The following is a 57,671-nucleotide window of genomic DNA, read 5'->3' as shown; positions in this document are numbered from 1 at the left end:
GTCGCCCTGGAGGAGCACAGCACCACCCGCCTGCTGCGCACCGAGATCCGCGACAGCGCGCTGGGCGTCTTCCTCAGCTCCTCCGCCCGCACGGTGCTGGAGGACTGCACGGTCAGCGGCGTGCGCGGCCACGGGATCGCGCTCTCGGGCGGCACCGACCCGCTGCTGCGCCGCTGCCGCACGCTGCGCACCCAGGGCCACGGCCTGCACATCGCCGGCCGGTCCCAGGGCACCTTCGAGGACTGCGAGGTGACCGCCGCCGCCCAGGTGGGCATCTTCGTCGGCGAGTCGTCGGGCCCCACGCTGCTGCGCGCCACGGTGCGCGACAGCGGGGCGGACGGCGTGGAGCTGGCCGGGGAGAGCACCGCCGAGTTCGACCGCCTGGAGGTCTACGACGCGGCGGGGGTGGGGATCGTGATCCGCGAGGGCGCCAACCCGCTGCTGCGCCGGGTGACGGTGACCGCCGCCGCCGGCCACGGCGTCGAGGTGCTGCACGACGGGCGGGGCCGGCTGGAGGACGCCACCGTGCTCGACTCGGGGCAGGCCGGGGTGCGGATCGCCGACGGCGCCAACACCTACCTCGGCGGCAGCACCGTGCGCGGCAGCGGTGCCGCCGGGATCTCGGTCGGCGCCCACGGGATCGCCGGCCTGCGTGACTGCGAGAGCGCCGACAACGCCTACGACGGCGTCAGCGTGGAGCGGGACGGCGAGCTGACCTGCACCAGGACCCGGCTGCGGGCCAACCGCCGGCACGGCCTGCACCTGCTCGCCGGCTCCCGCGCGACCCTGACGGACTGCCAGTTGACCGACAACACGGTGGACGGCATCCGGCTGGAGTCCGCCGAGGCGGTCCGGCTCAGCGACTGCCTGGTCGCGGAGAACCAGGGCGCCGGGCTGCGGCAGAGCGAGCCGAGCGAGCGCCTCGCGGTGGAGAACCTGCAGAGCCGCGACAACCGCTCCACCGACGCGTACGGCACGGCCTCGGCCTCCGTCGCGACGGCGCAGGACGGCGACGGCGGCGCCGAGGACCCAGAGGGCACGGAGGCCGCCGCCCGGGCGGCCAGCGAGGTGCGGGGCCCGCAGGCCGTGCTGCAGACGCTGGTCGGCCTGGACGGGGTGAAGGAGCAGGTCGCCACCCTGGTCAACCTCAACAAGCTGGCCAAGCGCCGCGAGCAGGCCGGCATGCCGGCCCTGCCGATGAGCCGGCACCTGGTCTTCGCGGGCCCGCCCGGCACCGGCAAGACCACGGTGGCCCGGCTCTACGGCGCGATCCTGGCGGAGCTGGGCGTGCTGCGCAGCGGCCACCTGGTCGAGGTGGCCCGCGCCGACCTGGTCGCCTCGATCATCGGCGGCACCGCCCTGAAGACCACCGAGGTGGTCAAGGAGGCCTTCGGCGGGGTGCTCTTCATCGACGAGGCCTACACCCTGTCGGCCGGCTCCGGCGGCGGCACCGGCCCGGACTTCGGCCGGGAGGCGATCGACACCCTGGTCAAGCTGATGGAGGACCACCGCGACGACCTGGTGGTGATCGTGGCCGGCTACGAGGCCGAGATCCGCGAGTTCCTGGCCTCCAACCCGGGCCTGGCCTCCCGGTTCAGCCGCACGGTCGAGTTCGAGAACTACAGCACCGAGGAGCTGGCCACCATCGTGGAGATGGCGGCGGCCGGCCACGGCTACCAACTCGCCGAGGGCACCAGGGAGGCGCTCACCCTGCACTTCGAACGGATGCCCAGGGGCGCCGACTTCGGCAACGGCCGGGCCGCCCGCAAGGTCTTCGAGGAGATGGTGGACCGCCAGGCCTCCCGGCTCGCCGGGCTGGAGAGCTTCGACAACGCCGACCTGGCGCTGCTGGTGCCCGCCGACGTGGGCGAGGAGACCGCCGCCGAGCTGGCCCGCGCCGCCGCCGGCATCGAGGAGCCCGAAGGACCGGGCCTGCTCGACCAGTTGCGCTCGATGGTCGGGCTCGGCGAGGCCAAGCAGCAGGTCGAGGACCTGGTCAACCTCACGGTGCAGACCCGCCGCCGGGTCGAGGCCGGCCTGCCCGCCCCCAAGATCAGCCACCACCTGGTCTTCGCCGGCCCGCCCGGCACCGGCAAGACCACGGTGGCCCGGCTCTACGGCGAACTGCTGGCCGAACTGGGTGTGCTGCCCACCGGCCAGCTGATCGAGACCGCCCGCGCCGACCTGGTGGGCCGGTTCATCGGCCACACCGCCCAGTTGACCCGGGACGCCTTCGAACGGGCCCGTGGCGGGGTGCTCTTCATCGACGAGGCCTACACCCTGACGCCGCGTGGGGGCGGCAACGACTTCGGCCAGGAGGCCGTGGACACCCTGATGAAGCTGATGGAGGACCACCGGGACGAGGTGGTGGTGATCGTGGCCGGCTACCAGGAGGAGATGAGCGGCTTCCTGGCCTCCAACCCGGGTCTGGCCTCCCGGTTCTCCCGGGAGATCAACTTCGGCCACTACGCGGACGAGGAACTGGTCACCATCGTGCGCCTGCAGGCCGAGTCGGCCGGCTACAGCTGCTCGCCGGAGACGCTGGCGGCGCTCGGCGAGCTGTTCGGCTCGGTGCCGCGCGACCGGGCCTTCGGCAACGGGCGGTTCGCCCGGCAGACCCTGGAGAGCATGATCACCCGTCAGGCGGGCCGGCTGGCACGGCTGGACGTGGCGGACCTGGCCGAACTCAGCGTGCTGCTGCCGCAGGACATCCCGGTGCAGCGGATCGGCAGCCTCGCGTGAGGTCCGCCGGCGCCGCTGGTCGGCGGGCCGCCACCGCCGCACTGCTGGCCGGCGGCCTGCTGCTGCCGGCCGGCCTGGCGCGGGCCGACGCCTCCGTCCCGTCTTCGCAGTCCTCCTCCCCGTCGTCCCCGCAGTCCCCGTCCTCGTCCTCGTCGTCCTCGTCGTCGTCATCGGCGGCGGGCGACACCCTGCCCGGCGTCAGCCAGTTGCGCACCGACCAGAGCGGCCAGCAGCCGGCCTGTCTGCCCGCCTCGGCCAAGAGCAACCAGCTCACGCCCTGGGCGCAGACCTTCCTGCGACCCGACCAGGTCTGGCCGTTGAGCCAGGGCGCGGGCGTGACGGTGGCGGTGCTCGGCTCCGGCGTGGCCGACGGAGCCGGTCTGCTGACCGGTCGGGTCGACTACGCCGCCAAGCTCACCGGCGGCGGCGACCCGGCGCGCGACTGCGTGGGCCACGGCAGCTTCCTGGCCGGTCTGATCGCCGCCGACCAGCGCGGTGACACGGGCTTCGCCGGCCTCGCGCCGCGCGCCCGGATCCTCGCCGTGGGCGTCGCCGACCCCACCGGTGCCACCACCGCGGACCTGCTCGCCCAGGGGATCCGGGCCGCCGCCGACCGCGGTGCCCGGGTGATCGACGTGGGCGTGACCGTTCCCGCAGGCAGTGACGCGCTCCTGGCGGCGGTGCGCTACGCGGTGGGCAAGGGCGCGCTGATCGCCGCCCCGGCGGCGGCGGACGCCGTGCCGCAGGCGGCGGGCGCCTCCCCGCCGCCGCCCGCGCCGGTCTACCCGGCCGCCTACCCCGAGGTCCTCGCGGTCCGCGACCTGGGCCCGGGCGGCATCCTCCCGCAGAGCGGAGGGGCGGCGGTGGGCGGCCGGGTGGACCTGGCCGCCCCCGGCGACGCGGTGATGAGCGTCGGCCCGGCGGGCGGCGGCTACTACACCGGGGCCGGGGCCAGCTTCGCGGCGGCCTTCGTGGCGGGCTCAGCCGCCCTGGCGCTGGGCTACCGGCCAGAACTGACGGAGCCTCAGTTGGCGCGCCGGTTGGAGGCCACCGCCTATCGTTCGGCGGGCGCGGTGCCCGACCCGCAGACCGGCTACGGCTCGGTGGACCCGGTGGCCGCCGTCACCGCCGTCCTGCCGGACCAGTCCGCAGCCCCGTCCCCCGCGCCGTCCGTCACCCCCGCTCCGTCCCAGCGGCTCGTGATGCCGCCCGTGCCGCGGGCCTCCGCGGCACCCCGCCAGGCGGGCACCGTGGCGCTGGGCGCGCTGGCGGTGATCGTCGTCGCGGGCGTCGGTGCGGTGGTGGTGCCGCGCGGGCGCTCCCGCGGCTGGCGGCCGCCGGCCCCGGGCGCCCGGCGGGAGTTCGACGAGGACGGCTCCTGAGGAGTCCGCCGGGTGCGGTGCGGCGGCCGGGGGAGCCCACCCCCGGCCGCCGCACCGCTCGCGCTTCAGTTCTTCCGCCGGCTCCCGAGCCCGTTCCTGTTCCTGTTCCCGCTCCTGCTCGTGTCGGGGGAGCGTGCCTACCAGCCGGTCGGATGCCAGGTGCCGGTGCCGCCCGGGTGCTGGTGGGCCATCGACTCGCCGACCAGCGCCGCCAGTTCCAGGCAGGCCTGCCTGGCCTTGGGCCGCAGCCGCGCCAGGTCCAGCTCGTCGGCCGCCGCCAGGTGGCCGTCCGCCGGGAGCAGTACCGCGCCGCGGCAGCGGGTGCGGAAGTGCGCGGCCAACTCCTGTGCGGGCAGCGGCCGGTCACCCTCGGCGAGCTGACCGGGGCCGGTCGCGACCACGGTGACGCTGTCGCGGACCAGCTCTCCGTGCCCCTGTGCGACCAACTGGTCCAGCAGTGCCGTGGCTCCCCTCGCGCCGGCCACCGAGGCGCTCGCGCAGACCACCAGTTGGTCGGCGAGTTCGACCGCCGCGCGTCGCACACCGTCCGCCGCCGTCCCGGCGTCGCTGAGGATCACCGGGTACTGGCTGCTCAGGGTCGCCAGCACCTGCCGGTAGCCGTGCTCGTCGAAACCGTGGCTCGGCGCGCCCGGCAGCTCGGCCAGGACCTCCAGGCCGCTCGCCGCCCGCGAGGTGAACCGGCGCACGTCCTGGTAGGTGCCCAGCGCGGGCAGCACCGCGAGCAGTTCGGCGAGCGTCCGCGTGTGCTCGCGCCGCACCCGGTGCCCCAGCGCGACCGCCTGCCCGCCGCCGCCATCGGGGCCGCCAGGGCCGCCGGGGCCGCCGGGGCCGGGCACGGCGAGGTCCAGGGCGATCACCCGGTCGGGTCGGTGGGTGGCCAGCAGCGTGCCCAGGGCCAGGGTGGCGGCGCTCGGCCCGGTCTGCGCCGCGTGCCCGAGCACCGTGATCCGGTGGCAGCCGGCCAGCGGGGTGCGGATCCGCTCCAGCAGGCGCCGCTGCTCCTCCTGGCTGCCGGCGAAGGGCAGTCGCAGGGCGCGGGGGCCGCGCGGTGCGGGGCGGCGCAGCAGCCGCTCGGAGTTGAGCTCCAGGGCGGCGGCGTGCCCGAGCCCGCGGTCCGGGAACGGGACCACCCGCCCCGGGGCGGCAACCGGCGCGGCAATCGGGGTGGCAATCGGGGCGGCAACCGGGGCAGCCAGGCTCGGCGGGTCGGTGGGCGGCGCGACAGCGCCGGGCACCGGGGCACCGGGCGGCAACTGCACGTAGGGCGGCAGCTCCAGGTGTGGCGGCACCCCTGGTACCGGCAGCCCGGGCAACGCCGCCCCTGGCAGTGGCAATCCGGGCAGTGGCAATCCGGGCAGTGGCAATCCAGGCATCGGCAGCCCGGGTTCGGCCGGCGCCTCGCCCGTCCGGAGCAGCGGCAGCACCCGTTCCGTCGGCGGGATCAGCACCGTGCCCAGGGGATCCAGCGGCGTGCGGTCGAGCAGCGGCACCGGGGCGGGCCAGCTGAGCGGTGTGTAGTCCGGTGCACCGAACGGTTCTTCGTCCGGCCCGGGGCGCAGCGCACCCAGCACGCCGCTCGCCCGGCCCAGGGGCGCCGCCGTGCCCGCGAAGCTGTCGACAAGAACCGTCACGTGTTCTCCCGGTTTTCGGTCCGTCCCACCACCCCCGTCCAGTCAGGGATAACGGCCTCCCGAACCGGCCGGGTTCAGCCGCCGACCCACCTGGCACCTGCTGAACCCGGTTGCCACCCGGTACCGTCCCTCCTGGGTGGCACTCCCAACCGGGTGTCATGACAGGTAGACAGGTCGGGCCCTTGCGCGGGCGGACGTCCCGCCGTGGGACAGGGGGAGAGGCACCAATGTCCCGGGACGGGGCGGCACACGGGCCGCAGCAGTTCATCGCGTCCCTGCTGAGACAGCCGCCGGAGAGCCGGCCGGGTCCGGCCGCGCTGCCGGTCCCGGTGGCGTCGGCGGCCGAGGTGATCGACGTCGCGCGGCGGCTCGCCCTGCTCGGCCTGCCCGACGAGCAGAGCCAACCGACCCCGCCGCCCGAACTGCTGCGGCTGGCGATGGCCCTGGTGGTGGACGAGCACCCGTCCGCCCCGACCTGGTCACCGGCCGACCGCGGCACGCTGGGCGCCTGGGTCGCGCTGCTGATCGCCCGCCGCGGCGAGGACGGAGTGCAGCACCTGATCCGTGCGCTCAACCTCGACTGAGCCACCGCACCGGCCCCGCACCGGCCCCGCACCGGCCCCGCACCGGCCCCGCACCGGCACTGATGCGAGCCGCACCGGCCCGCACGGGTACTGACGCGAGCCGCACCGGCCCGGTTCCGGGTCGCGCCAAAGCCGCCCCGCCGGACGTCAATGCCGCGCGGTCGTGCAGTGCTGTTGGTGCTGCTGTTGGTGCTGACGTTGGCGCCGGCATTGGCGCTGACGTTGGCGACTCGTTGGTGCGACCTTGGCGCGGCCCGGCAACGTATGAGTAGCGAGGTCGGGAAAGCCCAGCCCGGCCTCGCGAGGCCGCTCGTCGGCCCGCACCGAGACCCCGCCGGATCAAGAGGTAGTGCGCCGTGTCCACACAGCCAGTCGCCCCGTCCTCCGCGCCCTCGGCCCTGCCGCCCGCCACGGCCGAGCCCGCCGCGCGTCCCACCCTCGACCAGGAGACACTCGCCGAGCTCTACCGGTTGCACGGCGGCTACCTGCTGCGCGCCCTGCTGCGGGTGACCAACGGTGACCGCGGCAAGGCCGAGGACATCCTGCAGGAGACCCTTCTGCGTGCCTGGCAGCACCCGGAGGCGATCTCCCGTGGGCCCGAGCACAGCCGCCCCTGGCTGTTCACCGTGGCCCGGCGGATCGCCATCGACCACTTCCGGATGGCCGCTGCCCGCGCCCAGGAGGTGGCCGGCGAGATGCTGGAGGACCGCCCGCTCGCCGAGGACCCCTACGAGCAGGTGCTCGCCTCCCGGGACATCAGCCAGGTGCTGGACAGGCTGCAGCCGCACCATCGCGAGGTGCTGGTCGAGCTGCACCTGAAGGACAGGTCGGTGGTGGAGGCGGCCGAGCGGCTCGGGGTCCCGCCGGGCACGGTCAAGTCCCGCAACTTCTACGCGATCCGGGCGCTGCGTCCGGTCCTCGCGGCGCAGCACGAGTACGCCCCCGCGGTGCGGTCGGCCGACCGCACCGCCCCGGCCGCGCCCACACTGCCCGGTACGGCGGCCTGACGGACCGTCGATCCGAAGACCGTCGATCCGAAGACCATCGACATGCCAGACCGTCGGGGACACAGATCATCGACCTGGCAGATCATCGAGTGCCGGGGTATTGACCTGGCAGGCCATCGGTCGGTCGGTCGGGTGGTCGATCGGTCACGAGGTCATCGATTGCCGAACCATTGGTCACCGGACCGTCAGCGTGCAGACCGTCGGCCGCCGGGTCCTCGATGTAGAGGCTGTCGACAGTCTGACCATCGACTCCTGGATCATCTGCTCCCGGATCATCTGCTCCTGGTCCATCTGCTCACGGACCGTCGAAACCCGAACCATCGAAATCCCGACCATTGGTCGAGTGAACCATCGGCACTAGCACCGTCTGTGCCCGGACCATCGATCAGGTGGACCGTCAGAACGCCTGCGACTGCTCCCCGGCCGCCGGGGAGAAGCCCGCCCGGCAGCTCAGCGAGTCCTCGATCACCGCGAGCAACTCGCTGACGGCGCCTGCCAGGTGGCAGTGCAGCCGGTAGAGGCCGACGGCCGAGCGCAGGTGCTCGACGGCCTCCGGCTCCCGACCCTGGGAGAGCAGGAAGCCGGCGTAGGACTGCTCGGCGATGGCGTGCAGGTGCAGGAACCCGGCCTCCCGGCAGGTGGCGAGCAGCCGCGACCAGAGCGGCTCGGCCGCTTCGGCGGAGCCCAGTGCGTGCAGGGCCTGCGCCTCGGTCAGCAGCGACCAGGCGTGCACGATCGCGGTCGGCCGGTCGGGCAGCAGCGACCTGGCCTCGCGGGCCTGGCGCACCGCGTCCTCCAGGTCGCCCGCCATCAGGCTCACCGCCGCGGCGTGCCCGAGCGCGTAGCAGAGCCGGCGGCGATCGCCGGCGGTCTCGGCCAGTGCCACCGCCGTGCTGGTCAGCCGCGTGGCCTCCACCGGGTCGCCCATGATGGCGGTGCCCAGCGCGAGGGAGACCAGGGCGCGTACGTGCGCGAAGCCGTCCTCGGGTGAGGTGTCGGCGACCGCCCGGCGGGCCGTCCCGACCGACTCCTCGCGGCGTTCGAGCCCGGTCAGGGCGCTGGCCAGGGTGCCGCGCAGCAGCGCGGTGGCGATCCGGTCGCCGCACCGCGCGGCGGCGCTCTCGCCCGCGCGCAGGCAGCTCAGCCAGTCGGTCAGCAGGCTGGACCCGTAGTACAGCGGGCTCGACAGCAGGGCCAGGCGCCAGGCCCGTTCGGGGTCGGCGGTTCCGGCGGCGGTGACCAGCGCGCGGACCGTCGGTTCCTCGTCCCGGAACCAGGCGAGCGCGGAGCGGGCGTCGACCGCGTTCGGCAGTGCCGGTGGCCGGTGGGCACGTTCGCCGTGGCCGTCCTGGCCCGGTTCCAACTGCTCGGCGCAGTGCCGGGCCGCCTCCAGGTAGTAGTCCAGCAGCCGCTCGACGCTGAGCCGTTGGACCTCGGCCGGCTGCTCGCCGAAGAGCTCCACGCCGAACAGCCGGATCAGGTCGTGCCGGCTGTAGCGCCCCGGGCTGCCTTCGGTGAGCAGGTGGTGGGCGGCCAGTTCGGCCAGGGCCCCGCCGGCGGTGGCCGGGTCGGTGCCGAGCAGCGCGGCGCCGGCCGGGGCGTCCACCTCGGGACCCGGGTGCGCGGCCAGCACGGTGAGCAGGCCGGCCGCGTCGGGGGAGAGGTGACGGTAGGTCAGGGCCAGGGTGGTGCGGATGCTGACCGCTCCCTGGGTCTCCAGGGCGAGCAACCGGGTGCGCTCGTCGGCCAGCTCGGCGACCAGGTCGGCGATCGCCCAGTCCGGCCGGGCGGCCAGCCGGGAGGCCGCGATCCGCAGTGCCAGCGGGAGGTGGTCGCAGAGGCCGGCAAGTTGCTGGGCGGCGGCCGCCTCGGCCCGTACCCGCGCGGGGGTCAGGCCGCGTTCGAGCAGCCGCAGCGCGTCGCCGTCGGGCAGCGCCTCCAGCCGGATCAGGGCCGCGCCCTCGGTCACCACCAACGCCTCCAGCGTGCTGCGGCTGGTGATCACGGCGGCGCAGTCCTGCCCGCCGGGCAGCAGCTCGGCGACCTGCTCGGCATCGGCCGCGTTGTCCAGCACCACCAGCAGCCGCCGGCCTTCGGTCCGGGTGCGGTAGAGCGCGGCGCGGCCGGACCGGTCCTCGGGGACGGCGGACTCCGGCACGCCCAGGGCGAGCAGGAACCGGCCGAGCACCTCGGCCGGGTCGGCCGAACGGGCCGGGTCGAAGCCGCGCAGATCGACGAAGAGCTGGCCGTCCGGGAAGCCCGCGGCCACCTGGTGCGCCCAGCGGATCACGGTGGCACTCTTGCCGGCCCCGGCGGGGCCGACCACCAGCGCCAGTCCGTCACCGGTGCGGTCCGGCCCGCACTCGCGGTCGAGTCGGCGCGACTCCTGCGCCCGCCCGACGAAGCCGGCCGGCTGCCGGGGCAGCTGCCGGGGTGCCGGCGGTTCGACGGTGTCGGGCGCCGGCGCTGCCGCGGGCAGCTCGCGCGGCAGCGGCCGGCCGGGTGCGCCGGCCCGCTCGCCGGTCCACCCGCCGGTCCACCCGCCGGTCCGCTCGCCGGTCCGCTCGCCGGTCCACCCGCCGGTCCGCTCGCCGGTCTCGTCGTGTCCGGCCGTGTCGGGGTGTCCCTGCGCCTGCGCGGTAACCTGCCCCGTCGCGGCTCCCGGCCCCGGCGCCGCTCCAACGACGGACGTTCCCATCCACCGGGACCCGCCCGTGCGTGCGCCCGGCGGCCCGCCCGTGCGTCCGGCGGACCAGGTGGGCTCCTCGGACAGCACCTCCGACAGCGCCGCCCGCAGCTCCGGGCCGGGCAGCAGGCCTAGCTCGCGGTTGAGCAGCGCCCGGGCGTGGTGGTACACCGTCAGCGCGTCGGGGGACCGCCCGGCCTGGTGCAGGCAGCGGACCAGCAGGGCCACCACCGCCTCCCGCAGTCCGTCGGCCCGCACGCTCTGCTCCAGCGCCGGCACGGCCACCGCTCCGGTGCCCCGGCGCAGCCGCAGCTCGGCCCAGGTGATCAGGACCTTGGTGCGCGCCTCGTCCAGCCGGCTCGCCAGGGCCCGGCGCAGCTCGGTGTCGGGCAGGTCGGCCAGCGCGGCGCCCTGCCACAGGCTCAGTGCCTGCTCCAGCAGCCCGATCGCCTCGCCCTGCCGGTCCTCGTCGCCCGCTCGGGCCGCCGCGGCCGCTCCGCCGGCGGATGCCGTGTCGGCCTGCTGGTCCTGCTGGGCGCCGGCTGCCCGCTCCCCGGCGAGGGCGGCCAGCGCCTCGAACCGCAGCGCGTCCACCTGCTCGGCCGGTCCGCTGAGCTGGTAGCCGGGCATCCGGGTGTGCAGGGTGAACGGGGTGCCGGCGAGCACTTTGCGCAGCGCGGCGACGTGTCCCTGCAGCGCCGCCTTGGCGCGGGCCGGCGGCTCCTCGCCCCAGAGCAGCTCGAAGAACTGGTCCACGGCGACGACCCGCCCCTGACGCAGCGCCAGCAGGGCGAGCACCGCGCGCCGCTGGGATCCGGGCAGCACGACGAGCCCGCCGGCCGCGGTCCGCAGCTCTACCGGGCCGAGCAGCCGGATACCCATGCGTCCCCCACAGTCGCCCCCCACCGGTCGGGCTTGGTCGTCCGACTGCAGTGTAGTCACGTCCGTCGGCCGCACCAGGCCCTCATCAGGGCTTCGACCTGCGCAGATGAGAGTTTCACGCCCCGTTGTGGGGTTGCGGGTCCGGCACGCCTTATCCTCGGACGGGTCGGTCGGTGGGCCCGACCGCACAGGGGTGAGCAGGGGGGCGTGCATGCGGATAGACCTGCTCGGCGCGGTCACCGTCCGGTACGACGATGGCGCGGACGCCACACCCACGGCCCCCAAGCGCCGCGCGCTGCTCAGCGTGCTGGCGGTCCGGCTCGGTCGCGTGGTGCCCACCGAGCAGCTGATCGAGCTGGTCTGGGACGGCAACCCGCCGGCGACCGCCCGTGCCGCCCTGCAGGGCCACATCGCCGAACTGCGGCGCCTGCTGGACGACGGCCTGGTGCTGACCACCCGAGGCGCCGGCTACCTGCTGACCGGCGACCGGGAGCAGGTGGACGCGCTGCGCTTCGAACGCCTCTGCGCCGCCGCCGGCCTGCTGTCCCCCGGCGGCGGTGATCCGGCCGCCTTCGCTCCGGCCGCCTTCGCTCCGGGCTCCTTCACGTCGGGCCCGCTCGCCCCGCCCGCCCCGCTCGTCGCTGCTTCGCTCGACCCCGGTGCGCTCCACCCCGGCCCGGTCGGCGCAGCTCGGGCCGCCGGGGCCGACGACCGCGCGCTGCCGCTGCTGCGGGCGGCACTCGACCTCTGGCGCGGTGCGGCCCTGACCGACTGCGGTTCCACCCTGCTGCGCGAGCGGACCGCGCCCCGCCTGACCGACCTGCGGCTGCGCGCCCTGGACCAGCTGGCCGACGGGCTCTGCCGGCTGGGCCGCGGGGCGGAGCTGATCCCCGAGCTCACCGAAGCCGCGCTGGCCCACCCCACCCGGCGGCAACTGGCCGCCCGACTGCTGTCCTGCATCGAGCAGGCCGGCCCCCGGGAGGAGGCACAGGCTCTCTTCGACCAGGTCATGACGGGGCTGCCCGCAACGCCGGGGTTCACCCCGCACGTCGCCAGTGAGCGGCTCGGCGGCAGGCCGTCGCCCACGGTGCCGGCGGTCTTCCCGCCCTCGTACCCGTCCCCGACCTCGCCCGTGGCCGCCCGGCGCGCCGGGTCACCGCCCGTCGTCCCCTTCGCTGCGGCCGCCCCCGCGACCCTCGTCAGGCCACTGTCCGCTGCCCCGGTCGCCACCCCGGTCGCCACCCCGGTCGCCACCCCGGTCGCCACCCCGTTCGTCGCCCCGGCTGCCGTGCCGGTGGCCCCGGGGCCGCGACCGGTGCCGGTGCCGTTGCCGTTGCCTGCGCAACTACCGCGCGGTAGCAGGCGGTTCGTCGGCCGGGTGGCCGAGCTCGAACGGCTGGACAGTGCGATCGCGCCGGGTCGGGAGGCCCGCCCGATCCTGATCACCGGGCCGGCCGGGGTCGGCAAGACCGGCCTGGTCCAGCACTGGGCCCAGCGGGTCGCCGAACGGTTCCCGGACGGCCAGCTCTACGCCGACCTGCGCGGCTTCGACGAGACCGAGCCGCGCGACCCGGGCGAGGTCCTGGCGGAGTTCCTGACTGCTCTCGGGGTGCCCGCCGGCGCCGTCCCCGCCTCGCTGGATGACCGTGCGCGGCGCTACCGCGAGCTGCTGACGGGACGTCGTCTCCTGGTCGTGCTGGACAACGCGCGCTCCTACGAGCAACTGGCCCCGCTGCTGCCCGACCCGCCCGCTGACGCCCTGCTGACCGATGCCCGAGCGGCCGACCTCCCGCCGGCCGACCGCGCCCCCGTGCCCGCCGCCCTGCCCGCCCCCGTGCCCGTCGCCGCGCCCGTGACCGTGATCACCAGCCGCGACCGGCTCGGCGACCTGCTGGTGCACGAGGGCGCCGTCCCGTTCCCGCTGGAGGTGCTGACCCGCGCCGAGGCCCTCGACCTCCTGGCCCGGCTGCTGGAGCCGGCCCGGGTGGCCGCCGAACCGCAGGCCGCCGTCGAGCTCGTCGAACGCTGCGACCGGCTGCCGCTGGCCCTGCGTCTGGCGGCCGCCCGGCTGGCCGCCCGCCCGCGCTGGGCGCTGCTGGACCTGGTGTCGGAGATCTCCGACGAGCAGGCGGGCCTGGCCTCACTCTCCTTCGCGGGCCGTGGCTCGCTCGGCGTGGCGGCCACCCTCAACCTGACCTGCCGGGCGCTGCCGGCCCCGGCTGTGCAGCTGTTCACCATGCTCGGCCTGCACCCCGGCGCGGTGATCGACCCGCCGACCGCCGCCGTCCTCGCCGACCTGCCGCCGGCGGAGGTCCGCGGCCTGCTGGCCCAGCTCGACGCGGCCCACCTGGTGGAGGAGAGCGCTCCCGGCCTCTTCGCCCGGCGCGACCTGGCCCGCGGCTACAGCGTCCAGCTGGCCGCCGAACTCGAATGCGAGCAGCGGCTCGCGGCGATGGACCGGATGATCGACCACTATCTGGCCGCGACCGCCGCCGCCTGTGCCGGCCTGCGCACCAGCGACGTGCTGCCGGTCGAGCCCGCCCTGCCCGCGGCCCTGCTCCCCGGTGGCGGCCTGCTGGGCGCGGTGCTCCCCGAGACGCTCTCCGCCGGGGCCGGCCTGCCGTCGCAGGCCGGCCCCGCGCAGGCCGGCCCGCAGGTCACCCCCGCGCAGGCCGCCGACTGGTTCCGCCGTGAGGAGCGTGCGGTGCGCGGCGTGGTGCTCTGCGCCGAGCAGTACGGTCGGTCCGCCGCGGCCTGGCGGCTCGCACACCAGGCCGGGGTCCTCTACGACCAGGTGGACCACAGCCGCGCCGACTGGCGGATCACCGCCGAGACCGGCCTGCGGGCCGCCCACGCGTGCGACGACCCGGCCGCGCTGGTCCGGCTCTCCACCGACCTCGCCGCCGTCCTGGTCGACCAACGGGAGTTCCGCGCCGCCGCCGAGCACCTGGACCGGGCCCTCGCGCTGGCCGACGAACTCGACGACCCGACGGAGCGTCACCGCTGCCGCACCCGGCTGGCCGAGGGGTTGGTGCGGGCCGGGCGCTACGACCGCGCGGTCCCGCTGCTGACGGAGCTGGTGGCCCGCGCCCGCTTGCTGGCCGACACCCGGGCGCTCGCCCGCGTGCTCGCGGGCCTCGCCGGGGCGCTGCTGGCCACCGGCGCCACGGAGCCGGCCCTGGCCCATGCCGACGAGGCCGTCCGGATCCTGACCGCCCACCCCGACGACCCGGTCCTGGTCCGCGCCACCCACACCCGCGCCGAGGCCCTGCACGCGCTGGGCCGGCACGGCACCGCGCTCGCCACCGCCCGGCTCGCCCTCGCGCTGGGCCGTACCCAGGGCGACCCGCGGGTCGAGTCCCGCGCCCACGCCCTGGTCGCCACCCTGCTGCACGCCGTGGGCCGTACCGCCGAGGCCCAGGCGGAGGAGCGGCAGGCGGACGCCAAGGCGACCGCGCCCACCACCTCCTGACGGCCACTCTGAGCGGCCGGTCGGGCTAAGCGGCGGCGACCGGCACGGCGCGCCCGGTGAGCAGGGACTCCTCGGCGGCCGCCAGCAGGCGCACCACCCGCAGCCCGAACCGCAGGTCGCACGGTGCGACGCCCGCCCGTGCGGCGCTCACGCCCGCGCCTTCGCCTTCGCCCGCGCCCGCACTCGCACCGCCGTCCGCACCCGCACCGGTGCCCGGGAGCCCGCCCGGGAGTCCGCCCCGGACGTCGGCCAGCAGCGCGTCCACCGCGCGGTGGAAGGCGGCGCCCGCACCGGCGGTGGAGCCCGGGGCCCGGGTCACGCCGTGCTCGCCGCGCAGTTCGATGCTCAGCCCGGCCGCCTTCGGCGGAGCCGTCATGCTCAGCTCGGCCGAGCTGGAGGCGCCCCCGGCGTGCCGGAAGACCAGGTACACGGTGTCCCGCGCGCCGGCCGTCGCCGTCACCTGCTCGATCTCACCGAGCACCGGCAGCAGGACCGAGAGCAGGTGGGGGCCGATGTCCCAGAGCGGGCCCTTGCGCTGCCGCCAGGGCGAGGCGGCGTAGGGGCTGTCGTCCGAGCTGAAGACGGAGGCCAGCCACTGGGCGTGGCCGGTGAACCAGGAGCCGACCGCCGCCTGCTCCTCGACCCAGCGGGACTGCCCCTCGTCGAAGCGCAAGGTGAAGAAGACCTGACCGGCCACCCCGTTGCGCTCGGCGGCCGCCAGCACGGCGGCGGCCTGCTCGACCTCCGTCGCGACCGGCTTGTCCAGCAGCAGGTGGCGGCCGGCCTCGGCGGCCCGGACGGCGAGTGCGGGCTGCACGTCCGGCGGCAGCGCGATCGAGACGGCGTCGACGGCGGCGAGCAGCGCGTCGACCTCGGTGAAGGCCGGCACGCCGTGCGCGGCGGCCAGTTCACCGGCGGCCTCGGGCCGTCGGCCCCAGACACCGGCGAACTCCGCCTCGGGGTGTGCCGCCAGTGCCGGAGCGTGGACGCGCTGCGCCCAGGGGCCGGTGCCCAGGAGTCCGATTCGCATGACCGGCAGCCTTTCACACCGAGGCCGCCCGCACCGGACGCCCCTGGCATCCGTCCCCGGCGTCCCCTGGCAGCCGTCCCCTGGCAGCCGCCCCCTGGCCCCCGTCCCCGGGCAGGCGATCCGGGCCCGCGCCGATCGGCCCAGCCGTGGGACAGGGTGACCATCTCATGATCACTTCGTTGGGAGGGCATCAGCCGGTCAGCTCGGCGACCCGGATCCAGCCGGTCCGCCGAGCCGCGTGCAGGGAGACAAGTCGATGCGCGTCGGGTGGACCCGCCCCCAGCCTCCCGAGCAGGCTCCGCACGTTCCCGAGCAGGCTCCACACGCTCCCGCCCCGGCCCCCACCCCCGCCGAACCCGCACCCGAACCCGCACCCGAACCCGCACCCGAACCCGCCTCGGCCGCCGCCCCCACCAGCACCCGCGCCCCCACCAGCACCCGCGCTCCCGGCCTCGCCGAGCGCGAGGCGGCCCTGGTGCGCGGCTACCGCGACCTGGTCCGGCTCGCCTATGTGGCGCTCCCGCCGGGTCGGGACCGGCACCGGCGGGTGCTGCGCAGTCATGCGGTGGTCCAGCGGGCGCTGTCCCGCAAGGCGCCGCCGCCGGTGGAGGCGGCCGCGGCGGACGAGCTCGCCTACCGCGTGGTCCGGCAGGAGGTGGTGCGGCTCGCCCTGGCCCGGCGCCGGTGGCCCGCCCCCGGCCTGCCGCGGGTCTGGGGCCTGCGCCTGTTCCCCGCCGTCGGCGGCGGGGAGGAGCGCGCGTTCGCCCAGGCGCTGGCCGAGGCGCCCGTCGCGGCGCGGGCCGGCTACGGCCTGCTGGTGCTGGAGCGGCTGGACCCGCCCGGCATCGTCGACGTGCTCGCCCGCGCCGGTGCCGAGGAGCCGGAGGCCGCCTGGCGGGCCGCCGCCGAGCTCGACGCGCGCTTCCCGGCCGAGGGGCGGGAGTTGGGCCGGGCGCCGGAGTTCGATCCCTGTACGCTGCACCTCCAGCCGACCGACCTGCTGCGCCGGCACTGGCGGGCCAGGGCCGCCGGGACAGCCGCGCTGGTCGCCGCGCTGACGGCGCTCGCCCTGCCGCTCACCATCGGCACCCACCACGCGCCGGCCGTCACCACCGCGGCCTCCGTCCCGCCCGGCACCACCGGGCCGGGCGCGTCAGGGGCGGGAGCGGCGGCGGAGGCGGCCCAGCGCTCGGCCGCGCTGCTGCGCACCGCCCCCGACGCCTGGCAGCACACCGCGCGACTGGACTTCGACGCCTGGCCGGTCCGCGGCGACCGGAGCGGCGACCAGCGGCTGCTGGGTCGCGCGCTGGCGGCCTGGGCCGACCCCGCGGCCCCGGTCCGCCGAGTCGTGGAGCCGGCGGCGAGCGGGCAGCCGCCCACCGCACCGGCCCGGCTGCTCTTCGCGGGCCGCGTCGACGGCGTCACCGTGGTCGCGCTCTACGGGGAGGGACGGATCGTCCGCTACACCGAGTCGGCCGACGCCGCCGAGCTGGCCGTGGCCCGGGCCGACGACACCGGCATCACCACCGCGGCGGGCCTGGTGCTGCGGCGGTCGCCGACCGGCGCGCGGGTGCTGCTCGCCCCGTGGGTGGAGAGCGCCGAACTGCGTGACCTCACGGCCCCGGACACCCCGGCCCGTCCGGTCGACCACCCCGACGGGGTCACCGCGCCCGTCGCCCTCACCGGCGGCGCCGACTGCGCCCACCGGCCGGTCCTGCAACTGCGCTCCTCCACCGTGGTCGCCGAGCAGCACGCCTTCCTGCTCGCCGACCTGGGCGGTCTGCTGCCCACCCACCTCACCTACACGCCGCCGCCGTCGGCCGGACCCGCCCGCGCGCCGCGCGAGGCCACCGGCCCGGACGCGTTGGTGGCCTGGTCCCGCACCGCCTGCGACCTACTCACCCTGGCCACCGGGGCCAAGGCGGTGAACACCTGGATCTTCGCCGTGCAGCCGCTCCCCGAAGGCCAGGGCCAGGCCGAGTGGGCCTGCGTGCGCAGCGACCGCTGGGACGGCGGCGGCGCGGCCGCCACCGAGCTGCTGCCGGGCGGCGGTGCCGCCGCGGTGCTGCGCACCGGCCGGGCCGCCGACAGCAGGGCGTGCAGCCGCTTCGACCAGAACATCCTGGCCGCGACCTGGTGGCGGGCCCGGTCCGGCGCTGCCTACCTGCTGGTGGCCGGCAGCCGACGGGTGGTCAGCGTCTCCGGGAGCGGGGCGCTGACGCTGCCGGAGACCAAGGTGCCCGCCCAGACCCTCGCGGCGCCCGGCCCCGGCCGGGGCACCGTGGCGGTGAGCGCCCTGCTGGACACCGGCGCCCGGATCGCACCGCTCCCCGGCTGACCTCGCTGCCCGGCCGACCCCGCTCCCGGTCGAACCCGCCCCGGCCGACCCCGCCCCTGGCCGACCCCGCTCGCCGGCCAATGCCGTGGCGGTCGGCCTGGGCACAGGCAGAACCATGGGCAGAAGTACCGCGCTGACCAGGCATACTTTCCCTCGGGACGCGCTCGGTGCAGGGGCCGGCGCGGTGCGCAGCGAGGGGCGTCGGGGCATGGGGGCTGCTGGCATACCGGGGGAAGAGCTCGGCGCGGCGGGTGAGTTCTGCCTGCTGCTGGCCCGGTTCCGGGTGCGGGCCGGTCTGACCCAGGACGACCTGGCCCAGGCGGCCGGGATCAGCCTGCGGGCGCTGGGTGACCTGGAGCGCGGCCGCACCCGCGGGCCGCAGCGGCGCACCGTCCAGGCCCTGGCCCGCGCGCTGCGCCTGGACCCCGCGCAGGCCGACGCCCTGGAGCGGACCGCCAACGCCGGCCGCCCCCGCCGCACCCCGGCCGCCGCGAGCCCGACCGCCTCCGCCACCCCGGGCGCCGCCCCCCGGACCGCCGCTGCCGCCGCCGGGCAGCCCGCGGCGGCGGTGCCGTCCGGGGTGGTGCCGTCCGCGGTGGTGCCGTCCGCGGTGGTGCCCTCCGCGCTGGCGCTCCCCAGGGACATCGCCGACTTCACCGCTCGCGAGGACGCCTTGGCCCGGCTGCACGCGCTGGCCCGGGACGCGGACCCGGCGCACCCGCGCATCGTGCTCGCCTGCGGGCAGCCCGGCCTGGGCAAGACCGCCTTCGCCCTGCACGCCGCCCACACCCTGGCCCCCCTCTTCCCCGACGGGCAGCTCTCGCTCGACCTGCGGGGCATGGCCCCCACGCCGCTCACGCCGCGCGAGGCGCTGGCCCAACTGCTGCGCGCCCTCGGGGTCGCCGACTCGGCGGTGCCCGCCGACACCGAGGAGCGCGCCGGTCTCTACCGGTCGCTGATCCGGGACAAGCGCCTGGTCCTGGTGCTGGACAACGCCGCCGACGAGGCCCAGGTCCGTCCGCTGCTGCCCGGCTCGGGGCCCGCCCTGACCGTCATCACCAGCCGGCACACCCTGCCCGGCCTCGAATCGGTGCACCGCCTGCCACTGGAGGTGCTCGCCCCCGCCGAGGCCGCCGCGCTGCTGGCCCGCATCGCCGGCCCGGACCGGGTCGCCGCCGAACCCGGGGCCGCCGCCGACCTGGCCCGCCTCTGCGGTCACCTGCCGCTGGCGCTGCGGATCGCCGGACAGCGCCTGGCCGCCCGCCCGCAGCAGCGCATCAGCCAACTGGTCCGCCAACTCAGCGCCGAGGAGGACCGGTTGGACCTGCTGGAGGCCGGCGACCTGCGGGTGCGCGCTGCCTTCGCGCTCTCCTACCGCAAGCTGCCCGCGCACACCCAGCTGGTGCTGCGCCGCTGCTCGCTGACCGCGGGGTACGACTTCACGGCCGCCACCGTCGCCGCGTACACCGGCCTGATGGTGCCGCAGACCGACCGCCACCTGGAGGCGCTCACCGACGCCGGACTGCTGCAGCCCGCCGCCACCGCGGAGCGCTACCGCCTGCACGACCTGGTCCGCCTCTACGCCGGTGAGCAGCTCGGCACCGAGGAGGACCCGGCGGTGGTGGCCGCCGACCGCGACCGGGCCAGTGCCTGGCTGCTGCGGCGGGCCGCCGCCGCCGCGCTGCTGTTCAGCCCCGAGCGCGAGGAGGACGCCGGCCTGGGCGTCCCGGACCCGGACCCGGCCACCGCGCCCGCCACCGTCGCCGAGGCCCGGAGCTGGCTGGAGGACGAGCTGCCCGAATGGCTCGCCGCCCTGCGCCGCGCCCACACCGAGGGCCGCCACCAGCAGGTCATCGACACCGCCGAGGCCATGCACTGGTTCTCCGACTGCCTCATGCACCGGGACGTGTGGGCCGAGGTCTTCCAGCTCTCCGTGCACGCCGCCCGCGCCACCGGCGACCGGCTCGCCGAGACCGTGCACCTGAACTACCTGGCCTGGACCCACCTCACCTGCCTGCACCAGTACCAGCAGGGCCTCGCCTTCGGCCGCGAGGCGCTGGAGCTGGCCCGCCGGATCGAGCACCCCGAGCAGGAGGCCTGGGCGCTCACCTACTGCGGCTCCTCGCTGCGCCGGCTGCTGCGCCATCAGGAGGCCATCGACGCCTACCGGCAGGCCGCCACCGCCTTCGCGACCGTGGAGAGCCGCTCCGGGCAGGTGGGCCGGCTGGTGGCCACCCGGTTCGCGGGAGCCTGCCTGCGCGAGTCCGGGCGGGTGGAGGAGGCCCTGGAGACCCACCGCCGGGCGCTGGCCGACACCTTGCGGTGGCTGGACTCGGCGCCGTCGCACATCCCGCACCTGATGGCGGGGTTCGTCGGCCACGAACTCGGCCTGGACCACGCGGCCCTGCGCCACTGGCCCGCCGCCGAGCACGCCTACCGGCAGGCCCTGGCCCACTTCGAGGCCGCCGGGCGGCCCGACAGCATGACCCTGACCCTGACCGAACTGGGTACGGTCCTCATCGAGTTGGGCCGCACCATCGAGGCCCGGGCGGTCCTCGCCTCGGCCCTGACCGACCTCACCGCGCCCACCACGAGCGCCGGTTAGAGTCTGGCCCGGTCCGGTTCCGGCCGGTGCCGGCCGGTGCCGGCCGGTGCCGGCCGGAACCGACCTCGTGCACGGGCTCAGGCCCGCAGGTCGTGCTTCCTGGTGTAGTACGCCAGGAACAGCCACAGGCCGCCCATGAGCACGATGTACTGGACGTTGGTGGCCAGCGGCACGCTGCCGAGCGGCAGGAGGTAGGCGATGGCCACCCGCACCGCGGCGTCGATCAGCAGGGCGGTGCCGAAGACGGCCGTCAACGTCCGCAGCCTGGCGCGGAACCGCGGTTCCGCGCCCCAGCGGGCCTCCCAGGCGTCCGCGCCGGCCTGGCCGACCTTCGCCAGCGCGATGTTCCTGCCCGCGTGCAGGAAGAACGGGCGCCGCATGCCGAGCGTCACCAGCAGCCAGGCCCCGAAGATCCCGGTCAGCCAGCCGTCCTTGGCGAACACCAGACGCGCGTCACCGGACAGCAGGGCCAGCGCGGTGCCCAGGCCGAAGAGGGTCAGCATGAAGAACCCGACCACGTCCACCCGCCGCTCCCTGGCGAACAGCCAGAGCGTGCGTAGCAAGGGCGGCAGGCCGGACAGCAGCGAGGCGCCGACCAGCCCGACGCCCCGGTCGCGCAGGAGGTAGAACAGGGCCAGCGGGGCGCCGACATCGACGATCACCATCGCGGCCAGGGCGAGGCGCGGGTGCGAGGGGAGCCGGGGCGGTGCCTGGGGGACCGAAGCGGTCCGGAGGGCGGGGTCGGTCATGGTGATGCGTCCGTTTCCTGTCTCTGTCGGGCCCAGGGCCGCAGGCTCCTGGGGTCGTGCCGGCAGTACCGGTGTGCTGTGGAGGCCGCGCCGGCGGGGTGCCCCGGTGTGCGCTCAACTCGCCTCCCGCGGCGGGCCGCAGGGAAGTCCGGCGCGGGCCAGGCGGCGCTCGACGGCGTCCGCCGCGCGGCGGGCACCGCCCGCGGCGCGGGTGTGCGCGCCCATCGCGCGCACCCGCTCGCGCACGGCCGGGTCGGACGCGACCGCGGTGACCCCCGCACGCAGGCGCGCGGGGGTGAGGCCGTGCGCGGGCAGCACGGCCCCGAGGCCGAGTTCGGCCACCCGGTCGGCGATCGCCGCCTGCTCGACGCTCAGCGGGAAGGCCACCATCGGTGTGTCGTGGTGGAGCGCCTCCATGGCGCTGCCCATGCCGCAGTGGGTCAGGAACACCGAGGCCCGCTCCAGCACGGCCAGTTGCGGCACCCAGGAGTGCGCCACGATGTTCGGTGGGAGGTCACCGAGGGCGGCGGGGTCCACCGCTCCGGTCGCGAGCACCACCCGCCACGGCTGATCGGCGAACGCCCGTACGCAGGTCCGGAAGAACTCGGCACCGGCTCCGAAGGCGGTGCCGAGCGAGACGAACAGCAGGGGGTCCGAGCCGGTGGGCGACTGCCAGTCGTCCTGGCGGCCCCGATCGTCCTGGCGGCCCTGATCGCCCAGGCAGGGCCCGACGAAGGCGAACCGGTCGTCAGGAAAGGTCTCTCCCGCGACCTGGAACTCCCTGGGCAGGAACGCCACCGCGAACTCCTCACGACCGAGCTCGAATTCCTCCGGCGTGATGGGGCCCGTGCCGTGGGCGCGGGTGAGTTCGGCCAGTCCGCCGCGGAACAGCGCGCGCGCCGGATGCTCGGGGGCGGCGGGCTCCGAGCCGGCGGGCTCCAGGGTTCGGGCGGTCCTCGCGAGCGAGAAGTGCTCGTTGTAGGCGAACGACGGGAAGAGCTCCACCGCCGGGCGTCGCCACCGCTCGCCCAGGACGCGCCCGGTCAGGTACAGGGTGCGGTCGTAGAGCAGCAGGTCGGGCACGTCGCGCGCGAAGTGGCGCTCGAACACCGGCAGTGTGGTGGCGCTCTCGTTCAGCAGTACCACCGGCAGCCAGGCTGCGAACTCGCTCGGCGGCGCCTCGGTCCTGGGCCGGGAGGTGAGGGTCGACGAGTGGAGCAGGACGTCCGCGCCGGTCCGCGCCACCGCGGGGGCGAACTCCTCGGTGGTCGCGTAGGTCACCCGGTGCCCGCGGGCGACCAGCTCGGCGGTGAGCTCCAGCGTGGGGTTGACGTGCCCGTGTGCCGGGATGTTCAGCAGGGCGAGGTGGGCCGGCATGGTCTCTCCTGGCGGTTCGGAAGTCGTGCTGCCCGGCCCGGCGTTCGGCACGGGGCGGCGGGCGGCGCCGAGTGGTCGGCACCGGCCGTTGGCTCGACGGTAGGCGGCCCGGCTGCCAGGTGGAACCCGGCTGGGCCCCGTACGGGGGGTGGACCTGGGTCTACCCCCCGTACGGGGCCCAGCCGGCTGGGCCGCCGCCGGACCCCGGTGTCATCCTCCTTGGAGCGACGAGAGATTGAGACAGGAGGGCGGGGAGGTGAGCCGAACCGAGCACGCGGCCGCAGGACCGTACGATCTGGCGGTGAACGTCGATCGGGTCGGATCCGCCGGACGCGCCATGGTCGCGGTGGGGCGCTGCGCGGTGCTGGCCGTCCTGTCCGCGGTCAAGCCCGCCGCCACCGTGCTGCCCGCCGCCTTACTGCTGCCGCAGTGGGTCGGCGCCCTGGGGCTGACCGTCCTGCTGGTCATCCCCGGCGCCCGGGTGCTGGCCGTCGTCACCCGGGCCCTGGTGGGCCGTTGGGAGGGCAGGCCGGTGGCCGCGCCCTACCTGCCGCTGCCGGCGCTGGAGCGGACCGAGAACGGCTGGTACTGGAACGGCTACGACTTCCAGCGCAGCCGGCTGGTGGCCATCGGCCAGCGCCGGCTACGTCTGGTCTTCATCGACCCGGCCACCTGGCGCGAGGTCGCCTGGCTGATCGCCGATCCGCTCCTGGGCGCGCTCGTCGCGCTGCCCGTCGCGCTCGTCGGGGGCGGGGCCTGGACGGTGCTGTGCTCGCTCGCCGGCCGGCCGCTGCCGGCCCTCGACGGGCTCCCTCGGCTCCCGCTGCCGGGGGCGGCGGCCGTCGGAGTGGTGCTGGTGGTGGTCGGAGTGGGCTGCGCGCCGCTGCTGAGCGGCACGTACCTGATGCTGAGCCGCCGCTGCCTCAGCGCCTCCGAGCACGCGCTGCTCACCCGCCGGGCGAGCCGGCTGTTCACCAGCCGGGTCGAGGTGCTCACCGCCCAGGCCGCCGAACTGCGCCGCATCGAGCGCGACCTGCACGACGGCGCGCAGGCCAGGCTGGTGGCCATCGGCATGGCCGTCAGTTCGGCCGAACTGCTCTTCCCCACTCGGCCGGAGCAGGCCATGGCACAGCTGGCGAAGGCCCGCGAGCTGACCACGCTCGCCCTGCGGGAACTGCGCGAGGTGGTGCACAGCATCCACCCGCCGGTCCTCGCCGAGCGAGGGCTGACCGGTGCCGTCGAGGCGCTGGCCATCGACGCGCCGATGCCGGTGAAGGTCACCTCGGACCTCGCCGGCCGGCTGGACGCCGCGGTCGAGTCCGCGGGCTACTTCGCGGTGGCGGAACTGCTCACCAACACCGCCAAGCACGCCCGGGCCCAGTGGTCGTGGGTGGAGATCGGCCACCGGGCCGGGGCGCTGCGGATCGTCGTCGGCGACGACGGGCGCGGCGGCCTCGATCCCCAGGGCGGCACCGGACTGCGCGGCCTGGAGCGCCGGCTGCGGGCGTTCGACGGCAGCCTCCAGCTGGACAGCGGGCCCGGTCGGCCGACCCGGATCACCGTGGCCATCCCCTGCGCGGCGCCGGTCAGCACGGCCCCTGCGGCGGCCACCGAAGAGCCGGGCACCGAAGAGCCGGCCACCGAAGAGCCGGCCACCGAGGGGGCAGGCACCGCGAAGTCAGGCACCGCGAAGTCAGGCACCGCGAAGTCAGGCACCGAAACCGAGCAGGATCCCGTGCCAACCCAGTGAGAGGAGACCTCCCATGCGCCGCCGCACCGCCCTGATCCCGACCGGACTGCTGATCGCCGCGATCGTCCTTGCCACCAACGGCTGCGACAGGAACGGCGTCGAGCTGGGCTGCCAGGCCCCCGTGTGCCATCTGGACGTGCACGACGGGAGTTCGGTGACCATCGCCGGGCAGAAGCTGTCCGTCGAGGCGATCGACGGCAACTCGGTGAAGCTCGACTCCCACGGGGTGACCATCACTCTGAGTAAGGACGTTAGCGTCGGCATCGGCCGCTACCACCTGCACCTGGAGAAGGTGGAGAGCGGCTCGGCCGACATCACGGTGGACGACAAGCCATAGGGCCAGTGCCTGACGCGGCACTAGGATGAGCGGCGCCCGGCGAGCCGTCCGGGCGCTCTCCGACCGCTGGAGTCCGTGTGCGTGTTGTCCTGGCCGAGGATCTGTACCTGCTCAGGGACGGCATGACCCACCTGCTCACCGCGCACGGCCTGACCGTGGTGGCCGCCGTCGCGACCGGGGCGGAGCTGCTCACCGCGCTGAGCGAGGAGCGGCCCGACCTGGCGATCGTCGATGTCAGGCTCCCGCCCACCTTCACCGACGAGGGACTGCGGGCCGCGATCGGCGCGCGGCGCAGTCGACCCGGGCTCCCGGTGCTCGTGCTCTCCCAACACGTGGAGCAGCTCTACGCACGCGAGTTGCTCGCGGACGGCGCGGGCGGCATCGGTTATCTGCTCAAGGACCGGGTCTTCAACGCCGGCCAGTTCATGGACGCGCTGCGCACCGTGGTTGCCGGCGGCACCGTGATGGACCCGGAGGTGGTCGCCGGACTGCTGGCCCCCAAGTCCCGCAAGGACCCGGTGGCTTCGCTGACCGCGCGCGAGCGCGAGGTCCTGGAGGTGATGGCCGAGGGGCGGTCCAACGCGGCGATCGCCCAGCGCCTGCGGATCGGCGAGGGGTCGGTGGCCAAACACACGGCGAGCATCTTCGGCAAGCTGGACCTGGCACCCTCGGACGACGACAACCGCCGGGTGCTGGCGGTGCTGGCCTACCTCGACCGCGCCGACCGCGCCGACCGCGCCGACCGCTGACCCGGCGGGCGGAGCCGGCCGTCGTCGTCGAGGTCGTCCAGCACCGCCGGCAGGCCGACGGCGAGCATCCTGCGCCGGACGGTGCCCAGCAGCCGGGCCATGAAGAACCCGCCGACGCCGGTGAAGCCGGTGTGGTCGTAGCGGAAGCGGGTGCCGCCGGCGTGTGGTTCGAGCCGGTAGGTGACCTCGGTCAGGTCGCCGCCGTCGTCGCCGGTCCACGAGTAGCGCAGCAGCCGGGGTTCGTCGACCTCCAGCACCTCGCACTCGACGATGCCGCTCCAGCCCGGCTTCGGCTCGGCGACGAAGCGGAACCTGGTGCCCACGGTGGTGGTGAACCCCACCGGCCGGCCGCCGGCGCCGGTCGCGGCCCACAGCGGCACCAGCGCCGGGTCGGTGACGGCGCGCCAGACCTTCGCGGGCGGATGGGGGTAGTCGTGGACGAGGTGGATGCCGCTCATCGGGCACGCCTTTCATCGGGCAGTTACTCGAACAGCTATTTTTACAGCTACTAAAAAGTTACGGTAACAGAAAATATCTGGCCGCTGCACTATGCTGGCGGCATGGGAGTGCGCACGGTGGACTGGTCGGCGTTCCGGCCCGCGGCGGGGGAGTCCGAGCCGCAGGGGCTGCGGGAGCGGAAGAAGCGGCTGATGCGGCAGCAGCTCTCCGACGCGGCCACCGGGATGTTCCTGGAGCGGGGCTTCGACGCCGTCCGGGTGGCCGAGGTCGCCGAGGCCTGCGGGGTGTCGGAGAAGACGGTCTACAACTACTTCCCGACCAAGGAGGCGCTGATCCTGGACCGCTGGCAGGCCACCGGGGCCGCGCTGCGGGCAGGCCTGGGCGAGCCGGGCGTGCCGCCGGTCGAGGCGGCGCTGCGGATCCTCGCCGACGAGCTGTCCGCGCTGACCTCCTGGCTGGCCGCCCAGGAGGACCACGCCCTGGCCGTCACGCAGTTCCTCCGCTTCGGCGCGCTGAGCAGGTCCACCCCGTCCCTGCGGGCGCACCAGCACGAGCTGACGGACCAGCTGGTCGCGACCGCCGCCGAGGTTCTGGCCGGGCGCGCGGGGCTGCGCCCGGAGGATCCCGAGCCGCAGCTCGCGGCCACCGCGCTGATCGGCCTGTGGCGGATCCAGTTCCAGAGCCTGGCCAGGCACTTGGGTGGACTGGGCGGGGAGCCGGGTGAGCGCCTGGGCGGGGAGTCGGGCGGCGCGGGGACGCTCGCGCCCGCCCGGGTGCACGCGGCGGTGACGGCCGAGGTGCGGCGCGCGGCGCGGCTGATCGAGACCGGGCTCGGTGGCTCCGGGCTCTTCGCGCCGGGCGCCGGCGGCTGACCCGCCGGGCGGGATCGGCGCGGCCACGGATTCCTGCCGGACCGCCGGTTCTGAGCATGCCACTCCGCTGAGTGGGTAGCGATGAACGGAAGGTGCCGGATACCGAACGCCTGGCGGCGCGCAGCGCCCGTGCGGGCGTCCGGATTGCCCGGGACCCGTCGCCGACGCGTCCGATCCGGGATGCGCCGCCACACGCGGGTGGAGCGGAGACGCGGCGGTGGTGCCCGGCGACCACGAAGGAGCCACCATGGCCGAGTCCCTGGCCGAGTCCCTGGCCGTCACGTCCCCCAGCGGGTTCACCAGTTACGTCGAGTCCGTGCTCGGCGTGCTCGCCCGGGACCCCGGCCGGGTGGTGCTGACCACGGCCGGCGGCCGGCAGGTGGCGGCCGGGCCGTTCCGGGCGAGCGTCTACCAGCTGGCCCGGGAGCTGGCGGCGTTCGGCATCGGCCGCGGCAGCACCGTGGTGCTGCTCTCCGGCAACCGGCCCGAGCTGATCACGGCCCGGTACGCGGCGAACCTGCTCGGCGCCCGGATCGTCGCCCTGTACGAGGGCATGGCCGCCGAGCCGCTGGTCGAGATCGTCCGCAGCGTCGAGCCAGATGCCCTGATCGCCGAGCCCCGGGCCCGGGCGACGGCCGAGCGGCTGCTCGCCCAGGTGCGCCCCGCCGTGGTGCTGACCCTCGGCCCGAGCCCGCTCGGTGAGGACCTGCTGGCCCGCGCCGCATCGCGCGACGCCGCCCCGCTGCCGGGTGCGGCCCGCCCCGAGGACGACTGGTGCATCCGGCACACCGGGGGCACCACCGGCACGCCCAAGGGCATCCGGATGCCCAACGCCGGCTACGGCGAGGCGCTCACCGGATTCGCCGCCGCCACCGGCGCCGAGGCTCCGCCCCGCTTCCTGGCCTCCTCCACCCTGGCCCACCTGGCCGGGATGATGACCGATGCCGCGCTGCTGGCCGGCGGCTCCGCTGTGCTGCACCGCGGCTTCGACCCCGGCCAGGTGCTCGCCGCCGTCGAGAGGGAGCGGATCACCGACCTCTGGGTGCTGCCGCCCCTGCTCTACCGGCTGCTCGACGAACCGGGGTCGGCCACCACCGACCTCTCCAGCCTGCGGCGGATCATCTACGGCGGTTGCGCCGCCTCCCCGGTCCGGCTGCGCGAGGCGCGCAAGCGGTTCGGGCCGGTGCTCTTCGGCGCCTACGGCCAGTCCGAGGCCGGCCTGATCAGCCTGCTGCCCCCCGAGGAGCACACGCCGACCCGGCTCGGCGGCCCGGTCGTCCCGGTCGGCCGGGCGGTGCCGGGCATCGAACTCGCCATCCGCGACGAGGCGGACGCGGTGCTGCCACCGGGGCGGCGCGGCGAGGTGACGGTGCGCACCTCCCAGGTCATGACCGGCTACTGGCAGCAGCCGGAGCTGACCGCCGAGGTGCTGCGCGACGGCTGGGTCCGCACCGGCGACGTCGGCTACCTGGACGACGAGGGCTACCTCTACCTGGTGGACCGCCTCAAGGACATGATCATCGTGGTGGGCGGCCACGTGTACCCGACCGAGCTGGAGGAACTCCTGCTCGCCCAGCCGGACGTGGCCGCCTGCGCGGCCTTCGGGGTCCCCGGGCCGGACGCCGTCGAGGAGGTCCGCGTCGCCGTCGTGCCCGCCCGGGGCCGCACCGTCGACCCCGACCGGCTGCGCGCGCATGTCGCCGAGCACATGGGCGCGATGTACACCCCCAGCGTGGTCCATGTGCTAGACGCCATCCCGCTCACCCCGGTCGGCAAGCCCGACAAGAAGCTGCTCCAGGCCACCTACACCGGGTAGCGGGGCGGACAAGACGATCGGTCAGCTCGATCCGTCATGCATCCGGCTCAGCCCGACCGGCGTGACCCGGACGGGTCTGCTGGAGTGGACAGGGGCCCAGCTCGCCCTGCCCGCTCACCCCCCTGACGGAAGGCGCCGCCATGCCGGACACCCCGACCACCTACACCGACCTCCGCGCCCTGGTCATCAACTGCACCCTCAAGCGCTCGCCCGAGCGCAGCCACACCCAGGGCCTGATCGACGTCAGCACCGGTATCCTGCAGCGCCAGGGCGTCCAGGTGGACGTCCTGCGGGCCGTGGACCTCGACATCGCCACCGGCGTCTGGCCGGACATGACCGAGCACGGTTGGGAGACGGACGAATGGCCTGTCATCTACTCCCAGGTCATGTCGGCCGACATCCTCACGCTGGCGGGGCCCGTGTGGCTGGGCGACAACTCCTCCGTCATGAAGAAGGTCATCGAGCGCCTCTACGCGTGCTCGTCGATCCTCAACGAGCAGGGCCAGTACGCCTACTACGGCCGCGTCGGCGGTTGTCTGATCACCGGGAACGAGGACGGCGCCAAACACTGCGCGATGAACGTCCTCTACAGTCTCCAGCACCTCGGCTACACCGTCCCCCCGCAGGCCGATGCCGGCTGGGTCGGCGAGGCGGGCCCCGGCCCGTCCTACCTCGATCCCGGCTCCGGCGGCCCGGAGAACGACTTCACCAACCGCAACGCCACCTTCATGACGTGGAACCAGCTTCACCTGGCCCGCATCCTCAAGGACGCCGGCGGCATCCCGGCCCACGGCAACCAGCGCTCCGAGTGGGACGCGGGCTGCCGCTTCGACTTCGAGAACCCCGAGCACCGCTGAGTTCAGCGCGTCGCCGCGACCGGGCCGCCCTTGGCCAGCGAGGCGAGTGCCGCGGGAATGCGCGCGTCGGCGCGGTCGACCAGCGACGTCGACACGCACAGGACGTGCCCGCCGTCGCCGCCCGCGAGGGTCGCGGGGACGGCGCCCACCGGCTCCGACTCCACGGGTCGCCGAGCCCCGGCGCCGCGCCGAGCTCCTCTGGTGCGGTCGGTTGCCGACCGTACGACGCTGGAGGCGCCGGTCTGTCGAGCGTGGGAGGCGCTCCTCAAGGGCGTCGGTGGCAGCGGACGCAGGGGTTCACGACACTCCCAGCAGCGTCCACCGCTCGGGGCGTGCCAACGCGAGGCGGGGTCGCTGGGCGGCCCAGTAGCGGACGGAGGCTGCCATGACCTGGGCCGGGTCCACGACCGACCGGGTGGGTTCGAAGGGCTGGGTCATGCTGGTGTAGCTCTGGAACATGGCCAGGAGCTTCACGGCCTGGCTCTGGAAGGGCGAGAGGTACTGGTCGGCGAGGGGGAGGAAGAAGCGGTCCCAGGTGTCGCCGGAGACCAGTGGCGGGCGTTCGATGGGGTCCACGCCCTGGGCGGTGCGGCACTCGTTGAGGGTGGTGCAGACGACGTCGAGCAGCGCGTCGAGGGTCAGGCTCGCGGGACCGCCGGCGACCACCTCCGTGCGAGGGTGCCGCGGGGGCGGGCCGAGGGCGGCGGCGGCGATCACGTCGGCCACCTCGTCCACGGGGCTGATCTCGGCGTAGCCCGCCGGGTCGCCGACCACCACGGCGGCCAGGCCCGAGACCAGCGCCTGGAGCAGGGTGTAGGGGCCGGAGAAGCGCGCGATCTCGCCGCTGCCGCGCCGGCCGACCACCAGCGGCGGCCGGACGAGGGTCAGCGGGCCGGGGTGCTCCTCGCGGGCGATCCGCTCGCACTGTGCCTTGGACCACTCGTATCCGTTGCGGTACCCCTCGAACTCGGCGCCGCGCAGGTCCTCGGGGTTGCGGACGCCGCCGACGTAGGCGGTCGAGACGTGGACGAGGTGGGTGTCGCGGTCCGCGAGGCGCAGCACGGCTCGCAGCGGCTCGATGTTCGCGGCGACCGCTTCGGGCCGGCCGAGGGTCCAGCGGGTGCTCGCCGCCGTGTGCACGATCACGTCCCAGCGGCCGCCGAGGGCCGTGGGCGGTGGCTCCGCGCCGATCCGCCAGCGCACCAGGGCGTCGTCCTCGCGGCGCCGGGCCACCCGGACGAGGGTGTGGTCGCGGTAGCGGCCGGCGGTGCTCAGCCGCCGCACGAGTTCGGTGCCGATCACTCCGGTGGCGCCGGTGAGGAGGACTCGCAAGGCTTCACCTGTTCATCGTCAGAGTTGCTGGTGGCCGGCGTAGTGGGTGGCCGGAACTACTGGTGGTCAGGATCGTCGGTGGTCAGGATCGTCGGTGGTCGGGGTCACCGGTGGTCAGGGGGCGGGAGCGAGGACCAAGCAGGCGTTCTGACCGCCGAAGCCGAAGGAGTTGGAGAGGACGGGGGCCGGCGCCACGGTGCGCGGTGTCCCACTGACCAGGTCCACCAGGTCGGTCTCCGGGCTGCCGACCAGGTTGGCGACCGGTGGCACCACGCCACGCGCGGCGCAGAGCAGGGCGAGCGCGGCCTCCAGCGCGCCCGAGCCGCCGATCAGGTGACCGGTGACGCCCTTGACGGCGGTGACCGGCGGTGACTGGCCGGCGAAGCCTCGGTGGATCGCTCGGGCCTCGGCGCGGTCGTTGAGCACCGTCGACGTCCCGTGGGCGTTGATGTGGCCGATGTCCGCCGTGGACAGCCCGGCGTCGGCGATGGCCTGGAGCATGCAACGGCCGGCGACCTCGCCGTCCTCGTGCGGGGCGACGATGTGGAAGGCGTCGCAGTTGTCGGCGTACCCGGCGATCTCGCCGTGGATCACGGCGCCGCGCGCGCGGGCCGCGTCCCAGCGTTCGAGGACCAGGACGGCCGCTCCCTCCGCCATCACGAACCCGTCCCGGTCGGCGTCGAACGGACGGCTGGCCAGCGCGGGATCGGTGTTCCTGGTGGACATCGCCCGCATCCGGGCGAAGGCGCCCATCACCACGGTGGTGACCGCCGAGTCGACGCCACCGGCCACCGCCACGTCGAGCCCGCCGTAGCGGACCTTGCGCGCCGCCTCGCCCAGCGCGGTGGTGCCGCTGGCGCAGGCGCTGGCGTAGGTGGTGCAGGCGCCCTGGAACCCGTAGCGCAGCGCCAGTCGGCAGGCGGGCGAGTTGGCCATGGTCCGCGGCACCGTGTGCACCGGCATGTCCCTGGGCCGGTCCGCGTGGCTGATGGTGACGGCCTCCATGCTGGGCAGGCCGCCGATCCCGGTGCCGATCTGCACGCCCACCCGGTCGAGTCGCTGGTCGGCGGGCAGCCCGGCCGCGGCGACGGCGTCCGCCGCCGCGCACAGCAGCAGTTGGGTGGTCCGGTCGATCTGCCGCGACTCGCGGCGGGTCAGGTACGCGTCGAGGTCGAACGGCGGTACCAGGCAGGCGAAGTGCACCGGCAGGTCGCTTTCGGCCAGCCGTTCGACCCGGGTCGCGGTGGACCTGGCGGCCAGCACCGAGGCGAACGCGGTGTCCAGGTCGTTGCCCGCCGGGGACTTCACGCCGATTCCGGTAACGGCGACCCGGTGGCCGCCCGAGGGATGACGGCCTTCCATCACCGGACCGCCAGACGGATTTCGAGCAGATCGATGGCATGTCCCACGTTCTGGGCCGACGTCAGATCCTGGAGCTCGATCCGCACCTTCAGGGTCCGCTCCAACCGGGCCCCGATCTCCATGAGTTCCAGGCTGTCGATCCCGTAGTCCTCCAGCAGGCTGGTTCTCTCGTGCACCTCGGCGGGCTCGGTGCCGAGCACGTCCGAGATGACCGTCCTGACCGTCTGGGCCAGTTCCTCGCGAGTGGGCATGTGGTCGTCCTTCCGCCGCGTCGTGCGGCAGTTACACCCGGTGGCGTCAGCGGTGTCAACGGCGTCAAACCGGCGTCAAACCGGCACCAAGCGGCGTCAATTGGCGTCAATTGGCTTCGTACGCCGGCACGGTGCGCTCGGCCACCGCGATCGCGGCGTCGAGGATGTCGGCCGCCTGCGCGATGTCGGCCGGTGCGCTGACCAGTGGGGGCAGCAGGCGCACGGTGGTGGGGCTGCTCAGGCAGGGCGACACCAGCAGTCCGGCGCCGGCCAGCTCGATCACCACCGAGCCCGCGGCCTGCGGCGAGGTGAAGTCGATCCCGCGCAGCAGCCCGCGCCCGCGCACCTCGCGCACGACACCCGGATACCGTACGCGGATCCGCTCCAGCACCCCGTCCAACTGCGCGGACAGGAGTCGCCCGTGCTCGGCCAGTTCCTCGATCGCGGGCAGCACCACGGGCAGCACCGCGCAGGCCAGCGGGTGGCCGCCGAAGGTGGCGGAGTGCAGGAAGGGATCGGCGGCCAGCGGGGCGTACAGCCGCTCCGAGCAGAGCATCGCCGACAGCGGCAGCACACCGCCGCCCAGCGGCTTGCCGAAGAGCACCGCGTCGACGGGCAGTCCGTCGGCGAGGGCGACCGAGCGCTCCCCGCACCGGCGCAGCCCGCACTGGATCTCGTCGGCGATGACGAAGCTGCCGTGCTCGGCGGCGTCCGCGCACCACTGCCGCAGCACGCCGGTCGCCAGTGGGACGGCGCCGTTCTCGCCCTGCACCGGTTCGAGGACGACGGCGGCCACCTGGCCGCCGGCCACCTCGCGCAACACTGCCGCCGGGTCGTCGGGGGCGATGTGGACCACGTCCGCCAGGCAGCCGAGCAGGCCGGCCCGGTAGAGCGGATGGTGGGTCAGCGCGAGTGCGCCGAGCGACTTTCCGTGGAAGCCGCCGCGGACCGCCAGCACGCGTCCGCGCCCGGTGGCGAGGCGGGCGAGCTTGACCGCGACCTCCACCACGTCGGCGCCGTTCAGTCCGAAGTAGACCTTCGGCAACACGTCGCCCAGGTATCCGGAGAGGCAGGCGGCGGCCTGGGCCGCGACCGGGTTGGCCAGGCTCCGGGTGGAGGTCGGCATCGTGTCGAGCTGTCGGCGGACGGCGGCGACCGCCGCCGGGTGGCGGTGCCCGAGCAGGGTGACGGCGTAGGAGCCGAAGTCGAGCACGGTGCGGCCGTCGGAGAGCGTCACCCGGCAGCCGTCGGCGTGCTGTTCCACCGCGCCGCGGCCGGCGAAGTTGCCGGTCAGCGCGAGCTTCGGGGAGAGGTGGCGGCGCAACTGGTCGAAGACCTCGGCGGCCTCGGCCCGCGCGGTCACCGGGGCGTCGCTCACCGCACCGCCTGCGAGTCGGGCAGCCGCTGGTCGAGCGACTGCCGGCCGGGCAGCCGCAGGCCGGACGACTGCCGGCCGGACGGCTGTTGCTCGAACGCCTCCGGGTCGCCCGCCTGCCGCTGGTCGAGCAGCCGCTGCTCCAGGGCCGCGAGCATCTGCGCGGCGCTCTCCCGAAGTGCGTCCGCCGCCACCGGGTTGAGCATCTCGGCGAGCAGCGGGATGCCGATGTCGAAGTCGACGTGCAGCGAGACCGTGCTGCCGTTCGGCGGTGCGGGCCGCACCGCCCAGTGCCCGGTGAATTCCCCCAGATCGCCGCTGACCTGCTCGAAGTCGAAGCGACGTGCCTGCTGGTCGATCAGCTCCGCCTCGGTCCATCGCAGGACCGATCCCTTGAGCCGGACCGACCAGGCGGTGGTCCGATGGCGCTCGTCGCGCTGGTCGACGATCTCGACCGAATCGACGCTCTCCATGCAGTCCGGGTAGCTCAGCACGTCCACCACCGCCGCCCAGGCGTCCTCGGGCGGGACGGCGATGCGCAGATCCACTTCAACGCGTGGCATGACGCGACCTCTCTTCGTGGTGTTCGGCCGCCGGGGCGTGCGGCCCCAGCGCCTCGGCGAGCGCGGCGGCCAGCGCCCGGGGCAGTAGCCGCCGCAGCACCGCGCGCGGCAGCGGGCGTACGTGGGTCATCGCGTACCACTGCTCGACCAGCTCGCAGCCCAGTTCGAGCTTCGGCTGGTACGCGGTCTGGGCGAACCGGATATGGCGGCAGCCGTCGGCCATCGCCAGTCGGATCGCCGCGTAGTGCACGTTGTGGTAGAGCCGCGCCTCGTGGGCCAGGCGGTAGTCCAGGCCGATCCGCGCGCCGGTGGCCCCCGAGCCCGCGAAGAGGCAGAGCAGGAAGGCGACCGGCCGCTCCCCCTCGAAGCAGACCACCAGGCGCCGGCGCAGCTCGACGCCGCCCTGCACGGCGGCCAGGAAGGCGGCGTCGAGCACGTCGAGCGTCTGGTCGGCCCGGTCCATCACCTGCTGGTAGAGGGACAGCAGCTGCGGCAGCAGGTGCTCGAACTCGTCGAGCACCTCGATCCGCAGCTCGGTCCTGCTCTCGAACTTGCGGATCTTGCTGCGGGCGTTGCGCCGTGGCTTGGCCGGCAGCGCGGCCAGGTACTCGTCGAACGATGTGCTGCCGAAGCGTAGTTCGGTGTCGGGCAGGCTCGGCACGAGGAAGAAGTCGGCGGCCCGCAGCGCGGTGCGCAGCGGGTCCAGGTCCGCCGGAGTGAAGTCCTTGAAGACCACCGTGCCCAGCCCCTCGCGCCGTGCGAAGTCGAGGACCGCCCGCACCAGCACCCGGCCGGCCTCCTCGCCGAGCGTCCCCGGGGCCAGCACGTGGCCCTGTCCCAGCAGGTTGCCGCAGAACAGCATCGGCACCCGCAACAGCCGGGGCAGCAGCCTGCGTACCGGCGCCAGCAGGCGTCGCTCGCGCGGACCGACGATCCTGTCCAATCGCAGGTCTCGGAACAGGCAGAGTGGCAGAACGGCTACCAGTGCGTCGTTCTGACTGAGTGTCAGGTAGGCGTAGCCGCTGGGTCCGACCCTGCCGTGCTCCAGAGCGGTGAAGACGCCTCGGGCCCACATCGGGTCGTCGCGGGGCGCGAGCCGCTCCCAGAGATCGCGCGGCAGCTCCTCGACGCTGCGCAGCAGTTCGACGCGGTAGCCCGCTCCGTCGGCGGTGTCCGACTCCATCACGTACACCGGCTCAGCCGATCCGCAACGGGCGACCGTCCAGGAAGTCCCGCAGCGGGCGGGCCATCCGGCTTCGGGCCGGCGGATGGAAGGTCAGGCCGACGGCGGCCGAGGCCAGGTACGAGCCCTCGGGGGAGCCGATGAACGCCATGCCGCCCAACGCCGCCAAGCAGGTCCTGGTGGTGCTCGCGATCGCGTCCTGCGCGGCGTACCGGGCACTCAGTGCCTGGACCAGCAGTGCCTCGCTCCACTCCTCCTCCGCCATCGCGCGGGCGATGGCCTCGACCGCGAGCATCGCCGCCTCGACCGCGACCAGGTAGGGGGTCGGATCGTCATGCTCGCCACCTCGGCGCAGCAGCGTCCGCTCCACCAGTGCGCTGGCCATCCCCAGGTAGCCGGCCGTCAGCAGCACCTCGAACCAGAGGAAGCCCGCCACGTTCAGCGCGTCCGGCACGGCGTCGGCGGTGACCTCGGTCGGTACCACCAGCTGCGGGTCCAACGAGACCTCGGTGAGCACGACTTCGTCGCTCTCGGCGCCCGCGAGGATCGGCGTGCCCCAGAACGGGCGCACGGTGATCCCCGGGGTGGCGGCCGGGATCAGGGCGACGCCCAGCCGGTCCACGCCGTCCTCGCCGCGCAGCACCACGGAGGCTGTCAGCAGGTCCATCGAACGCGAGAGGCTGCACGGCATCTTGCTGCCGTTCAGCACGATCCGGTCACCGCGCCGCTCGGCGGTGATGTGCGGGCTGAGGATGTTCTGACCCGCCCGGCCCTCGGCGAACCCGGAGGCGACCAGCATCCGGTCCTTCGCGATGGCTTCCAGCATCAGCCCTTCCAGGCCGGTGCCGTACTTGGCGGCCTCGACCAGCCCCGCGATCGAGAAGTGGTGCATCGTGGTGGCCACCGCGAGCGAGGGGCAGCGGGCGCCCACCGCCCGCTGCACCCGCACGGCCTGCAGCGCGCTCGCTCCCGAACCGGCGTTGGCCGTCGGCACCAGCAGCCCGGGGCCGCCGGCCTCGCGGAACGCCTGGATCGCCGGGCTCGGCGAGCACTCCAACTCCGCCAGCGGGTACCGCGCGAGGGCCTGGTCCAACCCGGGCATGAGCGTTTCGAGTACGGCGCGTTCGCGATGCAAGAAGTTCACGGCACGTCCTTCGAGGGTGGGCGGTGCGGGGTGGGGCGGCGGCCCCCGGGGGGGGCTAGTCGGTGGTGGCCAGCGGAAGCGCGTCGAACGACCGCAGGCAGGCGGAGTCCCGCCGCACCGGGGGCCCGGCGAGGCCGAGTGTCGGGAACCTGGCGAAGAGCCGTTCGAGCAGCACGGCTCCCTCCAGCCTGGCGAGTGCCGCGCCGAGGCAGTGATGCGCGCCCGCGCCGAAGCTGAGCACCCGGACATTCGGTCGCCGCACCAGAAACGCGTCCGGGTCCGGATACCGCGTGGGATCGCGGTTCGCCGCGCCGAGCACCGCTGTCACGCTGCCGCCCGGCGGGACCACCACCCCGCCCACCTCCATCGGCCGGGCGGCCAGCCGCTCGGTCATCAGCACCGGCCCGTCCCAGCGCAGCGACTCCTCGACCGTGCCGGGCAGCAGCCCCGGATCGGCCCGCAGCAGCGCCAACTGCTCGGGGTGGGTCAGCAGGGCGAACACCGCCGTGCCGAGCAGACCCCCGGTGGTCTCGAAGCCGGCCACGGTGACCAGCAGTAGCAGATCCGCCAACTCGCGCCCGGTGAGTGGTGGTTCGGCAGCGGCCGGGTGGGCTTGCAGGCTGGAGGCCAGGTCCTCGCCCGGCCGTGCCCGTCGCTCACGCAGCAACCCGTCGAAGTACTCCCGCAGGGCCACGACCGCCTGGTCGGCCCGCTCCCAGTCCGCTGCCGTGCGCACCGGCTCCAGCAGCCGTGCGGCCTCCTGCCCCAGCCACTGGAACCGATCCTGCTCCGCCGCGGGGACGCCGATCAGCTCGCTCACCACGCCGATCGCCAGCGGATATCCCACCAGTGCTTGGAAGTCGGCCGCACCGCCGGCCGCGGTGGCGTCGGCGAACTGGTCGAGCAGGGTGTCGACGTGCTCGGCCACGCTCGCCGACAGCGCCGCGACCCGCCTGGTGCCGAACGCCCGCTGCACCGGTCGGCGCAGCCGTTCATGACCGGCCGCGTTCGAGCCGAGCAGTGAGGAGTAGAAGAAGTCCGCCGCCGGGCGCCCCGCCCAGGCGGGCCGCTCCCGGAGCAGCCAGGACCGGTCCGGGACCGCGAAGCCGGGATCGGCCAGTACGGCCTGGCAATCGGCGAATCTGGTCAGGAATCGGGTGTCCAGGTCATCCTGTCGGCAGTGGTGGACGGGGGCAATCCTGCGGAGCTCCGCCAGCGGTGCATAGGGATTCTCCCTGCCCTCCGAGGAGAGTGCCGACAGCAGCGCGGTCTCGGCAGGTGTCAGGCCGTCCACCAGGCTTTTCATTGCGCTCACTCGCCCTCACCCGCGGCCGTGCACGACGAATTCACGGACAAAAGATCGTCCTCCAACATTCTGGAGGAAGCTTACTCCTGACTCGGCGACTCGTGCCACGCTACAGCGGCCCGGAGAAAGAATGCGAAGGCCTGCCAAAGAGGTATTCTCATATCATTCTCTCAATCTCCTCTGCGGTTTATCTTAACGGCTTTCGAGGGAATGCGTGTGGGAGTGTTATGAATTCTTCCCTGCCGCGCTTCCGGTGGTGATGGTGTGCGGTGGTGGCGTGAACCGATGCTGTGCACTGATGGTGTTGCGGTGGTGGTGTGCGGTGGTGGTGTGGGACGTCAGCCGAGCGGGATCCATTCGCGCGGGAGGGGTCGGGTCGGCGGTTGCCTGATCACCGGGCTGAATCGGACGAGAACCCGGCGCACGGGGGGAGTCGGGTGTGCCATCCCTTGCTACGGTGGGCACCGGTCGCGTGCCACAGCCAGGGGGTGGACATGGCAGGCGGATTCCACGTCGTCCCGACGGACATGCTCACCGCCTCGGCCGGCTTCACCGACCTGCAGAACTGGGCGACGCAGATCCACAGCGGCCTGGTCGGCTCCATGGACGACGCGTCCGGCATGGCCGGTGCCGACGACGCCGGGCACGCCTTCGGCACCCAGTACGATCCCGCCGCCCAAGCGGTGGTCTCCGCGGTCGGCCAGGCCGTGGCCCAACTCGGCGGCACCGCCAACGGGCTGTACACGATGGCGCTGAACTACCTCAGGAGCGACGCCGACATCGCCGCGAACCTGATGCAGCCGCAGCAACTGCCCGCCGACTCCGATCCCCAGTGCGACCAGGAGCCTTTGAACATCCGGATCCCGTCCGCGGTCGGGTACAACTCCTCGGCGGTGGACGAGATCATCGCGCAGTTCTGGCCGCAGGCCGACTCCGGAAAGCTGCGCCAGGCCGCGACCGACTGGCAGCACCTCGCGCAGTTGGTGAGCCGACTCGGGATCGAGGGGGACAAGCAGGTCAGCACCGTCACCGCGAGCAGTTCCGCCGCCGCGGTCGACTCCTTCGTCGCCAACTGGTCCAAGATGTACGTCGACTGCGCCACCGCCCCGCTGCTCAACAGCATCGCCGCCGCCGCAGGCCAGTTGGACGCCGCCTGCACGTCCTACGCGCAGGCGGTCGACGACCTCCGCTCCACCCTGGAGGGCCTGGCCGCCGGCGCGACGGTCGTGGCCGGGGCCGGGATCGCGCTGACCATCTTCACCCTCGGCGCCTCCGATGCCGCGGCGGCCGGTGGCGAGGCGGCCATCGCCGCCGAGGCCGGCAGCGCGGCCCTCGCCATGACGGCGGAGGTCGAGGGCAGTGCGGAGCTCGCCGTCCTCGCCGAGACCGCGACCATCGTCAACCAGGCCGCCGCCGGCCTGGTGCCGGTGGCCACGGCAGGCGCGGTCGCCGTCACCGGGACCGCGCTCGTGCTGGCCTCCGCCTCCTCCGCGACGGCCGCCGCCGCGCCCACGCCGCCCGCCTACACCGTCGTGCCCGGCACACCGCCGATCGCCCGCGACCCCGCCAGCGCGTACCCCGAACTCTCCCCCTCGGGGCAGGCGGACGTGCGGACGTGGATGGCGCAGCTGGCCGCCGACGGGCGTACCACCCAACTGCCCGGCCCCAGCGGCAATGCCAAGGTCGACGCCCGCCGCGCCTACCAGCTGCGCGTCGCCGGCTCGACCGAGTACAGCCTCTACACCACCATCGACCGGGACAACGCCCAGGGCACCCAGTACAGCATGGACGCCGACGGGGTGCGCCCCTCGGACGGCGCCGCCATCGACGCCAAGTACATAGCCCCGTCCAAGGGTTGCGGCTCGCCGATGCGACTGGGCAACATCGACCAGGTGCCGGACTACGTGTACCAGTCGACGGTGAAGGGTGAGACGTTCAAGATGCAGAAGTACGCCTCCGCCTTCCAGGACCCGCGCAACAAGGTCAACCACCTGGAGGTCATCACCAACGACCCGCCGGCCGCCGCCTACTTCGCCGCGCTGATGACGGCGCAGCAGGTACCCGGCGAGACCCGGATCGTTCCGTAGGATCCCGTCGTACGGGACCGCACCGCACCGCACCGCACTGCACCGGAGCGGAGCGGAGTGGGCGGAGCGGACGGAGCGGACTTGAGCAGATCGGACCGGACCGGACCGGACCGGACCAGACCGGATAGCACCGGACAGCAGCGGAGCAGAGCGGGCCGGGCCGGGCCGGAGGAGACAGGGAGAGGACGGGGCGCCACCGATGGGGGCCACCTTCTACATCAGCGCCGACCGCCAGGCCGGCGCCGCATGGACGTTCACCGCGGACCAGCTCGCTCGGGCCGTGCCGGAGCGTTGGCCCGGCGCCACCGTCTCCGAGCCCGCCGACGGCCTGCTCGTCCTGCACGTACCGGTCGAGGACCACTGGTGCGAGGTGTTCTTCGACCCCGAGTACGGCGTCCTCTCGTTCGCTGACAAGGAGCCCTGGTCCGCCCCCCTGACGGTGGTGCACGGCTTGCTGCGAGCCCTGGCTCCCGCTGTTCCCCTCGTCCGGTGGGCCGACTACGACGCGGAGCTGGAACCGATCGACCTGAACCTGGGGCTGGCGGAGTTCGTGGCCCGCTTCGGGGCGTGAGGTCAGCGGGGGACCATGTCGCCGCCGAGTGCGCGCAAGCGGCCGGGCACGTCCGAGGCGCTGCCGTAGGCGTGTTCCAGCTCCGCCCAGGGGTGCTGGCCGAGACCAGCGAAGACTGGAGCGAGGGCGAGGGCGAGGGCGAGGGCGAGGGCGAGGGCGAGGGCGAGGGCGGGGCGCTGGCAGGGCAGGGCCCATGCCAGGCTCGTGTCAGGCGCCACGGACAGTCCCGAGGTCAGCTCCCGCGGTGGACCTCGATGGCCGACAGCGTGCCACTCGTTCCCGATCGGAGGGTGAAGCCGCCCACCATGGTGTCCGGGTCCCAACCCTGGGCGAGCGCCTGCTCGATCAGGGTGTGCATGTCGCGCGGCGTGGGGTGGGTGGAGTCGGTGCAGATGCCCCAGGGGCCGGGAGGGCTGTTGCTGATCAAATGGGCCATGAGGACACAGCCGGTCTTCCCACCGGCGCGAACGCGCACCTGGATGCAGCGGCGGATGTCGTCGTCCACCACGGTGTAGCCGATCCGGGCGGTCCAGCGGTAGGTGCGCCCCTGCAGGTGAAGGACGCGGAGACGGGTGCGCACAGGGGCCTCCTGGCGAGGAGCGGGCGAGGAAGGGACGGAGGGCGAGGTAGAGGCGGGGTGCGGAAGGAGGCCGGAGCGGGGAGTGCGGCCGACTGAGGTGCTGTCAGCCGTTGAGGTAGGCCAGCACCGCCAGCACCCGGCGGTTGTCGTCGTCCGAGGGTTGCAGATCCAGGCGGAGGAAGATGGACGAGGTGTGCTTGGCCACCGCGCGCTCGGTGATGACCAGTTGCTGTGCGATGGCGGCGTTGGAGCGGCCCTCGGCCATCAGGCCGAGCACCTCGCGCTCGCGGGGGGTGAGGGCGGCCACCGCGCTGTTGGCGGCGTTGTGGGTGAGCAGGCGGGCGATCACCTCCGGGTCCATGGCGGTGGCTCCGTCGGCGACCCGGCGCACTGCGTCGACGAACTGTGCGCTGTCCAGGACCCGGTCCTTGAGCAGGTAGCCGATGCCGCCGCTGCCGCCGGAGAGCAACTCGCGGGCGTAGAGCTGCTCGACGTACTGGGAGAGGACCAGGACCGGTAGCCCTGGCTGCTCCTGACGGGCGGCCAGGGCGGCGCGTAGGCCCTCGTCGGTGAAGGTCGGCGGCAGCCGGACGTCGACGATGGCGAGGTCGGGCCGGTGCTCCGTGACGGCGGCCAGCAGGCCGGGGCCCGTGTCGACGGCGGCGACGACGGCCATGTCGTGAGCCTCCAGCATCCTGGTCAGGCCGTCCCTCAGGAGGAAGAGGTCTTCGGCGATGACGACGCGCATGGAATCTCCAGGTTCGCGATGGTCGGGCCGCCGAGCGGGCTGCTGACCGCAAGGATGCCGTCGAACGCGGCGAGCCGCCTCTCCAGACCACGCAGGCCGGTGCCCTGGGCGGGGTCGGCGCCGCCGCGGCCGTCGTCGGTGACGCTGATCCGCAGGACCGATCCAGTATGGCCGATCTCGATCCAGGTCTGCGTGGCCTGTGCGTGCTTGGTGATGTTGGCCAGCAACTCGTTGACTGCGAAGTAGGCTGCCGATTCGATGGCAGCCGGCAGCCTGTTGGTCAACTCGCCGCTGAAGTGCGCCTTCAACGGCAGGTCCAGGGCCAGCGCGCGGACCGCGTCGACAAGGCCGCGGTCGGCCAGCACCGGCGGATGGATGCCACGCACCAAGTCCCGCAGCTCGGCCAGTGCTTTCGCTGAGGAGCCCTTGGCCTCACTCACCAGGGCCCGAGCTGCTCCAGGGTCGGACTCGAAGAGCGACTCGGCCGCACTGAGCGTCATGCCCATCGCCACCAGCCGGGCCTGCGCCCCATCGTGCAGGTCCCGCTCGATCCGGCGCAGCTCGGCGGCGCCGAAGTCGATCGTGTCGGAGCGGGTGGCGGCCAGGTGACGGACCCGCAGGGCCAGTTCGGCCTCCTGGGTCGGCCCGAGTAGTGACCGGGCGGCCAGGCCGTAGCCGTACAGCACCCGGGGGCCGGCCCAGACGGTGAAGACCACTATCAGCAGGCCTGTGAAGGTGGCCCCCCAGATCGGGAAGCTGTGCGGGTGGAAGGGGAAGGTCAGCAGCATGATCAGGCCCTTGACCAAGGAGAACGACCGTGGGCCGACGTGATCCTGGCCGACCGGGCCGAACTGCACCCCGAAGATCGCGCTCAGCACCCGTAGGGTCAGGAACCCGGGCCAGGCCGACAGGAAGAGCACCAGCATCGAGGCGCACCCTGTCACCGCCGTCCAGGCCAGGTCCCGCCAGGTCGCGGGATCTGTCAGCAACCGGCGGGCCCACCGGAGCAACCGGGGGCGGAGGCCTGTCGGGTGCGGGCCGGCGGGCATCGGGCGGTAGGGGGCGGTGATCGCCACCCCGCACCAGGGCTCGGCCAGCCGTCTGGTCAGCACCGCGATGCCTCGCACGGCGAGCGCGCACCCGGGGACCAGCGGGACCAGCAGCCACAGAAAAGCCGCGTGCCGGTCCGAGTCGGTCGACGGGATCCGAGTGGCGACCCAGACGCCGAGAATCAGGAGGGGGACGGCCAGCAGTACGCCGGCTCCGCCCAGGGCCACCCCCAGCAGCGCCAGCCCGCGCGGGGCGGCGAGCAAGGTCCGGCCGAAGCCGGTGGGTGCGCCGCGTCGCGCGGCCCGCGGTTCAGCTGTCATCTCGGTGCTGCTCACGGTCGTTCCTCCTTCGGGTCGAGTCGGTCACGGACAGTCTGGCGGGCGCTCCGCCGGTCTCGCAGGAGGGCTGAGCTGTCTCTCTGGGGTGTACCTACGTACACCCCAGAGACACCGCTCAGACCGATGTCGCCGCAGGCCGGCTCGCTTCTAGCGTCGTAGTCGTCAAGGGGATCGGCCGACCGGCCATCCGCCCAGGGCCGTCCGCCCCGGCCGTCGCCCCTGACCATCCGCCCCTGACCATCCGCCCCTGACCACATGCTGACCACGCGACCATGGAGGAGCCATGAGCACACCGATCATCCAGATCCGCGACGTGACGAAGACATACGACGCGGGGCGACCGGTCCTGTCCGGGCTGAATCTAGAGGTGGCCGCCGGCGAGGCACTGGCCGTGCTCGGCCCGTCCGGCAGCGGCAAGTCGACCCTGCTCAACCTGATCGCCGGGCTGGACCGTCCGAGCGCCGGCTCGGTGACGGTGGACGGCCTGCGGGTCGACCAGTTGACCGAGGCCGGTCTTGCCAGGTACCGCCAGGCGCGAATCGGCATGGTCTTCCAGTTCTTCAACCTGCTGGACGACCTGACCGCACTGGACAACGTGCTGCTGCCCGCCCAGTTGGCAGGCCTGCCCGCGGTCAAGGCGCGCCGACGAGCCCTGGAGCTGCTGGCGCAGCTCGGGGTCGACGAACATGCCGGGGCGTTCCCCGGCCGGCTCTCCGGCGGCCAGCGCCAGCGGGTGGCGGTGGCCAGGGCCCTGATGAACCGTCCGCCGTTGCTGCTCGCCGACGAGCCGACCGGTGCGCTGGACCGCGCGGCGGCCGCTGATGTGCGTGAGCTGCTCACCGAGCTCCACGCGGCCGGGCAGACCCTGCTGCTGGTCACCCACGACACCGCGCTGGCGCGGGCGTGCGCGAGCCGGACGATCGAGCTGCTCGACGGTGGGATCGTCCGCGATGTGGTCCGGCCGGTGATGAGCGCATGAGCGCCCTGAGCAAGGTGATCAGGGCCGGCGTCGGCCGGCGGCGCATCCAGAGCCTGGTGATCACGCTGACCACCCTCGCGGCTGTCACCGCCTCGGTGCTGGCTCTGGGGCTGCTGCAAGCCTCGCAGACACCGTTCGACCACGCCTTCGCCCAGCAGCACGGTGCCCATCTGACCGCGCAGTTCGACCCGTCCAAGGTCACTGCCGCGCAGTTGGCCACCACCGCGAGGATGTCCGGGGTGACCGCCGCGACCGGGCCCAGCGCGGAGCTGCAGCTCACCCCGCACGCCGGCCGCAACGACGACGGCCTGCCGGTGGGCTCCTCGCTTCCCTCGATGCTGACCGCAGGCCGGGCGGACGCGGGCGGCCCGATCGACGACCTGGCGCTGATCCACGGCCACTGGCTCACTGGTCCGGGCCAGATCGTGCTGAGCGATGACCCTCAGCCGGTCGGGGTGGGAGACCAGTTGGTCTTTCCGCAGTTGCCGGGCAGTCCGGCGCTGACCATCGTCGGCATCGCCCGGTCGATGAGCCGCAGCGCCGATGCCTGGGTATCGCCGGACCAGCTCGCCGCCCTGACCCCGCCGGGCGCCGTGCCCGACTACCAGATGAGCTACCGCTTCGCGCAGGCCGGGACGGATGCCCAACTGGACGCCGACCGCGCGGCACTTGCCGCCGCCGTGCCGGCCGGTGCGATGACCGGGGTCCAGTCCTACCTGAGCAGCAAGCTGCAGGCGCAGCGGAACACGGCGACCTTCGTGCCGTTCATCGTGGTCTTCGGCCTGATCGCGCTCTTCATGTCGGTCCTGATCATCAGCATCGTGGTCAGCGGCGCGGTGAGCGCCTCCACCCGGCGGATCGGCATCCTCAAGTCACTGGGCTTCACACCGAGTCACGTGGCGCGCGCCTACGTCGGACAGGCACTGATCCCGTCGGCGGTCGGCACCGTGCTGGGCGTGCTGTTGGGCAACCTGATGGCGACCGCGGTGCTGACCTTGCAGCAGCATGCGCTGAGCGGCGGCACGGTCACCATCGCCCCGTGGATCGACCTCGTGGTGCCGCTCGGCGCACTGGCCGCAGTCACCGCGGCCGCCCTGGTCCCCGCGCTGCGGGCCGGACGGCTGCGGACCGTCGAGGCACTGGCCGTCGGCCGCACCCCGAGTGCCGGACGCGGACGGGTCGTCCAGCACTTCCTGGGACGGCTGCGGCTACCGCGCGCGATGAGCCTGGGCCTCGGCCTTCCGTTCGCCAAGCCCGGACGATCAGGGGTGATGATCGCTGCCGTGGTCCTCGGTACGGTCGGGGTGACCTTCGGCACCGGTCTGACCCTCTCGTTGAACGCGGTGGAGGCAGGTCTGAGTCGAGACCTGCCGGGCTCGGTGGTGGCGCCGGTCGCCCCGCTTCCGGACGCACCCGCCGCCACCCGTCAGCCGGACGCGGCCGACCTCACCGCGATCGCCGCGAAGATCGCCGCATTGCCAGGCACTCGCCGCTCCTTCGCCACCGGCACCACCAAGCTCAGCGTCGCCGGGCTGGCCGGCCCCACCGATGTGACCACCTACCGCGGCGACTCCAGCTGGGGGGCCTACCAGCTGGTGCACGGCTCCTGGTTCCATGGGCCGGGCGAGGTGGTCGTCCCCACCAGCTTCCTGCGGAACACCGGAACGCACGTCGGGGAGACCATCACCCTGACCGGCAACGGCCGCGCCGCGCCGGCACGGATCGTCGGTGAGGCCATGGCGGTGCGGGACTCGGGCATGCTGATGCTGACCGACGACGCCACCCTGAGCGCGCTGGGCATCGCGGTGGACCCGGAGTCGGTCACCTTCGCCATCGACCTCGTGCCCGGGACCAGCACCCCCGCCTACCTCGACTCCCTCAACACGGCGCTGCGGCCGTACGGCATCACCGCGCTGCCCGGCGCCCCGCGGGTGAGCCCCACTGTGCTGGCGATGGACGGGCTGGCCGTGCTGCTCACCGCTCTGCTGGTCACGGTGGCGGGTCTCGGTGTACTCAACACCGTGGTGCTCGACACCCGGGAGCGGGTGCACGACCTCGGGGTCTACAAGGCGCTCGGGATGTCCCCGAAGCAGACGGTCGCCATGGTCCTCACCTCGGTCACCGGCATCGGACTCGTCGCCAGTGCGATCGGCGTGCCGATCGGCATCGTGCTGCACCATTACGTACTGCCGGCCATGGGCACGGCCGCCGGCACCGGGATCCCGACGGCGGACCTGGCCGTCTTCCACCTGCCCGTACTGGTGCCGTTGCTGCTGGGCGGGCTGGTCATCGCGACGGCGGGCGCGCTGCTGCCGGCCGGATGGGCGGCCAGGACCCGCACGGCGACAGCACTGCGGACCGAGTAGGACGGCGGACCGCGTAGCACTGCGGACCGAGCAGTGCAGCGGGTCAGGCGCGCGAGGAAGAGCGGACGCAGCAGGGAGCCGTCGGAGGGCACGGCCGTCGGATCCGCCAACGGGGTGGACAGCGTCGGGTGGCCGGGCTGTCGGGCAGCCAGGCCACCCGGCGGGCCCGCCGGGCCCGGTGGGCCCGGCGGGGCTGGCCGGGGCGTCAGAGGGCGAGCGTCAGCCCCTCGTCGGCGGCGGTCACCTCACCGGCGAAGGCGGCTCGCGCCTCGGCGATCGAGCGCTCGCGGTCGCTGCCGGGCCAGAAGTGAGTGAGCAGCAGGCGTTGGGCCCCCGTCCGGGCGGCCCAGCTGCCGGCCTCGGTGGCGCTCATCAGCAGGTGGTCCGCGCCCTCGGCCGGTTCGCCCTGGAGGGTCGCGCCGGCGATGAACAGGTCCACTCCGGCGGCGAGTCGGTCCAGCGCCGGGCCCGGTCCTGCGTCGCCGCTGTAGGCCACAGCCAGGCCGGGTGCGGTCAGCCGGATCCCGGCGTGCGGCACGTAGTGGGGGAGTAGGTCGCTCTCCAGGCGGAACGGGCCGATTTGGTGGTCGGCCGGGAGCGAATGCGGGGCGAAGACCGAGAGGAGGTCCTCGGACGGCTCCATCGCCTGCACCCTGCCGATCACCCCGGGGGTGCAGTAGAGCGGCATCGGGCTGCCGCGCCGCTCCCCGTAGTACAGGGCGCGGCCGAGTGCGCTCAGGTCGGCGCAATGGTCGGGGTGCTCGTGGGTGATGACGACCGCGTCGACTTCCACAGCCGCGCAGCGCTCCAGCAGCCGCGGCACGGTGGCATAGCCCAGGTCCAGCACCACACGGAACCCGTCGTACTCCAGGAGGAAGCCGCTGGCGCCGCGTCCGGCCTCCGGCCAGGCCCCGCACGTTCCCAACACACTCAGTCGGCGCATCGGATCATGATGGCACGGATCCTGTGCCCGTCTCGTCACCACTGGTCACCAGCAGGCCGTGGCAGGGCGCACCTAGGCAGGCCCGCCACGACATCCTCGGTGTGCCGCGCCCCGCGACCGCGCCTGTCCATCGCGCCCGCCCCTTGAGCCCAGCGCAGCCCAGGTGTTACGCCGTCGGGTTGGGGCTGCCGATCCGCAGCAGGTTCCCGCTGCGGTCCACCAGGGCGAACTCCCGCATTCGGTAGTCAGTGTCCACAGGTGGTTCCAGGCGGCTGCCGGTGGCCGGTTCGGTGAGGATGCCGACCTGTGCCCACTGGTGGTACAGCGCGTCGGCGTCCCGTACCTGCAGGTAGCAGCTGCTGGCCGTGACCAGTGGGTCCAGCTCGCAGTCCGTTCGGAAGTGCAGCTCGACCGTGCCGCGGACGAGGATCAGATAGCCCTCCTCCGCACTCCATCGGCCGCGCAGCTCGAATCCCAAGCGGCGGTAGAACTCCAGGGTTTCGTCCAGATCCCGGCTCGGCAGGATCGGCACCGCGTACTCGTCCATGCCCAGCACCGTAGCCCGCTCCACTGACAGTGCTGAGGTTCGGGCTTCGTTCGGGCCTGACCGACCGGGTCACGGTGGCCATCGGCTGCCTCCAAGGGGACCCTGGCCTTTAAGACCCCAACGGAGCACTCCGGGCGGGCGGTCGTCGGTGCAGCGGGAAGTAGTCCCACCGCAGCGCTCACGCGCGGCGGCTCAGCCGTGAGGCTGAGGGGAATCCCCGTCCCTTCAGGGCGAGGAGGAAGTCAACGGTGTGCATTCCTTCGCTCCGGCCGCGGTACGGGCCGGCCGGGACCGGTTCGGGCCGACGCGGCTGCACGCTGCCAGCGACCCGCGCGCCCACGCGCCCACGCGCCCACGCGCCCACGCGCCCGAACATCCGGTCGGGCGCTCAGGTTCCCGCATCCCGGGTTGCCGGAGCCGCGAGCCGCGAGCGCTTCGTCAGTGCGGGGCGCCGCCGCAATGCGTCAGGATCGCTTCGGCGACCGGCTCCGGGGCACGCAGCGGCGGGAGATGGTCGACGCCGGGCAGCAGGACCAGCCGGCAGCCGGGGATGCGCGCGGCCGCCTGGTGATTGGACGCGATCAGCGCCGGCCGGTCCAGGTCGCCCACCATGAGCAGTGTCCGGTGCCCGATCTCGCCGAGCCGGCCGAAGACCGGGGGGAAGGGGCGCTGGTACGCGTCCTCACCGGGCCAGGCCAGGGCGGCGGAACGGAGTTGGGCCTCGGCGGCCGGGTCGGCCCCGGTGGCGGCCCACAGGCGTAGCCCGTACGCCGTCAGGCCGTCCACATCGCCCGCCCCGACGAGGAGTTCGTACTCGGCGTCCAGGTCGGGCTCGGCCGGCCAGGGGTAGTCGGAGAACCCCGGGCAGAGCAGCACCAGGGCCGACACGCGCCCGGGATCGGCCAGTGCCAGCGCCAGCGCGGTCTCACCGCCCATGCTGCACCCGACCAGTGGCACCGGCCCGAGGCCGAGATGGTCGAGCAGGGAGACCAGGTCGTCCAGCGGTGAGTAGGGCGTGGTGGGCTGCGGGGAGCGACCGTAGCCGCGCACGTCGTAGCGGATCACCCGGTGCTGCTCGGCGAGCCGCGGCAGGACCGGGTCCCAGATGCGCGAGTCGCCGACCCCCGGGTGCAGGAGCACCAGCGGGGGGCCGATCCCTCCGGTGTCGTCCGCCCATATGCTGCCGCCGCTGACCGGCACCGAGAGTTCCATCCCGTGATCCTGACGGCGGACGGCGCACCGGCCAAGCGATTTCCCGGGCGCGCCCCCGGCGATCCGGTCACCGGGCGCGCCGGTCACCGGGCGATCCGGACACCGGTCACGGGGCGATCCGACACCCGTCACCGGCGAAGGGCGAAGCCGCCCTGGACGGTCCAGAGGTCGGGGGCAGTGGGGGCGCACTTGGTGACGGAGGGCGGGACAGCGGGGTCCGCGGTGCTCGCGATCGACCAGCCGACCCGGCGCTCGCCGTTCGCGTCGGCGGGGTAGAAGGTGAGGGCCGCCTCGGGATGCCAGGTGCTCGGCTCCGGCGGCAGCGGAGGCCGGCCCGCGGGGACCGTGAAGGTGGCCGAGTCGACGCTCCCGGTGACGACGGTGGCGCTCCCGTCGGCGGTCAGGCAGTCGACGCTGATCTCGACCCGCACGGAGCCCTCGTTGTCGAAGACGTGGGTGACGGTGGCGTGTCCGCGGGTGCGGCCGTCGGTGGTCCGGGCGTCGACCCGCGCGGTGAGCCGTTCGCCGGGGTTGGGGCCGGGGCCGTGTTCGTTGAGGAGGGCCCAACCCCGCAGGCTCATCCGGCCGGTGGCGTCGGGTGCGGGCAGTGGGGCCGCCGAGGCGGCGGCGGTGCCGGCAGTGGTGCCGGCCGCGGCGACGGTGGTGGTGAGCGCGATGGCGGCGATGAGCTTGCGCATGGTCGTTCCTCGCAGGGGTGGCCGATGGTGGTGGCGGCGGGTGTTCGCCCTCCGTCACCACAAAGATCGCAGTCGGCCCGGGACTTGGACGTCCACCGCGAGGAGGGACCGGGTCCCCCGCATGGGGGACCCGGTCCCTCCTCGCGCTCGCGTGCCGGCGTGCCCGCGTGCTACGGCAGCGGCATGCGGTGCAGGGTGACGAGCAGGCGCCAGACCTGGTGGGCGATCTGCTCGGAGGTGCCCTCGACGAGCCCGTGCAGCCAGTCGGCGAGCACCCCCGCGAAGGTCGCGGCCACCGCCGAGGCGATCAGGTCGGGCTCGGGGGCGCCGGCGAGGGCGCGTTCGGCACGGCTGCGGGCCCGCAGGTCCGCGTGGAGCACGAGGCCCAGCGGGCCGCCGCCGCCCGGGCGCAGCAGTGCCCGGTAGAGACCGGCGTGCGGCGTGAGGCCGGCGAAGAAGGCGGGCAGCGCGGGTGGCGGGGACGCGGGGTCGGGGAGACCGCGCCAGGCGTGCAGGGCGTCCACCGCCTCTCGGACCACGTCGGCGCAGGCGTCCACGGCCAGCGCCTCCAGGTCGCCGTAGTGGACGTAGAAGGTGGCGCGGCCGACTCCGGCCCGGCGCACCAGCGCGGCGACGCTGACCTCCGCCAGCGGGCGCTCCGCGCACTCCTCCAGCAGCGCCCGGCGCAGGGCGGCCCTGGTCCGGGCGGCCCGGGGGTCCCCCGGCGCGGTGGTGGTCAACGGCTCAGCAGGACGGCGGCGAGTGCGAGCGCCCCGGGCAGCGCCTGGGCGAGCAGGATGCGGCGGTTCGCCGTGGCGCCGCCGTACAGGCCGGCGACCAGCACGCAGCCGAGGAAGAAGACCCGCACCCGGTACCCCGTCGGGTCGGCGGCGATCAGACCCCAGACCAGGCCCGCGGCGAGGAACCCGTTGTAGAGCCCCTGATTGGCGGCGAGCGGCGCGGTGGCCCGAGCCATGGCCGGGTCGAAGCCGGAGAGCTCGCGGCCCGGCCTCTTCTCCCACAGGAACATCTCCAGCACCAGGAAGTACGCGTGCAGGGCGGCCACCAGGCCGACCAGGACATCCGCTGTCGTCTTCACTGCCGGCTCCCACCGCTGATTTCATGGACAGGTGTCTACTATACATGGACATCTGTCCATGAAATCAGTTGGCGCGGCCTGCCGACCGGAAAGGAACGACATGGCTCGTATCCTCACCGGCAAGCGCAAGCGCAAGCGCAAGCGCAAGCGCAAGGGCCAGGGCCATTTCGGGACACTGAAGGACCCGGCCGCCGCCCGGACTCTCCGCCCCCTGCGCTCCTCGGTCCGGACGCCGGACGCCGGACGCCCTCGCGCTCTGCCGGGAGCTGAAGGGCTGACCAACTGCCCGGCCAGGCACAGGAGTAGCGTGGCAGCTCAGGTGAAGATGGCTGGAATTCGCGGCAGCCAGCGTGTAGATACGGTCCTACCGTGAGCGGACAACTGGTCAACACCTGAATGGAGTTGAGTGATATGCCGATCACCGGAACGCGGGCGGACGCACTGGTCGCGGCCTGGCTCGGCGGCGCGGAGGATGCCTACGGCCAGGCCAACCCGGCGGGCCCGCTCTACGTCGGCGGGTCCGCCGCCGAGGCCGCGCTCGCTGACAGCTACGAGGGCCTGCTCACCTACTGCAGCGGCTGTACGGCGTCGACGCACACCTTCTGCTGCTGAGCGTCGCTGACCGCACCCCGTCCCGCCCCGCCGGCGGTCCCGTTCCCGCGGGGCCGCCGCCGATGGCTCTTCACCGCCCGGTCCGTCCGTCCGGGCACCGGAACGCGGCCGCCCGGGCCGCGGTGCAGAGGAGAGGACGTGCCCATGCCGCAGGAGGCCGGTACCGAGGTCGGTACCGAGACCGCAGCCGCAGCCGGAGCCGGAGCCGCAGCCGAGCTCACTGCCGCGGCGGAGCCGGTGGCGGAGGGCTGGTTCGCCGAGCCCGTCCGCGCCCTGGCCGCCCCGCTGCTCGCCGAGTCGGACCGCGAGCTGGCGGCGCTGGCCGGCCTGGCGGTCACCGAACGGCAGGTGCTGGGCGAGGCCCTGGGTGCCGCCCTGGCACGTTCCCTGCAGCTCAAGTTGAACCGGGTGTTCCTGCTGGAGCTGCGCGCCGCCGCCCTGGCCGGCGAGCTGGCCGGGGCGGACGAGCGGGCCCGCTGGCGGAGCTTCATCCGCCGCGCCGTCACCGGCGACTACCTGGACGGGCTGCGCGGGCGCTACCCCGGGCTGCCCGAGCGGGTCACCGCCGCCGCGCGGCTGCAACTCGACGCCGGACTCACGCTGGCCCGCCGCCTGGTCCGGGACCGGGCGGCGATCGGCGCCCTGCTGGGCGGCCCGCCCGGAGCGCTGCTCGAAGTCGAGCTCGGCGTCGGCGACCAGCACCGTGGCGGCCACGCGGTGGCGCGGGTGCGGTTCGCGGGCGGCACGGTGATGTACAAGCCGCGGCCGCTGGAGGTGGACGCGGTGCTGCGGGTGTTCCTGGCCGCCGTGCTGCCGGACGGCACCGCCGCCCCGATCCGGGTGCCCGAGGTGCTCGCCATGGTCGGCACCGGGGCTCCCGCCGACCGTGCCGCCGACCGTGCCACCGGCGCCGCCGCCGCGGGTGACCACTACGGCTGGGCCGCCCACGTCGAGCACGCGTACTGCCGCGACGAGGACGAACTCGCCCTGTTCTACCGGAACCTGGGCCACTGGCTGGCCGTGATGCGCCTGCTCGGCGGCACCGACCTGCACGCCGAGAACCTGCTCGCGCACGGCCCGGTGCCGGTCGTGGTGGACGCCGAGAGCCTCTTCACCCCCGATCCGGAGACCGGGCCGAGCGGCCGCGGCGACGCCGTCGACCTCGCCGCCCGCACGGTGCGAACCACCGTGCTGCGCACCGGGATCCTGCCACTGCGGATCGACGGCTACGCCCTGGCGGGGGTCGACTTCTCGGCCGCCGGGGGCCTACCGGGCCAGCAGCCGCTGATCCCGATGCCGGTGATCGTGGACGGCGGGCGCGACACCGCCCGGATGGAGCTCACCGCCGTCGAGTTCCGCTCGGCCCGCAACCACCCCAGTCCGGCTCCGGTGCTGTCCCGCCACTGGCAGCAGGTCCTGCACGGGTTCGCGGAGTTGACCGACCGGTTGCGCCGGTTGGACGAGAAGGGCGAACTGCGGTCCGCACTGGCCGGGTTCGACGGCTGCGAGGTCCGGTTGATCCGCCGCCCGACCCAGACCTACATGGAGATCGGCCGGATGCTCTGGCACCCGGCCTCGCTGCACGACCCGGCGGGCGCCCTGGTCCGGGCCCGGGACATCCTGGCCCGCAACGCGGCGGGCAGTCCGATCGCGCCGCGTGAGGCCGCGGTGATCGAGGCGGAGATCGCCGATCTGCTCCTCGGTGATGTCCCGGTCTTCGGCGGCCCGGTCGACCCGGCCGCCCTGGACGCCGCGCTGTGCGACTGGCGCGGCGCCGATCTGCCGCTGGAGCAGGAGGTGATCCGCGGCGCGCTGGTGGGCGCGTATCTGAATGAGCGTCAACTACCCGCTCGGACACAGAAACCAGCCACAGCGCCGGATGCCCGGCGGGCCGAGGAGCGCCGGCGCCGGTTGGCCGCCGTGGCGGTCCGGACGATCTGCGCGGCGGCCGTGCGCGGGCGGGACGGGACGGCGACCTGGATCAGCCCGGTGCTCACCGAGGTCGGCTGGGCGGTGCGGCCGCTCACCGCAGACCTCTACAGCGGCCAGGGCGGCGTGCTGTTCGCGCTCGCCCAGTACCGGCAGGAGCAGGCGGCCGGCCACGCGGACCCGGTCGAGGGCCTGGAGGAGGTGCTCAGGGGCGGGCTGCGGGTGCTGGCCGCCACCGAGGAGCAGGCGCCGGTGCGGCAGATCGGCGGCTTCACCGGTCTCGCCTCCCAGGTGTGGACCTGGTCGGCGCTGCACGAACTGCTCGGCGAGGAATGGTTGCTGGAGCGTGCCCAGGTCAGGGCCGGCCTGCTCGACGGGGAGCGGGTCGCCGCGGACCGGGCGCTGGACGTGCTCGGCGGCGCGGCCGGGGCCGTGGTCCCGCTGCTGGGGCTCGCCGAGGCCACCGGCGTGGCGCGCTGGCTTGACGGCGCGGCCCTGGCGGGCCGGCACCTGGAGCGGACGGCGGTGCTGGACGAGCGGGGCGCGCACTGGTCCACCGCGCTCTTCCCGGCGGCCATGGGGGGCTTCGCGCATGGCGCCACGGGCATGGGCTGGGCGCTGGCCAGGCTCGCGCTCAGCCCGGCCGGCTCGCCCGCGGACCGCGTGCGCTGGTGCGAACTCTCCGCTCGGGCAATGGACTTCGAGCGATCGCTGTATCTGCCGAGCGCGGGCGCCTGGGCCGACCTGCGGGAGACCAGCGGCGTGGACCACGCGACCGCCTGGTGCCACGGCAGCACCGGAATCGGCCTGGCGGCGGCCGACCTCTACCGGCGGACCGGCGAGCCGGCGCACCTGGAGACGGCCCGCCGGGCCGGCTCGGCCACGCTGCGCGAGGGCTTCGGCTGGACCCACACCCTGTGCCACGGCGACCTGGGCCTGTGGGAGTTGCTGGCGGCGCTGCGCGACTGCCGCCCCGCGGCCGCCCCGCCGCGCGGCGGAGAGCGCGGCCGGGCCGACGCCGAGCTGCTCAGCGGTCTGGAGGAGCACGGCGCGATCGGCGGACTGGCCCGGGAGGCCTTCTCGCCCGGCCTGATGCCCGGCCTGGCCGGCGTGCTGAACCTGCTGCTGCGGATGCGCCCGGGACACCGGCTGGCCTCGCCGCTGCTGCTCGGCCGGGCGGGCGACGGAGCGGCAAGGGGCCCCGTGGCCACGGGCTGACCAGTCGTTCCGCGATCCGGCTGGGGACCGGATAGAGAAAAGATGGACCACTCCGGTGCGATGGCTCTGCGGGGCACGGCGTTCGTCCGCCCGCCGCAACCGAACAACCGGAAGGGCGCGGACCAATGGGGGAAGCCTCGCTGGAGGAGTCGACGCGAGGCGCGCGGGCGCGAGGGATCGCACGCCGCGCGCTGGACGCCGAATGGGGCGAACTGCTCGGCGCGGCACGGGCACGGCTGGCGGAGCGCCGCCGGGACGCCCCGCCGTTCGCGCTGCGGCCGCTCGCGCTGCGGCCTTCCGCGGTGCGGCTGTTCATGCTGCGGCTGTTCACGGTGCTGCCGTTCACGATGGCGGCGGTGGCGCTGGTGGTCGTCTTCGATGTGGCGCAGCACCTGCCCGGCGGGGCGGCGTTCGCCGCCAGGATCGGGGTGGTCCAAGCCGTCCAGCCGCTGGGCACCGCGCTGCTGCGCACCCCGCTCTCGCTCTTCGTGCCCGCGCTGGACCTGCCGGTGTGGGGCGCGCTGGCGCAGGTCCTGCTGGTCTTCGGCATCGCCGAACTGGTGCTGGGGCTGCGGACGACGCTCGTCGTCGGGTACGCCTGCACCCTGGCGGGCACCTTCTTCACCCGGTTCGGCGTGGCGCACGGACCCCACCGGCTCTACCACCTGCCGGGCTGGTTCGCCCAGGTCCGGGACACCGGGCCGTCGGCGGCCGTGGTCGGCCTGGTGCTCTGCGTCGCCTGGCGCCACCGGGCCTGGTGCACCGCGATCGGCGTCAACGTGCTGATGATCGGTGAGGCGGTCGCGCTGCCGAACCTGGCCGGCCTGGAGCACCTGGCCGCACTCGCCTGCGCCGCCTCGCTCTCGGCGGTCTCCGGTGTGCTGCGCCGGTTCTTCGCGCGGCTCCCGGCAGTCACCCTCCCTGACGCGACCTGACCTCCGAAGGTGCGCATCGCCGCCCCGGCATGGCATCGGTCACGGAACAGGTCCTTGTCCAGCTCCTCGATCCGGAGCAGGTCGATGAACGAGTCGCGTTCGGCGGCCGGAAGAGTCCGGTCCGATGGTGTCGGTCACCTGCCCACGCCGGCGGAAGGCGAGCGGGCGTCGTGTGATCTGGATCACGGAGAGCGGAGGGGCGGGTTGCAGAAATCGGATCTGTCGGCATCACGTCCTATCGTCCTGGCCATGACGCAAGTCGTACAGACGTACGCCTATCTCCGCTCCTCCGCCGTGCATGAGAGCAGCGCCGGGCGCAGCCTCGCCCTGGAGACCTCGGGCGGTGCCACACCCGCCGGCCTGGTGGCCAATCCGCAGTTCTTCCGCGGGTTCCTCACCGCACCCGCGCCCGCCGCAGCAGCACTGCTCGCGGTCGCCGACGTGGCCGCCGCCCGGTACTACCAGCCGCAACCGCGGGCCTCGCTCGATCCGGTGGTGACGGCCAACGGCGACCGGCTTCGCTTCGAGTCCTTCTCCGGCTGCTGCGGCGTCTACGCCCGCCTCGACGTGCTCGCCGAGGGGCTGGACGGCGATGAGATCGGCCACGGCACCACCAACGTCGACGTCAACAACCCACTCCGCGAGGCCCTCGGCCGGATCGGCGCCGCCGACCCGCTGCGCCTGGCCGTCGGCCCGGACGCGCTGGAGGTCGCCACCCTCGACGGTCCGGTGGTCGAGAAGAAGGTCCCTCTGCCCGGCCGTTGGCTTCGCGGCTTCGCCGAGACCCAGGTACTGGCCGCCGGGTTCGACCTGCGCGCCGAGGTACCGGCATCCGAAGCCGTCCGCTTCCTGCGCTCGCTCCCGCGCGGCAACGGCCGCTCCGTGCGGCAGTGGGTGGTGCCCGCGGGCCGTACGCTGCGACCGACCAGCCGGCCCGTCCCCGGCGCGGTCTGCCTGCCCGGCCCCGAGCGGCTGGTGGCGTTGCAGCGGGTGCTGCGGCACGCGCTCGCCCTGCGGGTGTACGGGCCACCTGGCGGTCCGTCGGCCATGGCCGCCGCCTGGGAGGTGGTGCTGCCCGGCATGCGGCTGACGCTCACTCTGTCGCCGGACGCCTCGCGCGGCTTCTCGGGCGAGGGCGGCGTGCTGGACGCGCTCGCGGGAGCGGACGCGGCGGCAGACGCCGAGCTGGTGTCGGTGCTGCTCGCCTGGGAGCCCCGGGTCGACCCGGCCGAACTCGCCGAACAGGCCGGGCTGAGCGTCGAGCGGGTCCGCGCGGCGCTCACCCGGCTCGGCACGTCCGGGCAGATCGGCTACGACACCGCCGAGGCCGCGTACTTCCACCGGCAGTTGCCGTACGACTCCGGCCGCGCCGAGGCGCAGAACCCGCGTCTGCAGGCAGCGCACGCCTTGGTCGCGGCCGGTGCGGTGGCCCGGGAGGAGGGTGGCGGCGCGCTGGTGACGGTCGGCGACCACGTCCAGCGGGTGCGGCGGGCAGCGGACGGGAAGCTGAGCTGCACCTGCCTCTGGTGGGCCAAGTACCGGGGCGGGCGCGGGCCGTGCAAGCACGCGCTGGCCGTGGGCCTGGCGCGGGACGAGAACGCGGACGGGAACCGGGAGGGGGCGCGATGAACCTGATCGAGCTGGTACGGGCGGAGGACATCGACGGGATCGTCCGGGAGCTGGTCGGGCTGACGCCGGATCAGCGGCGCTCTTTCCTTCCGGAGTTGAAGGCGATCCGCAAGGAGATCCGCGACGCCGAGTGGCCGGCGCCCGATGGCAAGCCGGTGCTGATCGCCGGGCTTGGGTGCCACACCTCGCCCTCGGGCGCGGCGGACTGGATCGGCGGCCCCGGCCTGGGCTGGAGCGAGGTCTCGCGCCACCCCGCCCTGCTCGCCGT

47 protein-coding genes (2 of these 47 only partly in view) are annotated in these 57,671 nt (G+C 74.4%); 22 read left to right on the top strand and 25 right to left on the bottom strand.

Annotation, left to right across the window (positions count from 1 at the left end):
* Both OG455_RS09860 and OG455_RS09855 read left to right on the top strand, forming a co-directional pair.
* Positions 1-2,742, top strand: the 3' portion of a protein-coding gene (locus OG455_RS09860; protein ID WP_266292192.1) for a right-handed parallel beta-helix repeat-containing protein. Its footprint begins 627 nt before the window's first position; only the last 2,742 of its 3,369 coding nucleotides appear in the window; its start codon lies beyond the left edge, outside the window; it ends in the stop codon at positions 2,740-2,742.
* A complete protein-coding gene (locus OG455_RS09855) occupies positions 2,739-4,124 on the top strand; it encodes a S8 family serine peptidase (RefSeq protein WP_266292190.1) in 1,386 nt (461 codons plus the stop codon). Before OG455_RS09860 ends, OG455_RS09855 begins: the two co-directional genes overlap by 4 nt.
* A 137-nt stretch (positions 4,125-4,261) precedes the next feature.
* Here OG455_RS09855 and OG455_RS09850 read toward each other — a convergent pair whose 3' ends face one another.
* Positions 4,262-5,776 (bottom strand): hypothetical protein, encoded by a 1,515-nt coding sequence (locus OG455_RS09850; protein ID WP_266292188.1) that lies wholly within the window; start codon positions 5,774-5,776, stop codon positions 4,262-4,264.
* 227 nt (positions 5,777-6,003) lie between these two features.
* On the opposite strand from OG455_RS09850, the gene OG455_RS09845 reads away from it, so the two are divergent.
* Complete coding sequence (locus OG455_RS09845; protein ID WP_266292186.1) at positions 6,004-6,360, top strand: hypothetical protein; 357 nt, start codon at positions 6,004-6,006, stop codon at positions 6,358-6,360.
* Between the two features lie 356 nt (positions 6,361-6,716).
* On the top strand, positions 6,717-7,367 hold the full coding sequence (locus OG455_RS09840; RefSeq protein WP_266292184.1) for a sigma-70 family RNA polymerase sigma factor: 651 nt from the start codon (positions 6,717-6,719) through the stop codon (positions 7,365-7,367).
* A gap of 397 nt (positions 7,368-7,764) precedes the next feature.
* Here OG455_RS09840 and OG455_RS09835 read toward each other — a convergent pair whose 3' ends face one another.
* The gene (locus tag OG455_RS09835; RefSeq protein ID WP_266292182.1) at positions 7,765-10,935 is read right to left on the bottom strand and encodes a BTAD domain-containing putative transcriptional regulator; all 3,171 of its coding nucleotides are present in this window, start codon (positions 10,933-10,935) and stop codon (positions 7,765-7,767) included.
* Between the two features lie 211 nt (positions 10,936-11,146).
* Here OG455_RS09835 and OG455_RS09830 point away from each other — a divergent pair, with 211 nt between their 5' ends.
* Entirely contained in the window at positions 11,147-14,407 is a 3,261-nt protein-coding gene (locus OG455_RS09830) for a BTAD domain-containing putative transcriptional regulator (protein ID WP_266292180.1), read from the top strand.
* Positions 14,408-14,432: 25 nt separating this feature from the next.
* On the opposite strand, the gene OG455_RS09825 is transcribed toward OG455_RS09830, so the two are convergent.
* Positions 14,433-15,437, bottom strand: coding sequence for a Gfo/Idh/MocA family protein (locus OG455_RS09825; protein WP_266292178.1), 1,005 nt, complete (start codon positions 15,435-15,437; stop codon positions 14,433-14,435).
* Between the two features lie 256 nt (positions 15,438-15,693).
* Here OG455_RS09825 and OG455_RS09820 point away from each other — a divergent pair, with 256 nt between their 5' ends.
* Entirely contained in the window at positions 15,694-17,775 is a 2,082-nt protein-coding gene (locus OG455_RS09820) for a hypothetical protein (protein WP_266292176.1), read from the top strand.
* Between the two features lie 208 nt (positions 17,776-17,983).
* Complete coding sequence (locus OG455_RS09815) at positions 17,984-20,380, top strand: helix-turn-helix domain-containing protein (RefSeq protein WP_266292174.1); 2,397 nt, start codon at positions 17,984-17,986, stop codon at positions 20,378-20,380.
* Between the two features lie 77 nt (positions 20,381-20,457).
* Here the strand turns inward: OG455_RS09815 and OG455_RS09810 are convergent, their stop codons facing one another.
* The gene (locus OG455_RS09810) at positions 20,458-21,129 is read right to left on the bottom strand and encodes a VC0807 family protein (RefSeq protein ID WP_266292172.1); all 672 of its coding nucleotides are present in this window, start codon (positions 21,127-21,129) and stop codon (positions 20,458-20,460) included.
* 114 nt (positions 21,130-21,243) lie between these two features.
* Positions 21,244-22,506, bottom strand: a complete 1,263-nt coding sequence (locus OG455_RS09805) for a macrolide family glycosyltransferase (RefSeq protein ID WP_266292170.1) — start codon at positions 22,504-22,506, stop codon at positions 21,244-21,246.
* Positions 22,507-22,807: 301 nt separating this feature from the next.
* On the opposite strand from OG455_RS09805, the gene OG455_RS09800 reads away from it, so the two are divergent.
* The 3 genes from OG455_RS09800 (at position 22,808) to OG455_RS09790 (ending at position 25,342) form a co-directional block, all read left to right on the top strand.
* The gene (locus tag OG455_RS09800) at positions 22,808-24,256 is read left to right on the top strand and encodes a histidine kinase (RefSeq protein WP_266292168.1); all 1,449 of its coding nucleotides are present in this window, start codon (positions 22,808-22,810) and stop codon (positions 24,254-24,256) included.
* Positions 24,257-24,269: 13 nt separating this feature from the next.
* Positions 24,270-24,593: a hypothetical protein gene (locus tag OG455_RS09795; RefSeq protein ID WP_266292166.1), complete on the top strand. Its 324-nt coding sequence runs from the start codon at positions 24,270-24,272 to the stop codon at positions 24,591-24,593.
* 77 nt (positions 24,594-24,670) lie between these two features.
* Complete coding sequence (locus OG455_RS09790) at positions 24,671-25,342, top strand: response regulator transcription factor (RefSeq protein ID WP_266292164.1); 672 nt, start codon at positions 24,671-24,673, stop codon at positions 25,340-25,342.
* Here OG455_RS09790 and OG455_RS09785 read toward each other — a convergent pair.
* A complete protein-coding gene (locus tag OG455_RS09785; RefSeq protein ID WP_266292162.1) occupies positions 25,300-25,800 on the bottom strand; it encodes an SRPBCC domain-containing protein in 501 nt (166 codons plus the stop codon). The two genes, OG455_RS09790 and OG455_RS09785, sit on opposite strands and share 43 nt — an antisense overlap.
* A 102-nt stretch (positions 25,801-25,902) precedes the next feature.
* On the opposite strand from OG455_RS09785, the gene OG455_RS09780 reads away from it, so the two are divergent.
* From OG455_RS09780 to OG455_RS09770, 3 genes are all read left to right on the top strand, one after another.
* The gene (locus OG455_RS09780; RefSeq protein ID WP_266292160.1) at positions 25,903-26,673 is read left to right on the top strand and encodes a TetR/AcrR family transcriptional regulator; all 771 of its coding nucleotides are present in this window, start codon (positions 25,903-25,905) and stop codon (positions 26,671-26,673) included.
* A gap of 247 nt (positions 26,674-26,920) precedes the next feature.
* Positions 26,921-28,489 carry an AMP-binding protein gene (locus OG455_RS09775; protein WP_266292158.1) on the top strand — a complete coding sequence of 523 codons (1,569 nt, stop codon included), beginning with the start codon at positions 26,921-26,923 and terminating at the stop codon, positions 28,487-28,489.
* 140 nt (positions 28,490-28,629) lie between these two features.
* Positions 28,630-29,346, top strand: a complete 717-nt coding sequence (locus OG455_RS09770; RefSeq protein WP_266292156.1) for a flavodoxin family protein — start codon at positions 28,630-28,632, stop codon at positions 29,344-29,346.
* 2 nt (positions 29,347-29,348) lie between these two features.
* Here OG455_RS09770 and OG455_RS09765 read toward each other — a convergent pair whose 3' ends face one another.
* From OG455_RS09765 to OG455_RS09725, 9 genes are all read right to left on the bottom strand, one after another.
* Entirely contained in the window at positions 29,349-29,495 is a 147-nt protein-coding gene (locus OG455_RS09765) for a hypothetical protein (RefSeq protein ID WP_323185451.1), read from the bottom strand.
* A 148-nt stretch (positions 29,496-29,643) separates the two neighbouring features.
* Positions 29,644-30,678 carry an SDR family oxidoreductase gene (locus OG455_RS09760; protein ID WP_266292154.1) on the bottom strand — a complete coding sequence of 345 codons (1,035 nt, stop codon included), beginning with the start codon at positions 30,676-30,678 and terminating at the stop codon, positions 29,644-29,646.
* 114 nt (positions 30,679-30,792) lie between these two features.
* Positions 30,793-32,040 (bottom strand): beta-ketoacyl synthase, encoded by a 1,248-nt coding sequence (locus OG455_RS09755; protein WP_266292152.1) that lies wholly within the window; start codon positions 32,038-32,040, stop codon positions 30,793-30,795.
* Positions 32,040-32,291 (bottom strand): acyl carrier protein, encoded by a 252-nt coding sequence (locus OG455_RS09750; protein WP_266292150.1) that lies wholly within the window; start codon positions 32,289-32,291, stop codon positions 32,040-32,042. Before OG455_RS09750 ends, OG455_RS09755 begins: the two co-directional genes overlap by 1 nt.
* A 106-nt stretch (positions 32,292-32,397) precedes the next feature.
* Entirely contained in the window at positions 32,398-33,669 is a 1,272-nt protein-coding gene (locus OG455_RS09745) for an aspartate aminotransferase family protein (RefSeq protein ID WP_266292148.1), read from the bottom strand.
* On the bottom strand, positions 33,666-34,229 hold the full coding sequence (locus tag OG455_RS09740) for a type II toxin-antitoxin system RatA family toxin (protein WP_266292146.1): 564 nt from the start codon (positions 34,227-34,229) through the stop codon (positions 33,666-33,668). Before OG455_RS09740 ends, OG455_RS09745 begins: the two co-directional genes overlap by 4 nt.
* Positions 34,216-35,412, bottom strand: a complete 1,197-nt coding sequence (locus OG455_RS09735) for a GNAT family N-acetyltransferase (protein ID WP_266292144.1) — start codon at positions 35,410-35,412, stop codon at positions 34,216-34,218. Before OG455_RS09735 ends, OG455_RS09740 begins: the two co-directional genes overlap by 14 nt.
* Positions 35,413-35,425: 13 nt before the next feature.
* On the bottom strand, positions 35,426-36,556 hold the full coding sequence (locus tag OG455_RS09730; protein WP_266292142.1) for an acyl-CoA dehydrogenase family protein: 1,131 nt from the start codon (positions 36,554-36,556) through the stop codon (positions 35,426-35,428).
* A 55-nt stretch (positions 36,557-36,611) separates the two neighbouring features.
* Positions 36,612-37,862, bottom strand: coding sequence for a cytochrome P450 (locus OG455_RS09725; protein ID WP_266300712.1), 1,251 nt, complete (start codon positions 37,860-37,862; stop codon positions 36,612-36,614).
* Between the two features lie 494 nt (positions 37,863-38,356).
* Here OG455_RS09725 and OG455_RS09720 point away from each other — a divergent pair, with 494 nt between their 5' ends.
* Both OG455_RS09720 and OG455_RS09715 read left to right on the top strand, forming a co-directional pair.
* On the top strand, positions 38,357-39,949 hold the full coding sequence (locus OG455_RS09720) for a restriction endonuclease fold toxin-2 domain-containing protein (RefSeq protein ID WP_266292140.1): 1,593 nt from the start codon (positions 38,357-38,359) through the stop codon (positions 39,947-39,949).
* Positions 39,950-40,148: 199 nt separating this feature from the next.
* Complete coding sequence (locus OG455_RS09715) at positions 40,149-40,520, top strand: hypothetical protein (protein ID WP_266292138.1); 372 nt, start codon at positions 40,149-40,151, stop codon at positions 40,518-40,520.
* Between the two features lie 2 nt (positions 40,521-40,522).
* Here OG455_RS09715 and OG455_RS09710 read toward each other — a convergent pair whose 3' ends face one another.
* The 4 genes from OG455_RS09710 to OG455_RS09695 all read right to left on the bottom strand — a co-directional run bounded on the left by OG455_RS09710 (position 40,523) and on the right by OG455_RS09695 (position 43,233).
* Positions 40,523-40,738 (bottom strand): hypothetical protein, encoded by a 216-nt coding sequence (locus OG455_RS09710; RefSeq protein WP_266292136.1) that lies wholly within the window; start codon positions 40,736-40,738, stop codon positions 40,523-40,525.
* 14 nt (positions 40,739-40,752) lie between these two features.
* The gene (locus tag OG455_RS09705; RefSeq protein ID WP_266292134.1) at positions 40,753-41,100 is read right to left on the bottom strand and encodes a hypothetical protein; all 348 of its coding nucleotides are present in this window, start codon (positions 41,098-41,100) and stop codon (positions 40,753-40,755) included.
* A 103-nt stretch (positions 41,101-41,203) separates the two neighbouring features.
* Positions 41,204-41,848, bottom strand: a complete 645-nt coding sequence (locus OG455_RS09700) for a response regulator transcription factor (protein ID WP_266292132.1) — start codon at positions 41,846-41,848, stop codon at positions 41,204-41,206.
* The gene (locus OG455_RS09695) at positions 41,812-43,233 is read right to left on the bottom strand and encodes a histidine kinase (protein WP_266292130.1); all 1,422 of its coding nucleotides are present in this window, start codon (positions 43,231-43,233) and stop codon (positions 41,812-41,814) included. The genes OG455_RS09700 and OG455_RS09695 overlap by 37 nt, the downstream gene beginning before the upstream one ends.
* Before the next feature lie 286 nt (positions 43,234-43,519).
* Between OG455_RS09695 and OG455_RS09690 the strand changes: the two genes are divergently transcribed.
* Together OG455_RS09690 and OG455_RS09685 are read left to right on the top strand one after the other, a co-directional pair.
* Positions 43,520-44,215, top strand: coding sequence for an ABC transporter ATP-binding protein (locus OG455_RS09690; RefSeq protein WP_266292128.1), 696 nt, complete (start codon positions 43,520-43,522; stop codon positions 44,213-44,215).
* On the top strand, positions 44,212-46,581 hold the full coding sequence (locus OG455_RS09685; protein WP_266292126.1) for an ABC transporter permease: 2,370 nt from the start codon (positions 44,212-44,214) through the stop codon (positions 46,579-46,581). Before OG455_RS09690 ends, OG455_RS09685 begins: the two co-directional genes overlap by 4 nt.
* A gap of 205 nt (positions 46,582-46,786) precedes the next feature.
* On the opposite strand, the gene OG455_RS09680 is transcribed toward OG455_RS09685, so the two are convergent.
* The 6 genes from OG455_RS09680 to OG455_RS09655 all read right to left on the bottom strand — a co-directional run bounded on the left by OG455_RS09680 (position 46,787) and on the right by OG455_RS09655 (position 51,080).
* Complete coding sequence (locus OG455_RS09680; protein ID WP_266292124.1) at positions 46,787-47,524, bottom strand: MBL fold metallo-hydrolase; 738 nt, start codon at positions 47,522-47,524, stop codon at positions 46,787-46,789.
* 166 nt (positions 47,525-47,690) lie between these two features.
* Positions 47,691-48,071 carry a VOC family protein gene (locus OG455_RS09675; RefSeq protein WP_266292122.1) on the bottom strand — a complete coding sequence of 127 codons (381 nt, stop codon included), beginning with the start codon at positions 48,069-48,071 and terminating at the stop codon, positions 47,691-47,693.
* A gap of 438 nt (positions 48,072-48,509) precedes the next feature.
* The gene (locus OG455_RS09670) at positions 48,510-49,283 is read right to left on the bottom strand and encodes an alpha/beta fold hydrolase (RefSeq protein WP_266292120.1); all 774 of its coding nucleotides are present in this window, start codon (positions 49,281-49,283) and stop codon (positions 48,510-48,512) included.
* 128 nt (positions 49,284-49,411) lie between these two features.
* Positions 49,412-49,981 carry a hypothetical protein gene (locus OG455_RS09665; RefSeq protein WP_266292117.1) on the bottom strand — a complete coding sequence of 190 codons (570 nt, stop codon included), beginning with the start codon at positions 49,979-49,981 and terminating at the stop codon, positions 49,412-49,414.
* A gap of 170 nt (positions 49,982-50,151) precedes the next feature.
* The gene (locus OG455_RS09660; protein ID WP_266292115.1) at positions 50,152-50,721 is read right to left on the bottom strand and encodes a TetR/AcrR family transcriptional regulator; all 570 of its coding nucleotides are present in this window, start codon (positions 50,719-50,721) and stop codon (positions 50,152-50,154) included.
* Positions 50,718-51,080, bottom strand: coding sequence for a DUF1304 domain-containing protein (locus OG455_RS09655; protein WP_266292113.1), 363 nt, complete (start codon positions 51,078-51,080; stop codon positions 50,718-50,720). Before OG455_RS09655 ends, OG455_RS09660 begins: the two co-directional genes overlap by 4 nt.
* A gap of 411 nt (positions 51,081-51,491) precedes the next feature.
* Here OG455_RS09655 and OG455_RS09650 point away from each other — a divergent pair, with 411 nt between their 5' ends.
* From OG455_RS09650 to OG455_RS09630, 5 genes are all read left to right on the top strand, one after another.
* Positions 51,492-51,692: a DUF6229 family protein gene (locus OG455_RS09650; protein WP_266292111.1), complete on the top strand. Its 201-nt coding sequence runs from the start codon at positions 51,492-51,494 to the stop codon at positions 51,690-51,692.
* A 144-nt stretch (positions 51,693-51,836) separates the two neighbouring features.
* Positions 51,837-54,839, top strand: a complete 3,003-nt coding sequence (locus OG455_RS09645) for a type 2 lanthipeptide synthetase LanM family protein (protein ID WP_266300711.1) — start codon at positions 51,837-51,839, stop codon at positions 54,837-54,839.
* Between the two features lie 125 nt (positions 54,840-54,964).
* Positions 54,965-55,774 carry a hypothetical protein gene (locus OG455_RS09640; RefSeq protein ID WP_266292109.1) on the top strand — a complete coding sequence of 270 codons (810 nt, stop codon included), beginning with the start codon at positions 54,965-54,967 and terminating at the stop codon, positions 55,772-55,774.
* A gap of 249 nt (positions 55,775-56,023) precedes the next feature.
* A complete protein-coding gene (locus OG455_RS09635) occupies positions 56,024-57,403 on the top strand; it encodes an SWIM zinc finger family protein (protein WP_266292107.1) in 1,380 nt (459 codons plus the stop codon).
* Positions 57,400-57,671, top strand: the start of a protein-coding gene (locus OG455_RS09630) for a DUF6493 family protein (RefSeq protein WP_266292105.1). It continues 2,341 nt past the right edge of the window; only the first 272 of its 2,613 coding nucleotides appear in the window; the start codon lies at positions 57,400-57,402; the stop codon falls past the right edge of the window. Before OG455_RS09635 ends, OG455_RS09630 begins: the two co-directional genes overlap by 4 nt.

It is taken from the genome of Kitasatospora sp. NBC_01287, assembly GCF_026340565.1.
Lineage (GTDB): Bacteria > Actinomycetota > Actinomycetes > Streptomycetales > Streptomycetaceae > Kitasatospora.
The sequence above is the reverse complement of the archived record's forward strand: the minus strand, read 5'-3'. Positions and strand labels throughout refer to the sequence as shown.

Excerpts from the sequence above, each read along its gene's own strand:
- OG455_RS09845 (WP_266292186.1), top strand. The coding sequence starts at position 6,004 with ATGTCCCGGGACGGGGCGGCACACGGGCCGCAGCAGTTCATCGCGTCC.
- OG455_RS09835 (WP_266292182.1), bottom strand. The coding sequence starts at position 10,935 with ATGGGTATCCGGCTGCTCGGCCCGGTAGAGCTGCGGACCGCGGCCGGC.
- OG455_RS09830 (WP_266292180.1), top strand. The coding sequence starts at position 11,147 with ATGCGGATAGACCTGCTCGGCGCGGTCACCGTCCGGTACGACGATGGC.
- OG455_RS09825 (WP_266292178.1), bottom strand. The coding sequence starts at position 15,437 with ATGCGAATCGGACTCCTGGGCACCGGCCCCTGGGCGCAGCGCGTCCAC.
- OG455_RS09820 (WP_266292176.1), top strand. The coding sequence starts at position 15,694 with ATGCGCGTCGGGTGGACCCGCCCCCAGCCTCCCGAGCAGGCTCCGCAC.
- OG455_RS09815 (WP_266292174.1), top strand. The coding sequence starts at position 17,984 with ATGGGGGCTGCTGGCATACCGGGGGAAGAGCTCGGCGCGGCGGGTGAG.
- OG455_RS09810 (WP_266292172.1), bottom strand. The coding sequence starts at position 21,129 with ATGACCGACCCCGCCCTCCGGACCGCTTCGGTCCCCCAGGCACCGCCC.
- OG455_RS09805 (WP_266292170.1), bottom strand. The coding sequence starts at position 22,506 with ATGCCGGCCCACCTCGCCCTGCTGAACATCCCGGCACACGGGCACGTC.
- OG455_RS09795 (WP_266292166.1), top strand. The coding sequence starts at position 24,270 with ATGCGCCGCCGCACCGCCCTGATCCCGACCGGACTGCTGATCGCCGCG.
- OG455_RS09785 (WP_266292162.1), bottom strand. The coding sequence starts at position 25,800 with ATGAGCGGCATCCACCTCGTCCACGACTACCCCCATCCGCCCGCGAAG.
- OG455_RS09780 (WP_266292160.1), top strand. The coding sequence starts at position 25,903 with ATGGGAGTGCGCACGGTGGACTGGTCGGCGTTCCGGCCCGCGGCGGGG.
- OG455_RS09775 (WP_266292158.1), top strand. The coding sequence starts at position 26,921 with ATGGCCGAGTCCCTGGCCGAGTCCCTGGCCGTCACGTCCCCCAGCGGG.
- OG455_RS09770 (WP_266292156.1), top strand. The coding sequence starts at position 28,630 with ATGCCGGACACCCCGACCACCTACACCGACCTCCGCGCCCTGGTCATC.
- OG455_RS09755 (WP_266292152.1), bottom strand. The coding sequence starts at position 32,040 with ATGGAAGGCCGTCATCCCTCGGGCGGCCACCGGGTCGCCGTTACCGGA.
- OG455_RS09750 (WP_266292150.1), bottom strand. The coding sequence starts at position 32,291 with ATGCCCACTCGCGAGGAACTGGCCCAGACGGTCAGGACGGTCATCTCG.
- OG455_RS09740 (WP_266292146.1), bottom strand. The coding sequence starts at position 34,229 with ATGCCACGCGTTGAAGTGGATCTGCGCATCGCCGTCCCGCCCGAGGAC.
- OG455_RS09735 (WP_266292144.1), bottom strand. The coding sequence starts at position 35,412 with ATGGAGTCGGACACCGCCGACGGAGCGGGCTACCGCGTCGAACTGCTG.
- OG455_RS09725 (WP_266300712.1), bottom strand. The coding sequence starts at position 37,862 with ATGAAAAGCCTGGTGGACGGCCTGACACCTGCCGAGACCGCGCTGCTG.
- OG455_RS09720 (WP_266292140.1), top strand. The coding sequence starts at position 38,357 with ATGGCAGGCGGATTCCACGTCGTCCCGACGGACATGCTCACCGCCTCG.
- OG455_RS09715 (WP_266292138.1), top strand. The coding sequence starts at position 40,149 with ATGGGGGCCACCTTCTACATCAGCGCCGACCGCCAGGCCGGCGCCGCA.
- OG455_RS09700 (WP_266292132.1), bottom strand. The coding sequence starts at position 41,848 with ATGCGCGTCGTCATCGCCGAAGACCTCTTCCTCCTGAGGGACGGCCTG.
- OG455_RS09690 (WP_266292128.1), top strand. The coding sequence starts at position 43,520 with ATGAGCACACCGATCATCCAGATCCGCGACGTGACGAAGACATACGAC.
- OG455_RS09685 (WP_266292126.1), top strand. The coding sequence starts at position 44,212 with ATGAGCGCCCTGAGCAAGGTGATCAGGGCCGGCGTCGGCCGGCGGCGC.
- OG455_RS09680 (WP_266292124.1), bottom strand. The coding sequence starts at position 47,524 with ATGCGCCGACTGAGTGTGTTGGGAACGTGCGGGGCCTGGCCGGAGGCC.
- OG455_RS09675 (WP_266292122.1), bottom strand. The coding sequence starts at position 48,071 with ATGGACGAGTACGCGGTGCCGATCCTGCCGAGCCGGGATCTGGACGAA.
- OG455_RS09670 (WP_266292120.1), bottom strand. The coding sequence starts at position 49,283 with ATGGAACTCTCGGTGCCGGTCAGCGGCGGCAGCATATGGGCGGACGAC.
- OG455_RS09665 (WP_266292117.1), bottom strand. The coding sequence starts at position 49,981 with ATGCGCAAGCTCATCGCCGCCATCGCGCTCACCACCACCGTCGCCGCG.
- OG455_RS09650 (WP_266292111.1), top strand. The coding sequence starts at position 51,492 with ATGCCGATCACCGGAACGCGGGCGGACGCACTGGTCGCGGCCTGGCTC.
- OG455_RS09645 (WP_266300711.1), top strand. The coding sequence starts at position 51,837 with ATGCCGCAGGAGGCCGGTACCGAGGTCGGTACCGAGACCGCAGCCGCA.
- OG455_RS09640 (WP_266292109.1), top strand. The coding sequence starts at position 54,965 with ATGGGGGAAGCCTCGCTGGAGGAGTCGACGCGAGGCGCGCGGGCGCGA.
- OG455_RS09635 (WP_266292107.1), top strand. The coding sequence starts at position 56,024 with ATGACGCAAGTCGTACAGACGTACGCCTATCTCCGCTCCTCCGCCGTG.